60 protein-coding genes (2 of these 60 cut by a window edge) are annotated in these 57,671 nt (G+C 35.2%); 3 read left to right on the forward strand and 57 right to left on the reverse strand.

Features of this window, described 5'->3' with window-relative positions:
- Nucleotides 1-1,023: the 3' portion of a peptide ABC transporter substrate-binding protein gene (locus COJ46_RS07905; protein WP_097974925.1), read on the forward strand. Its footprint begins 597 nt before the window's first position; 1,023 of the gene's 1,620 nt are visible here — the last part of the coding sequence; its start codon lies beyond the left edge, outside the window; the stop codon is at nt 1,021-1,023.
- 306 nt (nt 1,024-1,329) lie between these two features.
- On the opposite strand, the gene spoIID is transcribed toward COJ46_RS07905, so the two are convergent.
- From spoIID to COJ46_RS07990, 17 genes are all read right to left on the reverse strand, one after another.
- Nucleotides 1,330-2,343, reverse strand: coding sequence for a stage II sporulation protein D (gene spoIID, locus COJ46_RS07910; RefSeq protein WP_097974923.1), 1,014 nt, complete (start codon nt 2,341-2,343; stop codon nt 1,330-1,332).
- A 279-nt stretch (nt 2,344-2,622) separates the two neighbouring features.
- Entirely contained in the window at nt 2,623-3,927 is a 1,305-nt protein-coding gene (gene murA, locus COJ46_RS07915) for a UDP-N-acetylglucosamine 1-carboxyvinyltransferase (protein ID WP_025568969.1), read from the reverse strand.
- A gap of 32 nt (nt 3,928-3,959) precedes the next feature.
- Nucleotides 3,960-4,679, reverse strand: coding sequence for a YwmB family TATA-box binding protein (locus tag COJ46_RS07920; RefSeq protein ID WP_097974922.1), 720 nt, complete (start codon nt 4,677-4,679; stop codon nt 3,960-3,962).
- Between the two features lie 80 nt (nt 4,680-4,759).
- A complete protein-coding gene (locus COJ46_RS07925; protein WP_097974920.1) occupies nt 4,760-4,996 on the reverse strand; it encodes a DUF1146 family protein in 237 nt (78 codons plus the stop codon).
- A gap of 176 nt (nt 4,997-5,172) precedes the next feature.
- Entirely contained in the window at nt 5,173-6,669 is a 1,497-nt protein-coding gene (gene nuoN / locus COJ46_RS07930) for an NADH-quinone oxidoreductase subunit NuoN (protein ID WP_097974918.1), read from the reverse strand.
- Nucleotides 6,670-6,672: 3 nt separating this feature from the next.
- On the reverse strand, nt 6,673-8,181 hold the full coding sequence (locus COJ46_RS07935; RefSeq protein ID WP_097974916.1) for a complex I subunit 4 family protein: 1,509 nt from the start codon (nt 8,179-8,181) through the stop codon (nt 6,673-6,675).
- On the reverse strand, nt 8,178-10,034 hold the full coding sequence (gene nuoL / locus COJ46_RS07940) for an NADH-quinone oxidoreductase subunit L (protein ID WP_097974914.1): 1,857 nt from the start codon (nt 10,032-10,034) through the stop codon (nt 8,178-8,180). The genes COJ46_RS07935 and nuoL overlap by 4 nt, the downstream gene beginning before the upstream one ends.
- Before the next feature lie 17 nt (nt 10,035-10,051).
- A complete protein-coding gene (gene nuoK, locus COJ46_RS07945) occupies nt 10,052-10,366 on the reverse strand; it encodes an NADH-quinone oxidoreductase subunit NuoK (RefSeq protein WP_025568976.1) in 315 nt (104 codons plus the stop codon).
- Complete coding sequence (locus tag COJ46_RS07950) at nt 10,363-10,881, reverse strand: NADH-quinone oxidoreductase subunit J (protein ID WP_025568977.1); 519 nt, start codon at nt 10,879-10,881, stop codon at nt 10,363-10,365. The genes nuoK and COJ46_RS07950 overlap by 4 nt, the downstream gene beginning before the upstream one ends.
- Entirely contained in the window at nt 10,878-11,297 is a 420-nt protein-coding gene (nuoI, locus tag COJ46_RS07955; protein ID WP_025568978.1) for an NADH-quinone oxidoreductase subunit NuoI, read from the reverse strand. The genes COJ46_RS07950 and nuoI overlap by 4 nt, the downstream gene beginning before the upstream one ends.
- 31 nt (nt 11,298-11,328) lie before the next feature.
- Nucleotides 11,329-12,330, reverse strand: a complete 1,002-nt coding sequence (gene nuoH / locus COJ46_RS07960; RefSeq protein ID WP_097974912.1) for an NADH-quinone oxidoreductase subunit NuoH — start codon at nt 12,328-12,330, stop codon at nt 11,329-11,331.
- The gene (locus COJ46_RS07965) at nt 12,330-13,430 is read right to left on the reverse strand and encodes an NADH-quinone oxidoreductase subunit D (RefSeq protein ID WP_025568980.1); all 1,101 of its coding nucleotides are present in this window, start codon (nt 13,428-13,430) and stop codon (nt 12,330-12,332) included. The genes nuoH and COJ46_RS07965 overlap by 1 nt, the downstream gene beginning before the upstream one ends.
- Nucleotides 13,431-13,438: 8 nt before the next feature.
- Nucleotides 13,439-14,632 (reverse strand): NADH-quinone oxidoreductase subunit C, encoded by a 1,194-nt coding sequence (locus tag COJ46_RS07970; protein WP_097974911.1) that lies wholly within the window; start codon nt 14,630-14,632, stop codon nt 13,439-13,441.
- Nucleotides 14,629-15,147: a NuoB/complex I 20 kDa subunit family protein gene (locus COJ46_RS07975; protein ID WP_056469321.1), complete on the reverse strand. Its 519-nt coding sequence runs from the start codon at nt 15,145-15,147 to the stop codon at nt 14,629-14,631. The genes COJ46_RS07970 and COJ46_RS07975 overlap by 4 nt, the downstream gene beginning before the upstream one ends.
- Nucleotides 15,138-15,506, reverse strand: coding sequence for an NADH-quinone oxidoreductase subunit A (locus tag COJ46_RS07980; RefSeq protein ID WP_056469320.1), 369 nt, complete (start codon nt 15,504-15,506; stop codon nt 15,138-15,140). Before COJ46_RS07980 ends, COJ46_RS07975 begins: the two co-directional genes overlap by 10 nt.
- 386 nt (nt 15,507-15,892) lie before the next feature.
- Nucleotides 15,893-17,665 carry a DHA2 family efflux MFS transporter permease subunit gene (locus tag COJ46_RS07985; protein WP_097974909.1) on the reverse strand — a complete coding sequence of 591 codons (1,773 nt, stop codon included), beginning with the start codon at nt 17,663-17,665 and terminating at the stop codon, nt 15,893-15,895.
- 12 nt (nt 17,666-17,677) lie between these two features.
- Complete coding sequence (locus COJ46_RS07990) at nt 17,678-18,322, reverse strand: HlyD family secretion protein (RefSeq protein WP_420488147.1); 645 nt, start codon at nt 18,320-18,322, stop codon at nt 17,678-17,680.
- Nucleotides 18,323-18,548: 226 nt separating this feature from the next.
- Between COJ46_RS07990 and COJ46_RS07995 the strand changes: the two genes are divergently transcribed.
- Nucleotides 18,549-19,169: a TetR/AcrR family transcriptional regulator gene (locus COJ46_RS07995; RefSeq protein WP_097974905.1), complete on the forward strand. Its 621-nt coding sequence runs from the start codon at nt 18,549-18,551 to the stop codon at nt 19,167-19,169.
- Between the two features lie 337 nt (nt 19,170-19,506).
- Here COJ46_RS07995 and COJ46_RS08000 read toward each other — a convergent pair whose 3' ends face one another.
- From COJ46_RS08000 to COJ46_RS08180, 37 genes are all read right to left on the reverse strand, one after another.
- Entirely contained in the window at nt 19,507-19,908 is a 402-nt protein-coding gene (locus tag COJ46_RS08000; RefSeq protein ID WP_097974904.1) for a F0F1 ATP synthase subunit epsilon, read from the reverse strand.
- Between the two features lie 83 nt (nt 19,909-19,991).
- Nucleotides 19,992-21,404: a F0F1 ATP synthase subunit beta gene (gene atpD / locus COJ46_RS08005; RefSeq protein WP_025568604.1), complete on the reverse strand. Its 1,413-nt coding sequence runs from the start codon at nt 21,402-21,404 to the stop codon at nt 19,992-19,994.
- Between the two features lie 63 nt (nt 21,405-21,467).
- A complete protein-coding gene (locus COJ46_RS08010; RefSeq protein ID WP_069033739.1) occupies nt 21,468-22,322 on the reverse strand; it encodes a F0F1 ATP synthase subunit gamma in 855 nt (284 codons plus the stop codon).
- Nucleotides 22,323-22,407: 85 nt separating this feature from the next.
- Complete coding sequence (gene atpA, locus COJ46_RS08015) at nt 22,408-23,916, reverse strand: F0F1 ATP synthase subunit alpha (protein WP_097974902.1); 1,509 nt, start codon at nt 23,914-23,916, stop codon at nt 22,408-22,410.
- A gap of 22 nt (nt 23,917-23,938) precedes the next feature.
- Nucleotides 23,939-24,478, reverse strand: a complete 540-nt coding sequence (locus tag COJ46_RS08020) for a F0F1 ATP synthase subunit delta (RefSeq protein WP_097974900.1) — start codon at nt 24,476-24,478, stop codon at nt 23,939-23,941.
- On the reverse strand, nt 24,475-24,978 hold the full coding sequence (gene atpF, locus COJ46_RS08025; protein WP_029715296.1) for a F0F1 ATP synthase subunit B: 504 nt from the start codon (nt 24,976-24,978) through the stop codon (nt 24,475-24,477). Before atpF ends, COJ46_RS08020 begins: the two co-directional genes overlap by 4 nt.
- A gap of 206 nt (nt 24,979-25,184) precedes the next feature.
- On the reverse strand, nt 25,185-25,400 hold the full coding sequence (atpE, locus tag COJ46_RS08030) for a F0F1 ATP synthase subunit C (protein WP_025568599.1): 216 nt from the start codon (nt 25,398-25,400) through the stop codon (nt 25,185-25,187).
- Between the two features lie 79 nt (nt 25,401-25,479).
- The gene (atpB, locus tag COJ46_RS08035) at nt 25,480-26,151 is read right to left on the reverse strand and encodes a F0F1 ATP synthase subunit A (protein WP_420488148.1); all 672 of its coding nucleotides are present in this window, start codon (nt 26,149-26,151) and stop codon (nt 25,480-25,482) included.
- 64 nt (nt 26,152-26,215) lie between these two features.
- A complete protein-coding gene (locus COJ46_RS08040; protein ID WP_025568597.1) occupies nt 26,216-26,596 on the reverse strand; it encodes an ATP synthase subunit I in 381 nt (126 codons plus the stop codon).
- 4 nt (nt 26,597-26,600) lie between these two features.
- Nucleotides 26,601-26,825, reverse strand: coding sequence for an AtpZ/AtpI family protein (locus tag COJ46_RS08045; protein ID WP_025568596.1), 225 nt, complete (start codon nt 26,823-26,825; stop codon nt 26,601-26,603).
- Nucleotides 26,826-27,086: 261 nt separating this feature from the next.
- Nucleotides 27,087-29,291 (reverse strand): S8 family serine peptidase, encoded by a 2,205-nt coding sequence (locus COJ46_RS08050; RefSeq protein ID WP_097974896.1) that lies wholly within the window; start codon nt 29,289-29,291, stop codon nt 27,087-27,089.
- Nucleotides 29,292-29,466: 175 nt separating this feature from the next.
- Nucleotides 29,467-30,099, reverse strand: a complete 633-nt coding sequence (locus COJ46_RS08055) for an AmiS/UreI family transporter (RefSeq protein WP_097974894.1) — start codon at nt 30,097-30,099, stop codon at nt 29,467-29,469.
- A gap of 113 nt (nt 30,100-30,212) precedes the next feature.
- The gene (locus COJ46_RS08060) at nt 30,213-31,397 is read right to left on the reverse strand and encodes a NupC/NupG family nucleoside CNT transporter (RefSeq protein ID WP_097974893.1); all 1,185 of its coding nucleotides are present in this window, start codon (nt 31,395-31,397) and stop codon (nt 30,213-30,215) included.
- 120 nt (nt 31,398-31,517) lie between these two features.
- Nucleotides 31,518-31,922 (reverse strand): cytidine deaminase, encoded by a 405-nt coding sequence (locus COJ46_RS08065; protein WP_097974891.1) that lies wholly within the window; start codon nt 31,920-31,922, stop codon nt 31,518-31,520.
- 140 nt (nt 31,923-32,062) lie between these two features.
- Complete coding sequence (deoC, locus tag COJ46_RS08070; protein WP_097974890.1) at nt 32,063-32,728, reverse strand: deoxyribose-phosphate aldolase; 666 nt, start codon at nt 32,726-32,728, stop codon at nt 32,063-32,065.
- Nucleotides 32,729-32,958: 230 nt separating this feature from the next.
- The gene (locus tag COJ46_RS08075) at nt 32,959-33,900 is read right to left on the reverse strand and encodes a DNA-binding transcriptional repressor DeoR (protein ID WP_097974888.1); all 942 of its coding nucleotides are present in this window, start codon (nt 33,898-33,900) and stop codon (nt 32,959-32,961) included.
- 236 nt (nt 33,901-34,136) lie between these two features.
- Entirely contained in the window at nt 34,137-34,766 is a 630-nt protein-coding gene (gene upp, locus COJ46_RS08080) for a uracil phosphoribosyltransferase (RefSeq protein ID WP_097974886.1), read from the reverse strand.
- Between the two features lie 271 nt (nt 34,767-35,037).
- A complete protein-coding gene (locus COJ46_RS08085; RefSeq protein ID WP_097974884.1) occupies nt 35,038-35,556 on the reverse strand; it encodes a DoxX family protein in 519 nt (172 codons plus the stop codon).
- A gap of 218 nt (nt 35,557-35,774) precedes the next feature.
- Nucleotides 35,775-37,016, reverse strand: a complete 1,242-nt coding sequence (glyA, locus tag COJ46_RS08090) for a serine hydroxymethyltransferase (RefSeq protein ID WP_141437770.1) — start codon at nt 37,014-37,016, stop codon at nt 35,775-35,777.
- Nucleotides 37,017-37,184: 168 nt separating this feature from the next.
- Nucleotides 37,185-37,751: a TIGR01440 family protein gene (locus tag COJ46_RS08095; RefSeq protein WP_097974881.1), complete on the reverse strand. Its 567-nt coding sequence runs from the start codon at nt 37,749-37,751 to the stop codon at nt 37,185-37,187.
- Between the two features lie 84 nt (nt 37,752-37,835).
- Entirely contained in the window at nt 37,836-38,285 is a 450-nt protein-coding gene (rpiB, locus tag COJ46_RS08100; RefSeq protein ID WP_097974879.1) for a ribose 5-phosphate isomerase B, read from the reverse strand.
- Between the two features lie 131 nt (nt 38,286-38,416).
- The gene (locus COJ46_RS08105) at nt 38,417-38,851 is read right to left on the reverse strand and encodes a low molecular weight protein arginine phosphatase (RefSeq protein ID WP_097974877.1); all 435 of its coding nucleotides are present in this window, start codon (nt 38,849-38,851) and stop codon (nt 38,417-38,419) included.
- Nucleotides 38,852-38,973: 122 nt separating this feature from the next.
- Nucleotides 38,974-39,531: a manganese efflux pump MntP gene (locus COJ46_RS08110; protein WP_097974875.1), complete on the reverse strand. Its 558-nt coding sequence runs from the start codon at nt 39,529-39,531 to the stop codon at nt 38,974-38,976.
- Nucleotides 39,532-39,772: 241 nt separating this feature from the next.
- Complete coding sequence (locus COJ46_RS08115; RefSeq protein ID WP_097974873.1) at nt 39,773-40,816, reverse strand: L-threonylcarbamoyladenylate synthase; 1,044 nt, start codon at nt 40,814-40,816, stop codon at nt 39,773-39,775.
- A gap of 106 nt (nt 40,817-40,922) precedes the next feature.
- On the reverse strand, nt 40,923-41,381 hold the full coding sequence (locus COJ46_RS08120) for a GNAT family N-acetyltransferase (RefSeq protein WP_097974871.1): 459 nt from the start codon (nt 41,379-41,381) through the stop codon (nt 40,923-40,925).
- A gap of 58 nt (nt 41,382-41,439) precedes the next feature.
- On the reverse strand, nt 41,440-42,246 hold the full coding sequence (gene spoIIR, locus COJ46_RS08125) for a stage II sporulation protein R (protein ID WP_097974870.1): 807 nt from the start codon (nt 42,244-42,246) through the stop codon (nt 41,440-41,442).
- Nucleotides 42,247-42,429: 183 nt separating this feature from the next.
- Complete coding sequence (locus COJ46_RS08130; protein WP_097974868.1) at nt 42,430-43,287, reverse strand: ATP-grasp domain-containing protein; 858 nt, start codon at nt 43,285-43,287, stop codon at nt 42,430-42,432.
- A complete protein-coding gene (locus COJ46_RS08135; protein WP_097974866.1) occupies nt 43,284-44,189 on the reverse strand; it encodes an ATP-grasp domain-containing protein in 906 nt (301 codons plus the stop codon). The genes COJ46_RS08130 and COJ46_RS08135 overlap by 4 nt, the downstream gene beginning before the upstream one ends.
- Nucleotides 44,190-44,327: 138 nt before the next feature.
- Nucleotides 44,328-45,188: a peptide chain release factor N(5)-glutamine methyltransferase gene (gene prmC, locus COJ46_RS08140; protein ID WP_097974864.1), complete on the reverse strand. Its 861-nt coding sequence runs from the start codon at nt 45,186-45,188 to the stop codon at nt 44,328-44,330.
- Nucleotides 45,188-46,255, reverse strand: coding sequence for a peptide chain release factor 1 (gene prfA / locus COJ46_RS08145; RefSeq protein WP_025671037.1), 1,068 nt, complete (start codon nt 46,253-46,255; stop codon nt 45,188-45,190). Before prfA ends, prmC begins: the two co-directional genes overlap by 1 nt.
- A gap of 229 nt (nt 46,256-46,484) precedes the next feature.
- Nucleotides 46,485-47,099, reverse strand: coding sequence for a thymidine kinase (locus tag COJ46_RS08150; RefSeq protein WP_097974862.1), 615 nt, complete (start codon nt 47,097-47,099; stop codon nt 46,485-46,487).
- A gap of 210 nt (nt 47,100-47,309) precedes the next feature.
- Nucleotides 47,310-47,555, reverse strand: a complete 246-nt coding sequence (locus COJ46_RS08155; RefSeq protein WP_025671035.1) for a type B 50S ribosomal protein L31 — start codon at nt 47,553-47,555, stop codon at nt 47,310-47,312.
- A gap of 159 nt (nt 47,556-47,714) precedes the next feature.
- Complete coding sequence (gene rho / locus COJ46_RS08160; protein ID WP_025671034.1) at nt 47,715-48,989, reverse strand: transcription termination factor Rho; 1,275 nt, start codon at nt 48,987-48,989, stop codon at nt 47,715-47,717.
- Nucleotides 48,990-49,342: 353 nt separating this feature from the next.
- Nucleotides 49,343-50,308, reverse strand: coding sequence for a class II fructose-bisphosphatase (glpX, locus tag COJ46_RS08165; protein ID WP_056469239.1), 966 nt, complete (start codon nt 50,306-50,308; stop codon nt 49,343-49,345).
- 72 nt (nt 50,309-50,380) lie between these two features.
- On the reverse strand, nt 50,381-51,679 hold the full coding sequence (locus COJ46_RS08170) for a UDP-N-acetylglucosamine 1-carboxyvinyltransferase (RefSeq protein ID WP_097974860.1): 1,299 nt from the start codon (nt 51,677-51,679) through the stop codon (nt 50,381-50,383).
- A 438-nt stretch (nt 51,680-52,117) separates the two neighbouring features.
- Entirely contained in the window at nt 52,118-52,972 is an 855-nt protein-coding gene (locus COJ46_RS08175) for a class II fructose-bisphosphate aldolase (protein WP_069033722.1), read from the reverse strand.
- A 294-nt stretch (nt 52,973-53,266) separates the two neighbouring features.
- The gene (locus COJ46_RS08180; RefSeq protein ID WP_025671030.1) at nt 53,267-53,644 is read right to left on the reverse strand and encodes a response regulator; all 378 of its coding nucleotides are present in this window, start codon (nt 53,642-53,644) and stop codon (nt 53,267-53,269) included.
- Between the two features lie 201 nt (nt 53,645-53,845).
- Here COJ46_RS08180 and COJ46_RS08185 point away from each other — a divergent pair, with 201 nt between their 5' ends.
- Entirely contained in the window at nt 53,846-54,370 is a 525-nt protein-coding gene (locus COJ46_RS08185; RefSeq protein WP_176522481.1) for a DUF2529 family protein, read from the forward strand.
- 70 nt (nt 54,371-54,440) lie between these two features.
- On the opposite strand, the gene COJ46_RS08190 is transcribed toward COJ46_RS08185, so the two are convergent.
- The 3 genes from COJ46_RS08190 to icmF all read right to left on the reverse strand — a co-directional run.
- Nucleotides 54,441-56,042 (reverse strand): CTP synthase, encoded by a 1,602-nt coding sequence (locus tag COJ46_RS08190; RefSeq protein ID WP_025671028.1) that lies wholly within the window; start codon nt 56,040-56,042, stop codon nt 54,441-54,443.
- A gap of 314 nt (nt 56,043-56,356) precedes the next feature.
- Complete coding sequence (gene rpoE, locus COJ46_RS08195; RefSeq protein WP_097974857.1) at nt 56,357-56,905, reverse strand: DNA-directed RNA polymerase subunit delta; 549 nt, start codon at nt 56,903-56,905, stop codon at nt 56,357-56,359.
- A gap of 267 nt (nt 56,906-57,172) precedes the next feature.
- Nucleotides 57,173-57,671, reverse strand: the final stretch of a protein-coding gene (gene icmF, locus COJ46_RS08200) for a fused isobutyryl-CoA mutase/GTPase IcmF (RefSeq protein ID WP_097974855.1). 2,741 nt of this gene lie beyond the right edge of the window; only the last 499 of its 3,240 coding nucleotides appear in the window; its start codon lies off the right edge, out of view; the stop codon is at nt 57,173-57,175.

A 57,671-nucleotide genomic window follows, 5' to 3' on the forward strand; every position in this document is an offset into this window, starting at 1 on the left:
TATGGTTTAGAAGCAAATACAACTTTATATAATGGTCCTTACGTTGTTAGTAAATGGGATCATGAGGCTGGATTCACTATGACAAAAAATCCGCAATACTATGATAAAAAGAATGTCCATGTAAATAAAATTGACGTTAAAATCATGAAAGAAACAACAACTGCAGTTAATCTTTATGAAACAGGTGAACTTGACCAAGCGATTATTGATTCTAATGTTATCGATCGTTATAAAGGGAATAAAGAATTAAACAAACTAGCTATGCCAATTGTCTCTTACATCAGCTTTAATCAAAAAAATCCATTTTTAGCAAATGTAAAAGTACGTAAGGCAATCGCAAATGGCTATAATAAAGAGGACATTAGTTCAACGATATTAAACGATGGTTCTATTCCTACTGATCGAATTATTCCTAAAGGTTTAGTAAAAAACTCGAAAGGGGTCGACTTTGTTGGCTCAACGTCTCATCCTTCTACAGTAAATTTAGAGGAGGCTAAATCTTTATTTAAAGAAGCTTTATCTGAAAGTGGTAAGTCAAAAGCTACAATTTCATTACTAGTAAGTGATAACAATACATCGCGTAAAATCGGTGAATATTTAAAATCACAATTAGAAACAAATTTAAAAGGTCTAACAGTTAATATTGTCGTACAGCCTGCACAACAAAAATTCGAATTGCGTCAGCAAGGAAACTATGATCTCTCTCTAGATACATGGGGCGCAGATTATCCAGATCCAACAACTTATTTAGAGCTATTTACATCTAAATCAGCTTTAAATGTATTAAATTATAAAAATGCTAAATATGACGAATTTGTTCAAAAAGCAAATACAATCAGCTTACAAAACGAAACAGAACGTACTCAGCTCCTTCATAATGCTGAAGACCTTTTACTAGATGATGCTGCGATTGCTCCAGTTTACCAAGCTGGCTATGTATACTTGCAAAAATCAAATGTAAAAAACATAAAGGTACGTCCATTTGTTGGATATTTTTATTATAAATATGCTCAAAAGCAGTAAGGGCTAAGTAAATAAGTGGAATTGTATTCTTATGTATACTAAGGAACTGAAATTGAACCGAATAACACTGGTAATTCTGCAATTAAACTTCTTAATATCCCAAAATAAATACTTTTTTTAATCAAAAAACACTCTAAATGAACGAATCTTAGTTCGATTTAGAGTGTTTTTAAATTTAATTTCTTCTTTTTATATAAAACCGATAAACAAAAAACAGACCTTAATGAGGTCTGTCCAGAGTTTAAACAAAGTATAAAAAACTTGAGTTTCAGACTGACTGCAAGCGCTTGTCAACAGTCTGAACTCTCAAAGCTTCTCTAATAGGTCATAATCCTTCTTACTAAGCTTCTTTATGTTGATTCCCTTATAATAATACTTAACAATCTCATCGTATGTTTTCCCTTGCTTAGCAAGCTCATTTGCTCCGTATTGACTCATACCTACTCCATGGCCAAAGCCTTTTGTTGTAATGATGATTTCATTACCTGAACGCTCCCATGAAAAATCCGTTGAACGTAAGTTTAGTTTTTCTCTAATTTCTTTACCAGAGAGAGTTTTTTTACCAAACGCTACTTGTTCTACACGTTTACCTTGTGTTCTCAAAGTGACTTTCCCTATGTCTGACTTATTAATTTTTACATTAAGTTTTTTTTCGAAATCACTTATTGTAAATGATTTTTTTGATATATAGTTTGGAGCAACGGAATCCCAAGGACTCGGTACACTTTTCAAATATGGTACACTATTTTTCCAATATTCTTCGGAGTTTTCTGTGAATCCATTGCTTGTAGAGAAGAATGAAGCAGTTATAGGTTGTCCATTGTAAGTTAATATTTGTCCTTCCGTGGCTTTTACAGCTTTTTCAATTTTAGCTATATTTTTATCGTATTCAGCGCCATATCTTTTCTTCAGATCATCGCGATCCTGAAAGACTTGAAAATTAACTGAATCATCAACAATTCCACCTTCATCCAGTGGTTTACCTTCTTTCAATCGTTTGATGATAAATGTTCTTGCACTTAAACTTTGTGCTTTTAGTGCTTCTGTTTCAAATTTTGCTGGCATTTCTGATGCTACTACTCCTAATACGTATTCCTCGATTGGTAGTTTTTCTACTTTTTGTGTTTTTGTTCTAAAGACTTCAATACTTAGATTGTCATTTTTGTTCGCTGCTGCGACTTGGTTTGCTTTTTTCTGTAGCTGATCAACCAATCTACCATCTGTATGGCTATGAAATGGTAGAACAAGCAATGTAGGGATAATAATAACGACTGAGCAAGTAGTTAATCCTGCAGTGATTAATGTTTTAAATGACTTCATATTTTCCTCCTATCCATTTCAAAACAACTTTAAATGACAATTTTCAACTAATTGCCCTTTCTAAAGATAATTTATGTATATGGACAAGCATTTAGAACAAATAATAGATTCATCTCAAATTAGATTCTTTTAACAAATTGTATTATTTTTTTATTATTTTTAGAATATTTTATAAGGTTTCTGTCTATAACTGATAGTAGAAAGTTGCATGAAAATGCAAAAATGCCCGACTCTATGTGGGGTAACACAAAGTGCCAGGCATTTGAATTAGTTTTTAGTTTACGCTTGTAAATCTTTAAGTGTTTCTTCCTCTACAGCTGTGCTTGGTTCGTTTACACGTTCAATGTCCGCTCCAAGTGCAGCAAGCTTTTCATGGAAATTTACATAACCACGATCTAAATGTTTTAATTCAGTAACACGAGTATATCCATCAACAACTAGACCAGCAAGGATAAGTGATGCAGCAGCACGTAAATCCGTAGCAGCTACTTCTGCTCCTTGAAGATCATTTGGTCCATGAATAATAGTTGATCGACCTTCAATTTTAATATTTGCATTCATGCGACGGAATTCTTCCACGTGCATAAAACGATTTTCGAATACTGTTTCAGTAATCATGCCTGTTCCATTAGCTTTTAATAGAAGTGCCATCATTTGTGATTGCATATCTGTTGGGAAGCCTGGGTGAGGCATTGTTTTGATGTCTACAGGTTTTAAATTGTCTGTACCAATTACACGAAGACCTTCTTCCTCTTCGATAATTGTTACGCCCATTTCACGCATTTTTGCTACTACTGAGCTTAAATGCTCTGGAACTGCATTTTCAATTAATACGTTTCCATTCGTAATTGCTGCTGCTACCATAAATGTTCCAGCTTCAATACGGTCTGGAATTATGTGATGAGTTGTACCAAATAATGTTGGTACACCTTCAATTCGAATAGTGCCTGTTCCAGCACCACGAACTTTACCGCCCATTGCATTAATGAAGTTTGCTAAGTCAACAATTTCAGGTTCTTTTGCAGCATTTTCAAGAATTGTTGTTCCTTCAGCAAGTGCTGCTGCAGACATAATATTTTCTGTTGCACCTACACTTGGGAAATCTAAATAGATTTTTGCCCCTTTTAAACGACCGTTTGATTTTGCTTCTACAAAACCATTACCAACCGTAATTTGAGCTCCCATTGCTTCAAACCCTTTTAAGTGCTGTTCAATTGGTCTAGATCCAATCGCACATCCACCTGGTAACGCTACACGTGCATGACCATTTCTTGCTAAAAGAGGTCCCATTACAAGAATAGATGCTCGCATTTTACGAACATATTCAAATGGTGCTTCAACATGTAAATCCTTTGAAGCATCAACTGTTACTGTATTATTTTTAAACCCAACCTCTGTATTTAAATTACGAAGAACTTCGTTAATCGTGTAAACGTCAGATAGAGTTGGTACGTCATGAATTATATTTTTTCCTTCACTAGCTAGTAGCGCTGCAGCAAGAACTGGTAAGACAGCATTTTTTGCACCCTCTACACGAACTGTGCCTTGAAGCTGTTTCCCGCCACGGACAATGATTTTATCCAAACTTTTCCCCTCCGTGTCCTAAAATAGATCTATCAATATTCTACTGTTATAATCGGTGTGCCAATAATAATTGTCGTTGATTTATCAACATTGTTTTCACGTATTGCAATTTGTAAATTAATTTTTTTGCCATTTGCAACCAGAGCGTCATTCCACTGTTCAGTATATGCTGAAACAGAGACGAATGCCCCTTCTTTTATTTCTTCAATTTTTGTTGCTTTAAAAGTCCCCAAAAAATCATTTTTTATACCCTGCAAAACACCTTCAAGTTTACCACCCATTGTCCCCTTAATACAAGTAAAAAAAGTAGGTTCTTTACTAAAAATATTTTCCAATGAGTTCTTTATAAGCTTATTCGTTTCTTTTTCAGCCTGTTGGTCCCATTTAGTCCCACTAAGTTCATAAATTACATAGCTGCTATTATTGCCAGTAGATGTAACAACGATTCTTTCTGTGACCAAATTATGGTTAAACGTACCAATTATTTTATTACCATTGTCAGCTTTCGTCCACTTAAAATTTTTAAAATCCTCTTTATATTTACTGATTATTTTGGACACCGAAGTATTCATTTTAGCTTCTCTTGCGTATAAATTCCAACTTGTAACCGAAATGTCTTTTTTATTTAATACGTCTGCAAAACGATTCAATTGGCCTACACCTGTGTCAGCCATACCGATTTTACCCCAATTAAAAAATAGTGCAGAAGCAAAAGTAATCGTAACTAATAATATGTACATAGTCTTTTTCATAAATAATCCCCTCTCTTACTTCCATTTTTCACAGGTAGAGAGGGGTTTATACGGTACATCGTAACATACTTTTTGACAAATTATTTCAATAAATATGTAATGTTTTTTGTATATTGAAGATAGTCTAGGAAAAAACTACTTACAGTAGAAGAAATTGTAATCGTCAATAGCACCATAAAAAGTCGAATTTGGGCGACATGGCCTTTTTTCATAATACTCTCCCACTTAATTGCTGTTAAAGCCCACCAAGTTAAAATAATGAAAAATAAATGGACAATTATTGCTAATAACGCTTCTGTCCCAACTAAAGCTTCCATTTTCCACGTCCTCTTTCCGCATTTTTATAGAAAAAATTTTCAGATTGCCTAGTTGCATTTTTAGCCCATGTGTTCTTAGTACACGAAATTTCAAACAGTCTGAAAACCTAATTTTATACTTTTTCTACAAATTAAAAAGTGTAGGAATCAACCTACACTTTTAATTTAAATATATTTTACGCCATAAAGAAGTCTTTCACAATGTCTAGCTTATGAAATACATCTAATGCTAAAGATGGTTTAATACCCAATACAATTGTTAAAATAGCACAAACCAATACAACGAATAGATGTGTCTTAGGAAGTACAACTTTACGCTCTTCACCACTTCTAAAGAAAATAGTTTGAAGGATCCCGAAATAGTAAAAATAGGATACTACTGTAGTTAAAAGTAGAATACCACCTAGAACATAATATCCTTTAATTTGGACGAAAGCCCCCAAGAATATATTTAACTTTCCTATAAACCCTGCAGTTAATGGAATACCCGCTAGCGATAAAACAAATATTGTCATTGTAATCGCTAAAAATGGATTTGTTTTAATTAGCCCTGCAAATGATGATAATGAGTCAGTTCCCCTTTGGTGTTGTACATTGTAGACAATTGTTAAAATACCGATTGTCATGAATGTATAAGCTAATAAGTAGAACCAGATTCCCTCAAACATGAATGGTGAAATACTTACAAATGCAACTAGAACATAACCACCGTGTGCAATACCTGAGTATGCAAGAATACGCTTTAGACTGTTTTGTTTTAAAGCAATTGTATTACCAATAATCATCGATAACGCGGCCAATGTGGCTACAACTGGTTGCATTACTTCAAATACAGATTTTTGTTCCTTCATCAATAATGCACCCGTAAAAATTGCTAAGAAGATGCGAAGTACGATAATAAAGCCACCTGTTTTTGAAACTGTTGCTAAAAATGCTGTTACAGGTGTTGGAGCACCTTCATATACATCTGGCGCCCACATATGGAACGGAACAGACGCAAGTTTAAATGATAATCCAACAAATACTAGCACAAATGCTAGGATCATTAGAAATTCATTACTGCTTGGAATTCCTTGTTGAAGTGCCAAATTCATTTCAGTAATGTTTGTTGTACCTGTTAAGCCATAAGTATAGCTTAGTCCGAATAATGTTATTGCAGTTGAAATACCACCGTTAATTACATACTTAAGTGCAGCTTCAGAAGAGCCTTCTCTTCTCTTTTGAATGCCAACTAGAATATAAGATGAAATCGAGAGTAACTCTAATCCAACAAATAATGTGATTAAATCACTACTTGAAGCCATATACATTGCTCCAATTAACGCTGTAATAAACAATGTGTAGTATTCTGAGCGCTCTGCAATTGATTTATCTCCAAGAGCAAGTAATAAAACTAAGATTGCCCCGATTAATAAAATAGTTTTAAAGAGAAGCCCAAATGAATCAAGTTTAAACGATCCCGCTAATAGACTTATTGGTTTATGTGAATAAAGTGTGAATAACCATACTAGTGATCCAACAACACTTAGTAAACCAACCCAACCGACTATTTTACGACTCGCATTCTTAGGTAGTAAGAGTTCAAGAGTTAATAGAAGAAGCGCAGCAGCTACTAGAATAATCTCAGGACCCATTGTTCCCCATTGAAATTCAGATAATGCTTTCCAAGTCATCTTCTATACACCTCTAATCCCTTGAATGATAAAATCCACTGATGAAACAATCATATCATTTACGAAAGCTGGGTATACACCAAGCAGTACAATCGCAAATACTAAAATAACTGAAGCGATTGCTTCGCGTTTTGACAAATCAGTGAATGATGAAATAAATTCACTAGTTTTACCGAAGCTTAATTGTAAAATTGCTCTTAAAATATAAGCTGCAGTTAAGATGATTCCTAATGTACCTACAGTTGCAATTGTTTTATGAGATTGGAAAAGGCCTACAAATGATAACCATTCTCCTACGAACCCTGATAGACCTGGTAAACCTAACGATGCCATACCACCAAAAAGCAATAAGCCGGCAAGTCTTGGAGCTGATTTTGAAAGACCAGAAATACGGTCAAAACTAGTAGTATCACCTCGGTTTTCTAGCATGCCAACTATTAAAAATAGAAGTGCTGCAATTAAACCGTGAGATACTGATTGTAAAATTGCTCCTTGGATCCCAGCGCTATTCATTGCTGCTAATCCAATAATAACAATCCCCATGTGTGAGAAACTTGAATATGCCAATACAGAGCGTAATTCCTTTTGAATTAAAGCAATATAAGCTCCGTAAAGTAAATTAATTACACCAATAATCGCAAGAGCTACCGACATTTTTTCAAATTGCTCTGGGAAAATACCTAAAGCAAAACGAATTAAACCGTAAGTTCCAATTTTTAATAGGATACCAGCGTGAATGATTACTACAGCAGGATTTGCTTGAGTATGAACATTCACCATCCATCGATGGAACGGGAATAATGGTAGTTTGATTGCAAATGCAATTAATAAACAAATTAATAGAACCATTTTTAAATGCTCTGAAATTGGACTAACTGTTTGTTGTCCTGCTGGAATGATGTTTGCTAAAACTTCATAATTTGTTGTGCCTGTGCGAGCAAATAGGACAGCAATAACAAATAATAAAAATGCAGACCCTAATCCGTTATAAATTAAGAATTGGTATCCAGCACGTTCACTATCAAATCGACCCCATTTACCAATTAAGAAGAACATTGGCACTAGCGTTAATTCAAAGAATAAGAAGAATAACACTAAGTTCTGAGCTGCGAATACACCAAACATACCTACTTGTAAAATAAATAGTAGTTGATAGAAGCCTTTTGAACCTTTATTAATAGAGTAACCCGCTATTACAGCGATTAATGAGATAATACCAGTAAGTAAAATCATCACTAATGATAGACCGTCTACTCCAAGCTCAAACTTAACTTGAAACAATCTAGTTGATCCAGCGAAAAATTTTCCAAATGAAAACCAATCATATGAAATATTCCAATCTTTTAAACTAGAATGGTTTTGACCTGCTATATAAGCTAGTATAGTAACTGCAAATGATAAAACCGAAGTCAATAATGCCCAAAGCTTATAAGAATTCTTTGGAGCAAAAGAAACTAGTAATAATCCCAATAAAGGTGAGAAAACAACCCATAATAAGAAATGAGACATCATAAGTTGTACCCCCCTGTCACAACGATTGCTAATAAGATTAGTGCAAGACCAAGTAATGTGATAAATCCATAAGTTTGGACTTGACCACTTTGAAGCCTTGAACCAATTCCACCGACACTACTTACAATTCCTTTTACTAGTAATGCAAGTCCTTCAATTACAAAACGCTCAATAGCAAACATTACATGTCCGATTGCAAACATACCTTTTACGATTGAACCGTTATACAATTCGTCAATATAATATTTATTAAGAAGAATTTCATAAAATAATCCATTTTCTTCTTGTTTCGATTGCTTCACATTTCTTCCATACATATTGTAAGCAAGCGTAATACCAGCTAAAGAAACAAGCGTTGCTACGATCATAATCCAAACCGGCTCATGACTATGCTCAGTAATTGTAAATGGAGCTCCATCTAATAAAAACTCATTTAAGTGACGACCAAAGAATGGTGTATTAATATAACCTGCAAATATTGCAAGGATCCCTAGCAGTGACATTGGAAGGACCATTGACATTGGTGACTCGTGCGCACCCTTTGTCTTCTCTTCTCCAGTGAAAACTAAGAAAAATAATCGGAACATATAGAAAGAAGTAAAAAATGCCGCAGTTAAAGCTACTACGAATAAAACGTAATTGCCATTTTCCCAAGTTGCAGCTAAAATTTCATCCTTACTAAAGAAACCAGATAGTAATGGTACACCTGTAATAGCTAATGTACCGATTAAGAATAGTGTAGATGTCCATTTCATTTTCTGACGTAATCCACCCATTTTAAAGATGTCTTGAGTGTGTACGGCATGAATAACACTACCTGCAGCTAAGAATAACAATGCTTTAAAAAACGCATGAGTTGTTAAATGGAAAATACTTGCCGTATAACCACCTACACCTAATGCAAGCATCATATAGCCCAATTGACTGACTGTTGAGTATGCTAATACTCGCTTAATATCTCTTTGCACAAGACCAATACTCGCTGCAAAAATCGCTGTAAATCCTCCGACAATCGCAACTACCGTTAAAGCAGTTCCACTAGCAATAAAGATTGGATAAGTCGTTGCTACTAAGTAAACACCGGCTGCTACCATTGTTGCTGCGTGAATTAATGCAGAAACAGGTGTTGGACCTTCCATCGCATCAGGAAGCCATGTATGAAGTGGGAACTGACCTGATTTACCCATTGCTCCTACGAAAATCAAGATCGCAATAAGTGTTAACATACCAGTACTCACTTGTCCACCTTGGATTACACTGAAAATTTGATCGAAATCAAAGCTCTTTGTTTTCCAAAATAAAAGTACCATACCGATAAATAAACCAACGTCCCCTATTCTAGTCATAATGAACGCTTTTTTAGCCGCTGCTTTTGCTTCCTCTTTATAAAAGTAGAAACCAACAAGTAAGAACGAACCTAAGCCTACTAACTCCCAGAATACATAAAGTTGTAGAATGCTAGGTGAAATAACAAGTGCTAACATCGCAAATGTAAATAAGCCCAGATATGCGAAAAACACTGTAATTCGATCATCCTCTTCCATATATGCTGTTGAATAAATATGTACTAATGTACTAACAAACGTAACGATTACTAGCATTAACGAATTTAGTGCATTTACAACATATCCAACGTGAATATCGATATTTCCAATTGTTAACCAAGTGTATAGTTTCTGCACTGTATCCCCTTGTAGACGGTCAAATAAGACGAACAAGGAGATGATGAATGAGATTCCTGTTAAAGTTGCTCCTAAAATCCCACTACCTTTCTTTCCTTTTGTACCAGCTAATATTAGGATTAGAAAGGAAATTAGCGGAAGTACCGGAACAAGCCAAGCATACTGCATCATCAAATTCCACCTCCTATTTATCTTTTCAATGAATCAGCTTCATCGATATTGACTGTCTGACGATGACGATACCAAGCAATTAAAATTGCCACGCCCACTGCAGCCTCAGCAGCTGCAACTGAAATCGTAAATAATGAAAAAATTTGTCCTGTTAAAGACGGTGCTACACCCAGCTTACTAAATGCCACTAAATTAATATTTGCGGCATTTAACATTAACTCAATACAAATTAACACGATTACTGTGTTTCGTTTTGTTAATGCACCATATAATCCGATACAAAATAAAATTAGCGCTAAGAGAAGATAAGCATTAATTGGAACTGAACTCATTCCTTCGTACCCTCCTCTTTTGAATCATCTGATTTTGCTAAAATAATCGCACCTACTAAAGCAATTAGTAATAATACAGACATTACTTCAAATGGCACGATATGATTTGTAAATAATTGTAATCCAATATTTTTCGTATTATTTGTTGCTAAATCAACATCTGATGCGTCGATTGAAAGTCCGTTTACTCCTAAAAACATAACGACTCCAAATGCAACAATACCGATTAATGCAGCTATATTTCTCCAATTTCTTTTTGGTTTTTCACTTTCAATATCATGTTTCGTTAACATGATTCCAAAAATCATTAAGATTGTTACTGCACCTGAATAAATAAGAATTTGAACAACAGCTACGAATTCAGCTGATAGAAGGACATAAATCCCTGCAATACTGATGAATGTTAATACAAGCGAAAGCATCATATGCATAACTTTCGTTGAGTTTAACATCATTACGCCACCTAAAATGGCTGATAAAGAAAGAAGAAAGAAAGCAACTACAAAACCACTCATGCTTTATTCTCCTTTCGAATGTTTTGATCGTTTTCATCAAGCCATTGAAGGTCTTTAAACAATTCATCACGTGAATATTCGGCAAGTTCAAAGTTATTTGTCATAATAATCGCTTCTGTTGGACAAACTTCCGTACATAAATCACATAGAATACAAATTTCGAAATTTATATCGTATGTGTCGATAATTTTTCCTTTTTTCGTAGGATCAGGATGTTTTTTTCCAGTTAATGTAATACAGTCTGTTGGACAGATTGCTGAACATTGATTACAAACAATACATTTTTCTGGATAAAATTTCTGAATTCCACGAAAACGATCTGGTAACGGAATCGGCTGATTTGGATAATCATACGTCACTTTTTCGCGCGTTAAATTTTGAAGAGTATATTTTAAACCTTTTACTAACCCAATCATGACTCACACCCCTTTAGATTGGTCTATTTGTTTAGAAGAACAAGCTTTTTACTAATGCAGTTATTAAAATATTAGCTAATGAAACTGGTAATAATACCTTCCAACCGAACTCCATTAATTGGTCAGCACGTAAACGTGGGAACGTTACACGGAACCAAATTAATAAATATAAAATTACACTAAATTTTAAAGAGAACCAAACAGCCCCAGGAATGAAGTCTAGACCCGCAATTGGTTTCCATCCTCCTAAAAATAGAATCGTAATTAACGAACACATTGCAAAAAAGTAAACATACTCTGAAAGCATAAAAAATGCCCAACGGAATCCTGAAAACTCTGTATGATAACCTGCTACAAGTTCTGACTCAGCCTCTGGTAAGTCAAAAGGTGTACGGTTTAATTCAGCTACAGCTGCAATTAAGAAAACGATAAAAGCAATCGGCTGAGTTACAATGAACCACACATTCTCCTGTGCATTAACAATATCATTTAAATTTAAGCTTCCAGTTAATAAAATAACACCTAATACGCTCATTACTAACGGAATTTCATATGAAATCATCTGTGCTGCTGCACGCATACCACCAATAAGTGAATATTTGTTATTTGAGGCCCACCCCGCTGTAACAACACCAACTGTTGTTAATCCTGAAACAGCAATATAGTAAAGTAATCCAACACCTATATCAGCAAACTGTAAGTTCTCTGTGAAAGGTAGAGTTGCTAATACCATAAACGCTGGTGCAAATGCGATGATTGGTGCAAGTATAAATAATGGTTTATCTGCCGCTTTCGGAATTGTATCTTCTTTTAAAAGTAGCTTTAATACGTCAGCAACAGTTTGAAGTAAACCATAACGTCCACCAACTTGGTTAGGTCCAATACGCCCTTGCATGAAACCCATTACTTTACGTTCTGATAGGATTCCAAATGTTACAAAACCTAAAACTACAAATAGAAAAATAACGCCTAAGCCTAAATAGATGAGAAAATTTATCCAAGACGGTGTACTTTGTAGAAGATTTTCTATCATTATCCGTCTACCTCCCCAAGTACAATATCGATACCACCTAAAATAGTAATTAAGTTTGCGATGTTTTCACCTTTTAATAGCTTTGGAAGAATTTGCAGGTTATAAAAAGATGGTCGTCTAAACTTCAAACGATACGGCTCTTTTTTTCCATCACTTGCAATATAGCAACCGATTTCTCCACGAGGTGACTCGATTCTAACGTATCCTTCACCTTTAGGAGCCTTGATGATTTTAGGAACTTTTGCTAAAATATCACCTTCAGCAGGGAATTGTTCAACAGCTTGTTCTAAAATCTTCAATGACTCTTCAATTTCTAGCATTCTGCACATATATCGATCCCATGCATCGCCAACTGTTCCCACTGGGACATCGAAATCAAAACGATCGTAAATAGAATATGGAGCATCTTTTCGTAGATCATATTTAACACCAGTACAACGAAGATTTGCACCACTTAATGAAAAATTAATTGCATCTTCTTGTGAATATGCACCAATACCTTTTACACGATTAATAAAGATTTCATTACCAGAAACTAAATCGTGATATCCTTTTAATTGCTCTCTCATATAAGGAATAAATTCTTTTACTTTTTCAATCCAACCTTCAGGAGCATCCCACTTAACCCCACCAACGCGCATGTAGTTAAAAGTCAATCTCGCTCCACACAGTTCGTTTAATAGATTGATAATCATTTCACGCTCACGGAAAGCATAAAGGAATGGACTCACTGCCCCAATATCTAGAAGGTTTGTACCCCACCAAACTAAGTGACTAGCAACACGCCCTAATTCCATTGAAATAACGCGTAAATACTCTGCGCGATCTGGAACTTTAATATCCATCATTGTTTCAACAGCATGGCAGATAACATAGTTATTTGTCATTGCTGATAGATAATCCATACGGTCCGTATATGGAATAATCTGTGTATATTGAAGATTTTCAGCGATTTTCTCTGTACCACGGTGTAGATAACCGATGACAGGTGTCGCCTCTTTAATGATCTCTCCATCAATCTTTAACACAAGACGAAATACACCGTGTGTACTTGGATGCTGAGGTCCGACATTTAATAGCATTTCTTCCGTACGAATCATGGCTTATCCTACACCCCCTCATCAAATTGAACGTAATCTTTTCTTAGTGGATAGCCAACCCAATTATCTGGCAGTAAGATACGCTCCAATTTTGGATGACCTTCAAACTGAATACCAAGTAAGTCGTAAGTCTCACGCTCTGGCCAGTTTGCACCTTCCCATATTGGAGTAATACTATCAACAATAGGTTGTTCACGGTCTGCTTTTACTTTTAAAGCGATTCCATGTTTACGTTTATATGAATATATGTAAGAGTAGACTTCCATGTACTCAACAAAATCAGTTCCATGTAATCCAGATAAATAAGTAAATTGTAGCTGTTCATTATTCTTTAAGAACTGTGCTACTTTAAAATAAGCATCCCTTTTAATTGTAAAAGTTGGATCATCTTTAGAAAGCGTATTAATAATTGCTTCCTCAATAACATCCGTTCCAAACTCTTTTTCAATTAATGCCTTTACTTCATCTAACAATGGTTGATTATGAGAAGGTTTCACTTCTTCAACTGGAGCCTCTTTACCACCGTCTGTTTTGCCTTTCGCTTTTGCCGCTGCTGCTGCTTTTGCCTTCGCAACTGCAATTGCCTTCGCTTTTGCTTTTGCCGCTTCATCGTCTGAACCAGCACTTGCTGTGTCTTCTCCACCCGTTGCTTTTTGTTTTGCCAATGCGGCTGCCTTTGCTTTTGCTGCCGCTACTGCTTTTGCCTTTGCTGCTGCAATTGCTTTCGCTTTTTCATCATCTGCACCATCTGCTGGAGCTTCTCCACCTTCTGCTGCTTTTTGCTTTGCTAATGCCGCTGCCTTTGCTTTTGCTGCCGCTACTGCTTTTGCCTTCGCTGCTGCTAAAGCCTTTGCCTTATCATCATCAGAAGTCGCCTCTGACTCTTCTGCTTGAGTCTGTTCACTTGCTTCTGCTGCTTTTTGTTTCGCGATTGCAGCCGCCTTTGCCTTCGCCGCTGCTACTGCTTTTGCTTTCGCTAGTGCAAGTGCTTTCGCTTTTTCATCTTCTGAAGCTGGTTCCTCTTGTTTAACTTCATTTTCAACAGTAGGCTCCTCGACTACAGGAACTTCTTCTTTTTGAACTTCAGTATTTTTTGCAGCTTCCTTTTCTGCCTTCAACTGTTCCATTTTACGTCGAGCTGCTTCTTTAGCCCTCTCAGCTGCTTCTTTCTTTAACTGTTCTTTTGACTTATCTTCACTCACTTATTCGTCACCTGCTTTCCAGTTTTAGCTTCGTAACGAATCTTCTCTTTCAATTTGTTAATACCATAAATTAATGCTGCTGGATTCGGAGGGCATCCAGGGATATACACATCCACAGGAACAATCTGGTCCACTCCTTTAACAACTGCATACGAGTTAACATATGGTCCACCAGCAGTCGCACATGAGCCCATCGCAATTACCCATTTTGGTTCAGGCATTTGATCGTAAAGGCGTTTAACGATTGGCGCCATCTTTTTCGTAACTGTTCCAGAAACAATCATACAGTCAGATTGACGAGGAGAAGTACGGAAAAATGATCCAAATCGGTCTAAGTCATAATGAGATGATCCTACACCCATCATTTCGATTGCACAACAAGCTAACCCGAATGTTAATGGCCATAACGAGTTACTTCTTGCCCATGCCTTCACTTCTTCCAAAGTCGTGAAAAAAATATTCTTTTGGAGTTCTTCCATTTCAGCAACAGAAATTCCATCTAACTTCATAACCATTTCAACACCTTCTTCTTCCAAGCATAAATAAGTCCAAGTAGTAACATAAGAATAAAAATAATCATCTCTACAAATGCAAAAAGCCCTAATTGATCATATGCAACCGCCCACGGATATAAGAAAACAGTTTCAACATCAAAGATAACGAATAATAGAGCAAAAATGTAATATCCAGCGTGGAAACGAACCTTCGCATCATGAAATGGTTCAATACCACTTTCATAGGTCGTTGCTTTTGCTTCAGTTGGTACATTCGGTCTTAAAATTTTACCTATTACCGAGAGTGCGACAACTGGAAGCGCAATTCCTATAACGAGAAACACAACTACGATCACATAATTATTTAAATAAGCATTCACGAAACTTGTCCCTCCTCTAACTACAGAGCTCTACATTATATACTTATTATAAATATAATGTATTTTTCATTAATTTTTACTATTCAGTTTTGTAATCGTATCCATTATAACAAAAGTGACAAAAACGTGTCGATATTTATTGCCATTAATCTGAAAATTGAATGATATAGCTGGAAAATAAATTCCAATATCTATAAATTATCTTAAATGTATGTCGTTCTAATAAATTTCTAATATTCCAATTGTCATTACCAGTTACTAAAATTGTATATCAGTATAAGAGTTATCCACAAATCCACAGAAAGTTATTCACAATTCCCACAAATTAAAAAATAGTGATAACTGTCGAAAAAAAAACCAGTTCAAAATCATGAACTGGCCTTTTTTTAAGATGCAATCGTTTCTGAAGACTGCTTATTTTGATTTTTAGATTTAGGTTGTGCAAACTTTCTACTTTTTGTACTTCCCATAAAGAATGAAAGTACTAATGCAATACCAGACAATGCAGTTGCAAAAATAAATGCATCATTGATTCCATTAATAGATGCTAATTTAGACGCCTGGCTATAAAGTGTTGTAACTGCTAAAGCTCCACCTTGAGAAGGGGTTACTCCAGCTGCACTAGCTAACTGTGCGCCTGTTTGATGTACCCAATCCATAATGAACGAATTCGTTGACGTTACTTCATTTGAGAAGTCTGCCATGTGATTAGTCGTTTGAGTCGTCATAATTGTAACAAGGACTGCTGTACCTACCGAACCTGCAACTTGTCGTAGTGTATTTTGAGTTGCAGTACCATGCGAAATCATCTTAAGAGGTAACTTATTTAAACCAGCAGTCATAATTGGCATCATAATAAATGACATACCGAATGAACGTAAAGTATAGAAAAACATAATTTTTAAATACGGTGTATCAATAGACAATTTAGTGAACTCATAAGTTGTAAACGTCATAATAAGTAAACCAAAAATGGCTAAAGGACGGATACCATATTTATCGAATAGCTTACCTGTAAGCGGTCCAAGAGCACCCATTATTAATGAGCCAGGAAGTAATAATAATCCTGCTTTAATTGGTGTAAACCCACGAATGTTTTGTAAATAAAGAGGTAGTAAAATCATCCCTCCGTATAAAGCAGTCGTAACGATTAAGTTAATTAATAAAGTGTAAGTAAACGAAAAAGATTTAAATACTTTTAAATTTATTAATGGTTGTTTAGCAGTTAATTCTCTCCACACAAATAAACCTAAACTGATACAAGCAATTACTAAAGAAAGAACTACTTCAGTGCTACCCCAACCTTTATTACCAGCTTCACTGAATCCATATAATAAACTTCCGAATCCAAGTGACGAGCTTATTACTCCCCATATATCCAAAGTTGGGAATGAACGTTTACGTGAAATATGAAACCAAGCATTAGACAAAATGATTGAAATGACACCTAACACAGCCATTCCATAAAATAAGAAATGCCATGAATAATCTTGTACTACATACCCAGTTATTGTTGGACCAATAGCTGGTGCCAGAATCATTGCAATTCCCATTAATCCCATTGCTGCCCCACGCTTTTCAGGCGGAAAGATCGTCATAAAGATATTCATACCAAGCGGCATTAAAATACCAGCCCCGACAGCTTGAACTACGCGACCTACCATCATAACTGGGAAGTTTCCTGATAAAGCACAAATAATTGAACCGATTGTAAAGGCAATCATCGAAAAGATAAATAATTTTCGATAAGTAAATGTATCAACTAAATAAGCACTGACTGGAATTAAAATACCGTTTACTAACATAAAGCCAGTAGATAACCATTGTGCAGTCGAAGTCGTTACATTAAAGTCTGCCATTAACTTCGGTAAAGCAACATTTATTAATGTCTGATTTAAAATAGACACGAACATCCCTAGTAATAGTACTGTCAAAACTTTTCCCATGCTAAAGCTCTGTTTTTCACTTGACTCTGATGGAATTGATTTCTTTTGAATTTCTTCAGTTTTTTCTATTTTATTTGGTTCTTCCGATTGGACCATTTCTTCTCTTTTATCTATTTTTAAGTCATTTTCTTTATTTCTTAATACGATTCGATTAATAACAAAGAAAACAATTAAGCAAAACCCTCCATATGCAATGATCATTCCTGTTGACATTGAAATTCCTCCTTACTTATGGATACGAACAGAAGCATTCATTCCTGGAACAATTTCAAATGACTTATTATGATCTAAAGCAATTCTTACAGGTACAACCTGCTCAACTTTCGTATAGTTTGCATTAGAGTTTCCAGAAGGTAATAAACTAAATGTATTTGCAGTTGTTAATCCAACAAATTCCACAGTACCTGTTAAAGTTGTATCTGGATATGCATCAACATACACATCAACCACTTGACCTTTTTTCACATCTTCTACTTCAGTTTCTTTAATATTTGCAGTAACCCAAAGATTATCTAAGTTATATGCATAACCAAGAGTTGAACCTGTTCCAACCAATTGATCTTTAATTGCATTTGCTTGAACAATCGTAGCATTTGTTGGCACTGAAACTGATACTTCATGTACTGTATCTCCAGCTGTTTGAGGCGCAGTTAAAACTTTCCCGATTGATTCATTTGGTGAAAATGTTTTACCGAATGTACCAGACCATGACTCAAGCTTACCAGCAGCAGGAGATGAAATAACAATTTGTTGCCCATCTATTTTTGCATTATCCGTTTTTATATAATTTGTTGATTGATCATAATAGTAATAACCAGCAAATCCACCAGCAACTAATATGATTAAAGTAATAATATTAACAAACACCATTTTCTTCATGTTCCCCATAAATAAAATTCCTCCTAAATTTTTAATCGTTTCTCTATATAGGTAACAAAAGTAAAGCAACACGTTGTCGTTTTACTTCTCATAGTTTTTAATTATAATTGATTTATAAACGTACTCAACCGTTAATAATTTAAAATTTGTTGTTTAAGCAACACTACTACTACAAACTGTTTAATTTCTTAAAGTAATTTAATAAAGGAGTTTAAAAATGAGCATAAAAAATAATCTTGACCCCCGTGTCATTCGAACTAGACAACTTTTACAAGATGCATTAATTACGCTATTAGCAGATAAAGAATTCGAAGCAATCAGTGTACAAGACATAACTAAAAAAGCAAATGTCAACAGAGCAACCTTTTACAGTCACTACGAAGACAAATACCAAATGGTCCGCCAAATCGTTAGAGAAAAACTAGTTGATTTGGACAGCGCCATGAAGAATGTAGATTTTAGTATGTATGACGGAAACCCAAACTCACTCGATGAAATGGCTTTAAAATCATACTTCCATCTATTTGAACATATCGAAAAAAACAGTTACTTCTACAAAGTCCTCCTAAAACGACAAGGACCAAATATTTTTAGAAGAAGACTTTACGAAGTATTATCAACAACATTCGAAAAAGGCATTGCATTCATACAACCAAAAAAGAATAAATACCTTGTCCCAGGTGACCTACTAGTAAGTTATATATCAGGCGCAACTCTCAGCGTAATTTCATTTTGGGTTGAAAATGACATGCCATACACAAAAAAACACATGGCAGAATACCTTTTAAAAATCTCAAGAAATGGTGTTTTAACAACAGCGGGATTGGAATCAAACTAAAAAGAGGATTGCTGTGACAGCTCGTCGTTGTTCCTATTGATGGTAGGTTTAGTTTGCGTAGGAGTCTTGAAGCCGAGAATATTGAAGATATATGTAGGAATTTGCGGAGTACAATTTTATTTGCGTTAATCATAATTTATTTGCGTACTTGTACGGGGGTTTGTGGATACTCATACTTTAACTTGCACCTACTTTCTATTCATCACTCATTTAAACTTATCTACACGCTCAACCTATTTACTTTTGCAGCACCCCGACTATAATTGCACCCTTATCACTCTACTAACACCCCAAATAACCCAACAAAAAAAGAGCCCCAAAAGGGCTCTTTTTTTAATTACTTATATTGTGCTACGTTTAAACGGTTCATTGCTTTGTGTAAAGCAAGTTCTGCACGTTTGATATCTGTGTCAGGTCGTCTATCTTGTAGACGTTTTTCTGCACGTTTTTTTGCTTCTACTGCACGCTCAACGTCGATTTCAGTTGATGCTTCAGCAGATTGAGCCAATATTGTAACGGCTTCAGGTCGAATTTCAATGAATCCGCCACTAACTGCAACGTAATCAGTTCCAGCTGGTGATTTAATTTTAACAGGTGCTGTTGCTAACGGTGCCACAGTTGAAATGTGTCCAGGTAAAATACCTAGCTCACCGCTAGTTGCTTTCGTGCTAACGAATTCTGTTTCGCCTTCATAAGCCGGTCCATTAGGAGTGACGATACTGACTTTCATTGTCTTCATAGTGAACTCCTCCTGTCTAGCTTCGTGAGCTAATCAAGTTCATTCATATAGAATGATGAACAAGCCTTTCGATTAGACAATTATTATACTAATGTTTTTGCTTTTTCTACTACTTCTTCAATGCGTCCAACTAGACGGAATGCATCTTCTGGAAGAGTATCATATTTACCTTCTAAGATCTCTTTGAATCCACTAACAGTTTCTTTAACTGGTACGTAAGAACCTTTTTGTCCTGTGAATTGCTCCGCAACGTGGAAGTTTTGAGATAAGAAGAATTGAATACGACGAGCACGAGCTACGACTAATTTATCTTCTTCTGATAACTCATCCATACCTAAGATTGCGATGATATCTTGAAGTTCTCTATAACGTTGTAAAGTTGATTGTACTTGACGAGCTACTTCATAGTGCTCTTCACCAACGATTTCAGGGTTTAATGCACGAGATGTAGATGCTAATGGATCTACCGCTGGGTAAATACCCATCTCAGATAAACGACGCTCTAAGTTTGTTGTTGCATCTAAGTGAGCGAACGCTGTAGCTGGTGCTGGATCCGTATAGTCATCGGCAGGAACGTAAATCGCTTGAATCGAAGTTACAGAACCTTTGTTTGTTGAAGTGATACGCTCTTGTAATTGACCCATTTCAGTAGCAAGAGTTGGTTGGTAACCTACCGCAGAAGGCATACGACCTAATAGGGCAGAAACCTCAGAACCTGCTTGAGTGAAACGGAAGATGTTATCGATGAAGAATAACACGTCTTGTCCTTGCTCATCACGGAAATATTCAGCCATTGTTAAACCAGTTAAGGCAACACGTTGACGTGCACCAGGTGGCTCGTTCATTTGTCCGAATACCATCGCTGTTTTCTTGATAACGCCAGAGTCGCTCATTTCGTGGTATAAGTCGTTACCTTCACGAGTACGCTCACCTACACCAGCGAATACTGAGATACCGCCGTGCTCTTGTGCGATGTTGTTAATTAATTCTTGAATTAATACAGTTTTACCTACACCCGCACCGCCGAATAGACCGATTTTACCACCTTTGATGTAAGGAGCTAATAAGTCTACTACTTTGATACCAGTTTCAAGGATTTCTACTTTTGTAGTTAATTCTTCAAATTTAGGTGCTTGACGGTGAATTGGGTCACGACGTACGTCTTCGCCAAGTTCTTCGTCTAAGTCAATGTTGTCACCTAACACATTGAATACACGTCCTAATGTAGCGTCACCAACTGGAACCGAAATTGGTTTCCCTGTGTTAACTGCTTCCATTCCACGTACTAATCCATCAGTTGAAGCCATTGCAACTGTACGAACAGTATCGTCACCTAAGTGAAGAGCAACTTCTAATGTTAAATCAATGTTTACTTCGTTTGCATCGCCCGCTTCTTTACGAACACGTAACGCATTATATATTTGTGGTAATTGGCCGTTTTCGAACTTTACGTCTACTACTGGACCTAATACCTGAGTAATAATACCATTGCTCATCGCTTTTCCTCCTAGCATTGTTTCATTAAAAGCCGATCAATTTATATAGCCGTTGTAAGCAGATTAGCCAAGTGCTGCTGCCCCACCGACGATTTCAGTAATTTCTTGTGTAATTGCTGCTTGACGCGCACGGTTATAGTGAAGAGTAAGCTTACTAATAACTTCTTTCGCATTATCAGTTGCACTTTTCATCGCTGTCATACGTGAAGCGTGTTCACTAGCTTTACTGTCTAATAATGCACCAAAGATTAAGCTTTCTGCATATTGAGGCAGTAAAACTTCTAAGATTTCATCATCAGATGGTTCAAATTCGTAATTAGTTGTTGCCTTACCTGTGTCAATATCTGTTAAAGGTAATAGCTTTTTCTCAGTAACTTCTTGAGAAATCTTACTTACGAAATGATTATATGATAAGTAAAGCTCATCAAAAATGCCATCTGTGTACATTTGAACTGTACGATTAGCAAATTTTTGAATATCATCGAATGAAGGTTGATCTGGAAGTCCAAGAACCTCTTCAACGATTGGGTAACCTAAACGCTTAAAGTAGTCACGTCCAACTCGACCTAGTACAATAATTGCAAATTCATCATTCGATTTATGACGCTCTTTAATTGTATTAGTTACCGCACGTAATACGTTACTATTAAATGCACCCGCTAAACCACGGTCAGAAGTGATGACAATGTAACCAGTCTTTTTAACTGGACGAGTTACTAGCATCGGATGTCTACTGTTTACACCTTTTGCCACGCTACCAACTACCTCTTGCATTTTTTCCATGTAAGGAACGAATTGCTTAGAGTTTTGCTCAGCACGGTTTAATTTCGCAGCAGAAACCATCTCCATCGCTTTTGTGATTTGGCTTGTCTTTTTTGTTGAATTAATTTTTGTTTTTATATCGCGTAATGATGCCACAGGTTTTCACCACCTTTTGGTAAACAGTTAAATGAAGGACGAGCTAATGCCCGATCCTTCAAATCCAGATATTTAAATCGCCTTCTTATTTAGAAGCAATAAAGTTCTTTTTAAAGCTTGTGATTGCAGCGTCAAGGTCAGCTTCGTTTGGTAATTTACCAGTATCACGAATAGCATCTAAAAGACCTTTAGCGTTTACGTCCATCCAAGCTAACATTTCTTCTTCAAAACGAGTAATGTCTTCAACTGCTACGCTGTCTAAGTGGCCACGTGTTAATGCATATAAAGATGTTACTTGTTTTTCTACTTTTAATGGTTTGTGTAAACCTTGTTTAAGGATTTCAACTGTACGAGCACCACGGTTAAGTTTAGCTTGAGTTGCTTTATCTAAGTCTGAACCGAACGCAGCAAATGCTTCAAGCTCACGGAATGACGCTAAGTCAAGACGTAGCGTACCTGCTACTGATTTCATCGCCTTAGTTTGCGCTGAACCACCAACACGTGATACAGAAAGACCTGCATTGATCGCTGGACGTACGCCAGAGAAGAATAAGTCAGACTGTAAGAAGATTTGTCCGTCAGTAATCGAGATTACGTTTGTTGGAATATAAGCTGAGATATCACCAGCTTGTGTTTCAATGAATGGTAATGCAGTTAATGAACCGCCACCTAATTCATCATTTAACTTAGCTGCACGCTCTAATAAGCGAGAGTGTAAGTAGAATACATCCCCTGGATATGCTTCACGACCTGGAGGACGTTTTAATAGTAATGAAAGCTCACGGTAAGCTACCGCTTGTTTTGATAAATCATCGTATACTACTAATACGTGTTTACCATTGTACATAAACTCTTCACCCATTGTTACACCAGCGAAAGGAGCTAAGTATAACATTGGAGCTGGAGATGAAGCAGGTGCAGTTACAACGATTGTGTAATCTAATGCGCCATGCTTACGTAAAGTTTCAACAAGTCCACGAACTGTTGATTCTTTTTGACCGATTGCAACATAGATACAGATCATGTTTTGGTCAGCTTGGTTAAGAATTGTATCGATAGCAACAGCTGTTTTACCAGTTTGACGGTCACCGATGATTAACTCACGTTGTCCACGTCCGATTGGTACAAGAGCATCGATTGCTTTGATACCTGTTTGTAATGGCTCATGTACTGATTTACGTGCCATTACGCCTGGTGCAGCGTTTTCGATTGGACGAGATTTAGTCGTTTCAATTGGGCCTAAACCATCAACTGGTTGACCTAATGAGTTTACTACACGTCCAACTAATGCTTCACCAACTGGAACTTGCATGATGCGTCCAGTACGACGAACTTCGTCGCCTTCTTTAATGCCTGTGTAAGGTCCTAAGATGATAATACCTACGTTGTTTTCTTCTAAGTTTTGTGCTAGTCCCATAACGCCATTAGAGAACTCAACTAGTTCTCCAGACATACATTGGTCAAGACCATGAGCACGAGCGATACCGTCACCAACTTGGATAACTGTACCAACATCACTAACTTCTATTTCAGTTTGGTAATTTTCGATTTGCTTTTTAATCAGCGCACTGATTTCTTCAGCTTTGATGCTCATGCATTTCACCCCTATCTACAAACTATTTTGCGATTAATTCACGTTCAATTCGAACAAGTTTATTTTTTAAACTTCCGTCAAAAATACGGTTTCCAACACGAACTTTGTAACCACCAATTAAAGATGGGTCAATTTCGTTTTTCAAACGTATTGAGTTTTTACCTAATTTAGCAGCGAATAACGCTCCAATTTTATCTAGTTCTTCAGAAGACATTGCCTTCACAGAGTAAACAGTTGCATCTGCAATATTACGAGTTTCATTCGCAATTTTCACATATTCAGTTACTAAGTTTGAAATAGTGCTCATTCGTCCACGATCAACTAATAAGCATACTAGATTTAATACCGTTTCAGAGATTGAAGCAAACGTGTCATTTAAGACAGACTTTTTGCTTTCTTTTGTGATACCAGGATGTTGTAAAAACTTATTTAATTCTAAGTTTTCTACATACTCCTTTTTCACTACTTGTAAGTCATGTTCAACAGTTTCTACCAAGTTTTGTTCAGTTGCTAATTCAAAAAGAGCGTTTGCGTAGCGTTTTGCAACTAATTCGTTACTCATTTAGCTTCGCCTACTTCTTTAAGATATTGATCAAAAATAGCAGATTGGTCTTCAGACTTCACTTCTTTTTCAAGTACTTTAGAAGCAATTAATACAGATAATGAAGCCACTTGTTGTTGAACTGATTGTACTGCAAGCTCTTTTTCACGCGTAATTTCACGTTTAGCGCTTTCTTTCAAGTTTTCAGCTTCTGCTTTTGCTGCTGCAACGATTTCTTCACGTTGTACATCAGCTTGCTTTCTAGCTTTCTCAAGAAGCTCACGAGCTTCAGTTCGAGCAGCAACTAACTCTTGCTTTTGCTCTTCAACTAGTTTCATTGCATCAGCGTTGTTTTTCTCAGCTGAGTCTAATTGATTAGCGATGTGATCTTCACGTTGTTTCATAATTCCCATTACTGGTCCTAATGCATACTTACGTAATAAAGCAAGTAGGATTAAGAAGATTACTAATTGAAACGCTACATCGCCCCAAGGTATACCATGTCCGTTTGCTTCACCGATTACGAATAATGAACCGTTTAACACAAGCCTTCACTCCCTTCGAGGGTATCATTTAATAATTTTTCTTTTTTTATAACATAGCCTAGGACTCTTACCGACCTTAGCTTTACTTTCAAAATTCAATCTTTACAACAAAAGTGTCATAAAGGAATGGCGAAGTAAATGTGAACACAAACTTCGCCATTTTTTAACTGCTTGTATAAATCTTAAGCTTTACCAAATGCCATGAATGCGATAACTACCGCGATGATTGGAAGTGCCTCAACTAATGCAACCCCGATGAACATTAAAGTTTGAAGAGTTGAACGTAATTCTGGTTGACGAGCAACACCTTCTACTGTACGTGATACAATTAAACCGTTACCAATACCTGCACCTAGTGCACCTAAACCTATTGCAATTGCCGCTGCTATTAAAGCCATTTTAAATTTCCTCCTTCTTAATCATAAGAAATATATTTTTTTTATAATTTTTATCTAACTACCAATTTTAATGAGCAGATTAATGCTCGTCCGCCACTTTATGTGACAAGTAAACCATTGTTAACATTACGAAGATAAACGCTTGGATTGAACCAACGAATACAGAGAATCCCTGCCATATGATCATTGGTATTGCCGCTGCAATTGTCCAAAGAACGCCTTCTCCTGCGCTTGCTGCATAAGCATGTGTACCCATTGTTGCAAGTAAACCTAGTAAGATTTCCCCCGCGTAAATGTTACCGTAAAGTCGAAGACCTAGCGTTAATGTGTTTGCTAATTCCTCAATAATTTTTAATGGGAATAAGAATGGCATTGGTTGGAAGAATGTTTTACCATACGCTCCAAAACCGCGCATCTTAATACCATAATAATGTGATAAACCAACTATAAAGATTGCTAATGATAAAGTAATGACTGGGTCTGATGTAGGTGATTTCCAAACTGAGTTTCCATCGAATGAGATATCGAATGGTAGACCTAACATATTTGAAACAAATATGTACATAAGTAATGTCACACCTAGTGTAAGGAAGCGACCACCAGTTTCCCAATCCATTGTACTGTTGATAATGCCTTTAACGAAATCTATAACCCACTCTAAAAAGTTTTGCTTTCCTGATGGGCGTATTTGTAGACTTCTTGCGCATGTAACTGCGATGATAAAAACGATTACTGCAGCAATGGTTGTCATTAGAACATTTGTTAACGTAAAATCTAAACCAATAAATTTAAAACCATAAGTGCCGTGTTCCAATTTATTCACCTCTCTTCCTTGCAAAAGACGTTTGTTGTAATGCAAAATGTATCATAATGACAAGATGTCCTGTCATTAGTCCCGCAGTTAGTGCCGGTATGCTCACAAAATTTTCATACCGAAGCGCGATGACCATAGCTAGAGCCACCGCTGAAAGACAAATTACAGTACCTAAAGATCGAACTTTTTGTTGCTTTAAAACTCGGTCAAAAAAGGTATTTATCTTTCTGTGTAGAATCCATATACAATAAAAGCTAGTTACTGTTCCGAGAATATAGCCTGTGAATATTGTTTTGTAGTCGGTAAATGCCCAACCTAAAACAGCTAAAGCAATGATATACAACATATCTCGTGTGAATCGTCTAAAATTATCTTTTTGCATGTAACTAGTCCCCTGGTGTGAATTGCTTAACTAATTTAAGCGTGCCATAGATTCCAGTAAATAATCCTAACAGTAAAAAGATGATCATAAATACTGGTACTGGCCAATTAAAAAATGAATCAATCCATCTTCCTAAAAAGATGCCTATGAGAATAGAACCGACAAGCTGAGCTAGAATGGAAGACATGAGTGCCATTGCTTTAAGAGGATGTTGATTGTTGTTTTTCATACAAAATCCCTCCATGTCAATTTTCATTCTCAAAAAATTGCCAAAAGCCTTATCATGGTTAATTCTACAACAAATATTTGCTAAAATCTCTAAACATTGAAAACGTTCACAAATTGTTCACAAAACGTTCAAAAAATTTTAATAACATAGTATTTACATACAATAAAAACCCTTTTAAACATTCATGTTAAGCATACAATATGTTACAAAAATGTGTCAATTACCTAAATTAAAAAACTATTAAAAATTACTTACCAATTTTTAGTCTTCAACATAAATTTTAGCGACGTTAACGTAAGATTCCGTTGCACTTTCATATTGTTTACGTTTATAAAAGATCACAAACTTATAAATCCCGCTTTTTGGAAAGTCCTTTAAAACTAATTCCTTTTTGATAATCCCCCTTTTACTATTCTCCTGTTCATCAATAACACCTAACAAACGGAATGTTTCTGATTCAAAAACAGCAATTTTGTATTCCTCAACCTTACTTGGTAAATAGAGTTCATATTTATAGCGATTTTTTCCTTTTACTCTTCCAAAATGAAATCCCATTACTGACGGAAAGTTCGGTTCTCCTTGTAGTAATAAAAACGGCATTCTTAGATTTTCATCATCATTTGTACTAAACGTAATTGCCCCATCATAAAATCCATCTCTTAATACTTTCGTATCAACTGTTGCAGTAAGATTAATCTTTTTGCTAGTGTGCGCTGGAATAGTAAAAGGCTTAGGTAATACCCATTGTATTCCAGTGGCTGGCTGATTATTTATAGCTGTAACTTGTTTTGATATATTTGATTTATTAGATATTCTAACAACAAAATCTTTCTTAACTTGTAAATCTGTTTTTCTTGTTACTCCTAAAGATAAAGACGTCGGGAATAATGTTGTCTCAGTCTCTAGTGCTTTTTCAATATCTAATCTTCCAGCCCCTTGTTCGTACGCATGATACATCTTTTTATTATTCTTATATAATGGTGTTGCTGTATTGACTAGCACACTTTTTAAATCCTCCATACTCCAATCTGGGTGCAATTGTTTTACTAGAGCAGCTGCTCCTGCAACGTGTGGACTTGCCATACTCGTTCCTTGAAGTGCTAAATACCCACCGGGAATTGTACTTTTTATTTGTACACCTGGAGCTAATAAATCCGGCTTCATTTGCCAAGTACCTGTTACTGGCCCTCTAGAGCTGAAATCCGCTAGAATATCTACCTTCTTTTCATGTCCAGTTTTAGCTTCCACTCTACTTTTTTCAATGATTTTCTTAATCATTAAGCCTTCTTTTCTTGAAATAGTCGCAGCTGGAACAGTAAATTTACCTTTAATTTGTCCGATGAAATTTCCATCAATATTATTAAAGACAATAACAGCTTTTGCACCAGCATCTTGAGCATTTTTTACTTTATCAGTGAATGTGATTTTTCCTCTTTCAAGCAAGACAATTTTGTCTTTCACTCTTTTTAAATCACGCTTTTCCCCATATTTCTTAAATACAAATCGCCCATTTAAACCTTTACCCCATTTAGCAGATCCAATCATAGGACTAATAATTGTCTCTTTATTTTGCACATGTATAGATGGGAAAAGAACAGGAGGATAGCTCGCACCAACTGTTAAAGCCTTTGATGCAGTTGCAGGAGAACCAACAGTCCATAGTCCTGGTCCAGAGTTTCCTGCAGCTGTAATTGCAAGTACCCCCTTCTCTACTGCCTTATCTAAAGCAATACTTGTCGGCCAGTCTGGTCCGTTGACATCATTACCAAGTGATAAATTAATAATATCTACTTTATCCTTCACTGCTCGCTCAATTGCAGCCATAACCGTTTCAGATGTACCAACGCCACCAGGGCCAAGGGCACGGTATGCATAGATTGTTGCCTTAGGTGCAACGCCTTTTCTTTTTCCATTAGCCGCTATTACACCAGCTACATGAGTACCATGAAATGTACTTTTTTCTTCAAGTTTAGTTTCCATTGGGTCTTTATCTAAATCAATCGTATCGTACCCGCCACCATAATTTGATTTCAAATCAGGATGTCTGTAATCTACACCAGTATCGATTACTCCTACCTTAACGCCTTCACCCGTAATCTTTCTTCCCCTTTGATCCTTATATAATTGAGCTTCGTCTGCTCCAATAAAAGGGATGCTATCTTCTAAATGAGCTCTATAAGTTGTAACAAAATGCATGTCCTTTACTAACGGCATTTTAGCTAACTGTGATAACTCTTCAAGAGAACCCGATACTGAAAAACCATAGTACGTCTCAGTGTATTGTTGCCTTACAGTTACGTTTGGGAAACGTTCAGCAATATTTTTTATGGCCTGTGTAATCATTCCATCTTTAATCGAAATTAAAGCAACTTGTTTTTGTTGTTCATGTGCATTTACATAAACTTCTTTAAATGGAATTAGTAAAAAAACTAGACAAATAATTATTTTAAGAAAGTAATTTTTCATTCAATGCAGGTTCTCCTTTATATAAGATATTTTCTTTTTAGCTTTCTCACTAATCGTTCATTCATGTATAAAAAGGTAATTTTCTCTAGAACCTACAAAGTTTTCAAAATAAAAAAAGACTAACTCTAGGTAAAGCATTAAGCTTCCTTAAAAAGTTAGTCTTTTAGTATTATCATTAATTTTTTAATTCGGGTTGGTTAAACAACTGGAATTTTTTATTTGTAACATACGCTTTCACTTCATGGATCACAAAATACAATATGGATGCTCCTAAAACTACGATCCATGCATTTGAAATTACTGTCTCCTGCCAAATCCCTAAAAGCATAAAAAATGCAGGAAGAGTAATTGTAGTCCAAGATTGAATCATTGCAACGATTCCTGTATATCGTTCTATTTTCTTACCTAATACTAGGCCAGCAAAGAATAGATACCATAAATATGCCCACATAACCCATAATAATCCGCCTACTACATCATGAATTATAGCGAAGTTCACGAAAGCCCAAAGGACAGACATGATGGAAACCCAAAGAGAGAACCAGCCTAAGCCTGTTCCATCAAAACCTTTAAGATTTGTAAATCCATTATATAAATAAGTAATACCAAAAAAGAAAATACTTGCCGTATTAAATAATTCCCACTTACCAGCACCTAAATGCATTAATAAGTAGATAGGAAAGACGATTTGTAAAGTACCAACAAATAAGTTTAATAATGCTGCACTTTTAGCATTCGCCTTATTTAATAAAACAAGACTATTTAAAAACAGAGTTGCACCAGATAAAAGTAAACCTACAGCTCCCATAGTGACTTGTTAAAAAGAAAATTGTTAAAAATTCACTTTTTAACTCAACCCTCCTTCTTTAAGATTAGAAAAAAAATACAAGCGCCTGATCTAAGTCAAACGCTTGGATTAAATTATTTTAAAACGATCCCTACGATAATCGCCGTTAATACACTTACTAATGTTGCACCAAATAATAATTTTAAACCGAAACGAGCGACAACATTACCTTGTTTTTCATGTAAACCTTTAACCGCACCTGCAATAATACCAATTGATGAGAAGTTAGCAAATGACACAAGGAATACTGACACAATTCCTAATGTACGAGTTGAGAACTCTTTACCATGTTTTGCTAAATCCATCATTGCAACGAACTCATTTGAAACAAGTTTTGTTGCCATAATACTACCTGCGTCAACCGCTTCTTTAAATGGTACACCCATAATGAATGCGAATGGTGCAAATACATAACCTAAAATTCCTTGGAATGAGATTCCAAAAATCATATCAAAGATATTATTAATTGCACCAATTAATGCAACAAATCCAATTAACATTGCTGCAACGATGATTGCTACTTTGAAACCATCTAAAATATACTCACCAAGCATCTCGAAGAAAGTTTGTTTTTCTTCTTCTTGTACCGTTAAAATATCCTCTTCAGCTGAAACAGTGTACGGATTGATGATTGATGAAATAATAAAGCCACCAAATAAGTTTAAGACAATTGCTGTTACTACATATTTTGGTTCAACCATTGTCATATATGCCCCTACGATCGACATAGATACTGTTGACATTGCTGATGCACAAAGTGTATATAAACGATTTTTAGGTAAATGACCTAATTGTTTTTTTACTGAAATGAAAACTTCAGATTGTCCTAAAATTGCAGATGCTACTGCATTGTAAGACTCTAATTTACCCATACCATTGATTTTACTTAAGATTAACCCAATGTATTTAATAAAAAACGGTAAAATCTTTGTGAATTGTAAAATACCAATTAATGCAGAAATAAATACGATTGGTAATAATACTCCTGTGAAGAATGGGAAAGCACCTTCATTTGCCATTCCACCAAAAACGAAATTAACACCTTCACCAGCATATTCTAATAACTTTCCAAATCCGTTAGAAATTCCTTTTATTAAAATTAAGCCTACTTCTGTATTTAATAATAAGAACGCTAAAATGATTTGAACAACGACCATGATTACGACTGGACGATATTTAATGTTTTTACGATCACTACTAGCGATGAAAGCTAGACCGAAAACAACTAGTAATCCAACAAGAGCTATAATATATTTCATGTTTCTCCCCCGAAAATCCAATAAATTTATTTTTATTTAATATAAGCGCTTTCAAAACGAACACAACTTTTTATTTGTTGGATGTCAGACATCATATAGAAGTTAGATGTCAGACAAGGATTAACCTTGTAAATCTTTTGAACTAAATGACCCTGGAAGTAATTCCTTAACAGTTGTTTCAGCAATGTCACCTTTTAAGTTAGTTAAGTATACTTTTGTATTTTCATCACTAAATTCTGCGATAACTTGTCTACATGCACCACATGGTGAAATCGGGCCTTCAGTATCCCCTACTATTGCAATTGATTCGATCTTTGCTGAACCGTTACCCGCAGCGACTGCACTAAATATAGCAGTTCTTTCTGCACAATTTGTTAGTCCATAAGAAGCATTTTCAACATTACAACCTGTGTAGACTGTTTGGTTATTCAATAAAATTGCTGCACCTACTTTAAACTTTGAGTAAGGAGCGTATGCGTTTTCACGAGCCTTTAAAGCTTCGTTGATTAATGATTTTGTATTCATATTTATCACCCTTTAACGAATAAGTTAGGTAATTCTTTATTAAAGTGTGTGAGTTTTGTCTTCGCTTTACCATATTACCAACGTAAGAGCTAAAGAGCAATAACTCACTCACTTTTTTTTATTTTAAAATTATTTTGAAATTAATAAGCTGTGTTAGCTTCTTCACCTTGAACTATTTTAACACCTGAACTTGTTCCGATACGGTTTGCACCAGCAGCTACTACATTTTCTACGTCTTTTAAGTTACGAACACCACCAGAAGCTTTAACGCCAACGTTTTCCCCAACAGTTTTACGCATTAATGCAACGTCTTCTACAGTTGCTCCACCAGTTGAGAATCCTGTTGATGTTTTTACAAAGTCAGCACCTGCTTTAACTGATAATTCACATGCTCTAACTTTTTCTTCATCAGTTAAAAGACAAGTCTCAATAATTACTTTTACTAAAGCTTTACCTTTAGCAGCTTCAACAACTGCACGTACATCTCTTTCAACTAATTCATCATTTTTTTCTTTTAATGCAGAAATATTGATAACCATATCAACTTCTTCAGCACCATTTTCAATTGCGTTTGTAGTTTCGAATGCTTTTACTTCAGGAGTGTTTGCTCCTAGAGGGAAACCAATAACCGTACAAACCTTTACAGAAGAATCCTTTAATAATTCACTCGCATAAGAAACCCAAGTAGGATTGATACAAACTGATGCAAAGCTAAACTCTTTTGCTTCTTCAGCTAGTTTTGCAATTTCTTCTCTTTTTGCGTCAGCTCGTAATAATGTGTGATCTACTAATTTTGCGTAATTCATATATAGTCGCTCCCTTAATGGTTTTATTATAAAAAAATGTTTATTTACTAAGTTACTTTGAATATGTCTATACTATAACATCGCTATGAAATTTTGTAAAATACAAATTGAACTTATGTTCAAGGATAATTTTTCCTATTAAATTTTAAAAAAGCCTATCTCTTAAGTCAGATTAACTGACACTAAAGACGCCTCCTTTTTAATTTTAAAAATATCTGATTTTCTCTTGCTTATTCCTGCTCTAGCAATCTTTTTGCAGTAAATTGATCAGTTATTAATACGTTTGCATATTTACCCATTAAAGCACCGTGAATAGCGTTTATTTTTCTTTCTCCACCTGCCACTAAAATAGACTTTTCTTTACTTCTTAGCTCATCTAACTCAATTCCAATCGTTCGTCGATTAAGAAGTTCAGAATAAATATTTCCTTCTTTATCAAAAAAACGTGAGCAAATGTCTCCTACAGCAAATGTTTGTAAATCCTGTTCTTCTTTCTCGTTTAAGTAGCCAACTCTAAATAACAGAGCATCTTTTTTAACAGTTCCTACAGTAAAAATTGCGACATTTGATTGTTTTCCCAAATCGATTAATCGACCAATATGGCGATCTTCCTCGACCATTTGTTTTACTTGTGGATTATCAAATATAACTGGTAGTGGTAAATATCTTGGAACGGTGTTAAATGCTTCGGCAAACAAATTGACCGTTTCAGATGCATAAGTATTCGTTTTAGAATAACTTACTCCACCGTTTAGCTGAATTACTTCTACACCCTTTACTTGTTTATTACTTAACTTCGTTGCAATATGATACATCGTTGTTCCCCAAGTTACTCCTACAACGTCACCATCATGGACTAAATCTACTAACACATCCGCAGCTTTTTTAGTGATCGTTTGCAAAACTTCATTGTAGTCATCAATTGGTGAATAGCAAACCTCAACAGATTGTAAATTATATTTCTTCTTTAACTCTCGGGCTAAATCTTGATTGCCTTCAAGGGGGTCAATAATTTCAATGCGTACATATCCCAATTCCTTAGCCTGTTGGAGTAATCTTGAAACAGTTGGACGAGAGATTCCTAATTGTGTCGCGATCTCTTGTTGACTAAAGTCAGAATCATAGTATAGTCTTGCGGCATCTATTATTAACCTTTGTTTTTCGAGTGACATTCCCTAATCCCCTTTAACTTACCAATCCTTATTTCACGTTCAAATTTTTAATTATTATACCCCTTTTAATATAAAGAAAACTCGTAGACTGACGAGCCTTTTAGACAGAGGCGTAGTTGCACTTAAACTTAATTTCTAAAATTGGTGACTTCGTCGAATAAGCTACCTAGCTGCCAATTTATACTTTTTTAAAGTGAAAAAAGCTCTCCTACGCTAGGAAAGCTTTTAAAATGTAATTACTTTGTACCGAATAAACGATCTCCAGCGTCGCCAAGACCAGGAACAATATAACCATGATCGTTTAATTTTTCATCAAGGGCAGCTATGTAAATATCTACATCTGGGTGTGCTTTTTGTAAAACTTCAACACCTTCTGGAGCTGCAATTAAGCACATAAACTTAATATTTTTAGCACCTCGTGTTTTTAAAGAGTTGATCGCCTCAACTGCTGATCCACCTGTCGCAAGCATTGGATCAATCACAATGAAGTCACGCTCTTCTACATCCGTAGGAAGTTTAACGTAATATTCAACCGGTTTTAATGTCTCAGGATCGCGGTATAATCCAACATGTCCAACTTTAGCTGCAGGAACTAATTGAAGGAATCCATCAACCATCCCTAAACCTGCACGTAAAATTGGTACAATCCCTAATTTTTTACCAGCAATAACTTTTGACTTTGCAGTTGCTACTGGTGTTTCGATTTCCACTTCTTGTAGTGGTAGATCGCGTGTGATTTCGAATGCCATTAAACCTGCAACCTCATCAACTAGTGCACGAAATTCTTTTGTTCCAGTGTCTTTTTTACGAATTAAAGAAACTTTATGCTGAATTAACGGATGATCAAAAACGTATACTTTACTCACTTTTATCGCTCCTTGCAAATACTTATTAATTTATTATTCTTAAAAAGAATACCGAAAGCGGTTAAATAATTCAAGCCACATCATGCAATCGCTTAGAATTAATTTAGATCTTTTTAAAATCAAACTTCAATATTTCCTTTTTTTACTAATCTAACTACTATTTTGACCCAATTTGAATTAAAAACTCCTCCTCTTCATTATTAAAAGTCAGAGAAGTTTTTATCTTATACGCAAAGAGAGAACCTATTGGTTCCCTCTTTGGTGTGTATAGTTAAGATGCTTTACTTAAATTATGATCTGGTACTTTTGGAGCGAAAGATGTTTTTCTATTAAAAAACTTGCTAATATAATGATCTAATCCGATACGTCCTGCATTTGAACCAGCAATTATAATAAAGATTCCTAATAATACCATTTGAGGATTTGTGCTAGTTGTACCACTAAACATAAATGCGAAGTTCATCATTAAACCAAAGAACATTGCTGTTTTTGTAAAACAACCAAAAATAAGTCCAAGTCCGATTGCGAATTCTCCAATAGGAACTAAAAAGTTAAATAAGTCGATGTTTGGTATTGCAAAGTTTGTAAGGAAGTCTGCCCACCAGCCTTGAACTGCTGGATGTTCTCCTGAAGCACTTTTAACTGCAAATCCTAAAAATCCTGAAGCATCGAATCCACCAGCTGATAACTTACCCCAACCTGCATGGATCCACTCATATCCTAAATAAAGACGAATAATAGTTAAGAAACCAGATGCAATTTTATTAGTTCTTAAAAAATTAATAAACATAATTTTTTGCCTCCGTTTGGTTAATATTTTTAATTGCTGTTTACATGAATTATTGTACTTCATTCCTAATGTTTAATGTGAAGTTTTTCACAAGTTTAAATGAACTTTTTGTGAACTTCCTCACAAACTTTCAAAAAAAATAAAGCTATCTTTAGTATTACTGCACCTTCAATGTTGAAGATACAGTTCTAAAGATAGCTTATTTTAACCTTTATTTATTAAAACGTAGGATATAATTCGTATTTACTAGATAAAGCATTAACTCGATTACGAGATGCTTCTAGTACTTCTTGATTTTCGTGGTTTTTTAATGTTTCAGCAATGATTGATGCAATTTCATCCATATCTTCTAGAGTAAATCCTCTTGAAGTTACTGCAGCAGTACCGATACGGATACCACTTGTTACAAATGGACTTGCTGGATCAAATGGAATTGTATTTTTGTTACATGTAATACCAACCTCGTCTAATACGTGCTCAGCAACTTTACCAGTTAATTCTAATGAGCGAACGTCAATTAAAATTAAGTGATTATCTGTGCCACCAGATACTAGGTTTAAGCCGTGAGATTTTAAGCCTTCTGCTAAACGAGCAGCGTTATCGATGATCGCTTGTGCGTAATTTTTAAAATCTTCTTGTAATGCTTCACCAAATGCTACAGCTTTTGCTGCAATTACGTGCATTAATGGTCCACCTTGAATTCCAGGGAAGATTGATTTATCAATCGCTTTTGCGAATTCTTCTTTACATAAAATCATACCACCACGTGGTCCACGTAATGTTTTATGAGTAGTTGTTGTAACAAAATCAGCATATGGAACTGGATTTTGATGAAGACCTGTTGCTACTAAACCAGCGATATGTGCCATATCAACCATTAAGTAAGCTCCAACTTCATCTGCAATTTCTCTGAATTTTTTAAAGTCAATTGCTCTTGGATAAGCACTTGCACCAGCTACAATTAATTTAGGCTTATGTGCTTTAGCTTTTTCTAATACATCTTCATAGTTAATTACTTGAGTTTCTGGATCTACTCCATACTCAACGAAGTTATATTGTACCCCACTGAAGTTTACTGGACTTCCGTGAGTTAAATGACCACCATGTGATAAATTCATACCTAATACTGTATCACCATGTTTTAAAATAGTGAAATAAACTGCCATATTCGCTTGAGCACCTGAATGAGGTTGAACATTTACGTGTTCTGCTCCGAAAATTTCTTTTGCACGGTCTCTTGCAATGTTTTCTGTGATATCAACATATTCACAACCGCCATAGTATCGTTTGCTTGGATATCCTTCAGCATATTTATTCGTTAATACTGAACCTTGGGCTTCCATTACTGCTTCGCTTACAAAGTTTTCAGAAGCAATTAACTCGATTTTAGTACGTTGTCTACCTAACTCTAACTGTATTGCCTCATACAATGATGGATCTTGCTTTTTTAAATTTTCCACAGTTATATCCCCCTTTTTGTAAAACACGAACATTACTAGTATAAAATTACTATATTATTCGATAAAACGACCGAATTCCTTTCTATTTTACCATGTTTTACATTAAAAATGAAAGATATATCTTTCAAATAACTAACATTTAATAATTCTATTATAATAAAAACCGCTTTATTTCAAGTCTTCATCTATTGAGTAAACTGCACGTACTCCACCAATCAACTTTGGACGAGTCTTTGCCGCCGTTATATGAGCTTGTCCAACTTGTTTAATACTCGTTCTTAAAGGAACTGCCACGTGCTTTAAATGCATACCGATTAGAGTATCGCCAATATCAATCCCTGCATCCGCCTTAATGTGTTCAACAATTACAGCATGATCTAAATGTCTAAATGCAAATGAAGCAAGAGCTCCTCCTGCAGTACGAACTGGTATCACAGTTACTTCGTCGAGTTGTAAACTTTTTGCCGTCTTGCTTTGAACAACTAGTGCTCTGTTCAAATGTTCACAGCATTGAAATGCTAATTGTACCCCTGTTTCATCTTGAAAAGCCTTAATCTCATTAAATAAAACTTCCGCTACTTCTATTGTTCCTGAAGTTCCAATTCTTTGTCCACTAACCTCACTAGTGCTACATCCAATGACTAAAACATGGTCACTTGTAAAATTCACATGATCATTTAGCTCGTTTAATAATGATTTTATTTGCTCGGCAACTAACCTTAACTCTTCATTCATTTGTTTTGCTCCTTTCGACCCATTATTAAAAAAGCCGATAATCTTCACATTATGTTTTGGATTAACGGCTTTTCGTTTTAGGTTTTATAATTGATGATTTTTTTCGTAGTCTTTAATTTTGTTTACTCTATTTTCATGTCGACCGCCTTCAAACTCAGTCGTTAACCATATTTTTGCAATGTCTCTTGCCAAACCAGGTCCGATTACTCGTTCCCCCATAGCTAGAATATTCGTATCATTATGTTCACGAGTTGCTTTTGCACTGAAAGTATCATGTACTAATGCACATCGAATGCCTTCAACTTTATTTGCGGCAATTGACATACCAATTCCTGTCCCACAAATTAATATTCCACGGTCTACTTCTCTATTTGCAACTTTTTGTGCAACTGGGAATGCATAATCTGGGTAGTCTACAGATGTACCACATTCACAACCATAATCTTCGTATTCAATACCCATTTCATCCATTAGATTCATGATTTCTTGACGAATATTTAATCCACCATGATCAGATGCTATTGCTACTTTCATTAGATAACCCCCGTATTGATCTCTTTGATTTAATTTTCTTTTGTATCGAATTAACTTCAATTTCTATCTTACACTATTATGTTCAGATTTAGGGCATCTAATTAGCATCTAATCACTGATTAAATTAATATTCAATTGTTTTTTTGTACAATCTGTTTTACCAACTCTTCTAATTCACTCAAAGTATTTTCATAAGTTGTTAATGACCCTCCATATGGGTCAGAAATATCTTTAGCTTGACCGTTTATATATTCATAAAATGTAAAGATTCTATCCTTATATTGAGGAAACCTAGAAACTAACATTTGTTTATGGCTCAATGTCATTGATAAGACTTTCGAAGACCATTCCAAAAGGTCTTCATTTACTTGCTGCGAGGAATGATTTGTTTCGATCCCTTTATTTTTTAGTGCCAATATTGCATTTTGAGAAGCAGGGTCGCCTGACATAGCAAATACTCCAGCAGACTTGACCTGAAAGAGCTCATTACCATGATGTCTTAATAGTGCTTCTGCCATTGGGCTTCTACATGTATTTCCGGTACAAACAAATAATATATTTTTCATCTTAATACCCCACCCTCATTTATCTGAACGTTTTATTTTATCTATTTTACTAAAAAATAAAAGGATGGGGCAATTGTCTCCAATTTTCTCCATCCTTAGCTCTTATTCACCATATGTATCTTTTAAGAAAAAAATAATAGTTTTATTCCGAAAATCAATAAGAACGAACCACCTAATAGTTCACCAAATTTACCGAGTTCCTGTTCTACCCTTCTTCCTAATAGTAATCCAGCCCAAGTTAAAATTGTACTGATAATACCAAATAGTAAAATGGTTAGCCATGTTTTAGCACCAAATGTTCCTAAGCTAATTCCAACCGAAAAGCTGTCCACACTTACACTAAATGCAAAAAGAAGTAAACCTACTCCTGTCGGTGAATATTTATTTTCTTCTTTACCAAATAAAGTTGCATAAATCATGTGAAAGCCTATTCCCATTAATAAAAAACCGCCGAGTAATACAGCAAATCGTCCCAGATTTTCGGATAACTCATATCCAATGATCATTCCTAATAAGGGCATTATTACATGAAAAAGTCCGATTACAATGCCGATATTAATGATTTGTTTAAATTTTAGTTGTATAACTCCCATTCCTAACCCAACTGAGAATGCATCTAAACCTAGCGCAGATCCCATAATAGTTAATGTAATTAGTTCATTAATTAATGAGCTACTCATGCTTTCCCCCCTAGGACTTGCTATTAAAAGATATGCACGTCCTAGAAATGATATGAGGGAAATTAATAAAATTTCTCGAGACTGCCCGCCAAACGCTCGCTTTCTTCGTTGCTTCGCCTGTCTGCGGTGCTCATTACCCTTTAGGGTAACTCCGCGCCTCGAAAGACAAGCGCTTGCAATCAGTCTGAAAATCAAGTTTTTTGGGCTTTGTTTAACCTGAAAACAATAGAAGCCCGTTCTATTATTTTTCCTGTATAACCGAATGTCCACAAGCTTTCCACAGACGATTCATAATGGCAATTCCAATTCCTTCATAAGGGAAAGTTTCGCAATAAATGATATCAACATGTTCTTCATTAAATTGACGAATACAATCATATAATGCTGCCGCTACGGTTGATAAGTCACTACGCTTTCCACATGTAAGAACAACATCTGCATCATATTTGGTTGCATTTTCTTCGGTTGTTAATATCCCTACTCTTTTTCCTTCTGTTTTGGAATTGTGTATAAGTTTGTGCATAAATTCAATACTTCCATTTACAAGATGCATTTGAGCATCTGGTGCATAATGTTTATATTTCATCCCGGGTGATTTTGGTGCTTCATTTTCCTTCATAGTTGCTGGATCTACTTCCACCGTAGGGATTATTTCTTTGATCATTTCTGGCGTAATACTACCAGGTCTTAATATTGTAAAAATAGCTTGCGAACAGTCAATAACTGTCGACTCCACTCCGACTCCTGTACTACCACCATCTACAATTCCTACAATTCGTCCATTTAAATCTTCAAATACATGCTTAGCAGAAGTTGGACTAGGCTTGCCTGAAGTATTTGCGCTTGGTGCTGCTATTGGCAAATTACAAGCCTCAATTAACGCTAGAGCAACTGGATGATCAGGCATTCTTATTCCAACAGTGGATAACCCTGCCGTTACATATTTTGAAACATGTTTTTTACTTTTTAAAATTAACGTTAATGGTCCTGGCCAAAAAGCATCCATTAGTTTTTTTGCATCTAATGGAATTTCTTCAACTAGATTATCTAACTGTTCTTTGTTGGCAATATGTACAATAAGGGGATTATCACTTGGTCTACCTTTTGCTTGGAAGATTCGTTGAACCGCCTCATCTGAAAGAGCATTTGCCCCTAACCCATATACAGTTTCTGTTGGAAAAGCGACAACTTGTCCTAACTGTAAATTTTTTGCTGCATCCACAATCTGTGGGTAAACTTCTTCTTTATTCACAGGATTATCCACATACCATATTTTCGTTTCCATCCGTAGCACCTCTCTCTAGAGTGAATAATAGTGTATATTTTACAAATTTAGACATTATCCAAAGAATGAAAAGCAAGTTTTATCCACAAATTGTGGACAAAACTTGCTAATTTGTGGATAACTTTGTGTATAGTTCTTTTTGGTAAACTAATACTTCTTCATTCGTAATAGTAGTTTGGTAATGCTTCATTTCTTTAATACTGTTCGAAACATTTTCCTGTTCGACTTGCCCAAAACCTAGTAAAAGGAATAAGTCTTGAACTACATGCTGTCTTGTTAATAAATATACTTTACTAATCATTTCTTCTTTTAGTTTATCAAGAACACTTTGTAAAAAGAGTACCATATGCTGTGAGTAAATGGTAGGTGCAACTACTAGTGATCTTAATAACGCTTCTTCTCCATCTTGTTCATACCCTATTACAGCTTGTGCTTTCCCAAACTCATCTTCCATTATGAAAAATGATTCTTGTTGCTCCTCAAGTCCGTTTGTAGATAATCCTGCTTGTCCCAAGAATGAAAAAATTGTTTCAAAGTCTTCCTGAATCGCTGAACGTATTTTCATAAAAAAAACCTCCCTAGTATGCTTGTAATACTTTATGCGCATAGGGAGATTGCTAGAACTAAAATAATTGCTTTAACATTTGTACAAAGAAGCTCTCTACCTTAATCTCATCTTTTGGTTCATCACCAGGTAGAGTAGAAGCCACAACCGCATCTTCACTGCTCTTGTCCCCAGAATCATCCTGTAAAGAGGATTCATTGTTTTGTTTTGTTGCAATATTAGAATCATCATTGCTTAAACGTAATGCTTCTTGTTTTTTAAACTCTCTTTTTGGTTCATTTTCGATTTTTGTTTCATGCTCTACCTTTTGTTGCGATTGTAGTGACTCTTTACTTAAAGTTGCATCACCGTTTGAAAAATCTAGGAAACATAATGGTGGGAACAATACGCACCACCAGTTTGCTCCTTGGCCTGCACCAAGTTTAATTAAAACCGCTTCGTAATCACCAGCAGGATATAAGAAACTACCATATAATTTTGTAGGGAATTTAACTTTTTTTGAGTAAGTAATAGTAAATGATTGATTTGAGCCTTCTTCTTTAATAACACGTGCAACCGTTTTTTGTAAGTCAGGAATATGACTTTTAATAACCTTTTGTCCCTCTTCGAAAGTTGTTAAATCTTTTACCCAAGTATTAATTTGAGCATTAACTTCATCTCTAACCTTACGTTTAAGAGCTTGATCTTCACTAGAATCGCTATTTGCTAGAATTCGTAGTCTTACAGCTTTCTTAGGAATTACGACCATTTCATTACCTTTTGCATTTGTATCTCTAAGTGGCAGTAACACTGATGAACTAATCAATAATATGATAAATAAAGAAATAATTTTATATGTTATTTTCGTTTTATTTTTAGTTTTCATTCTCTCCACCATCCCTCTAGGAACAGTGTAGACAATTTGATTATTTCTTAAACACTAGTATTCTATTTTTTTTAATAGATTCTTCGTTATTAGATTAGATAGTAAACGATGATTTCCAGTTTAGGGTACTCGTTTTCTAATAAGCTTTCTTTATTTCCAAGATATCTTACAAATCTTTTTTCACTAGCAGTTTATCTGCTTTTTAATATAATTCATATACAACGAAACAATATCTATATCTGATACTGTATATAATGTTCTACTTCCTACTACATCCTCAATTTCATTTAGGATCAATTGGTTGTTTGCATCAAACATGAAGTCAATTCCCACGAAGTCGAAATCAAAGTGATCGACTATTTTCTGAATAAGTTCTTTTTCCTTTTGGGAAAGTTCGTAAAGCATTGCGCCTCCACCAAGAGAAAAATTCGCTCGAAAGTCTTTTTCTGAATATCTTAAAACAGCTGCAATAATTTCTTTACCGATAATGAAAACTCGTAAGTCCTTACCTAATTGCTCTGCAACATTTTGAATTAATAGTTCATCAAAATTTGAGTTCTGCACAATCTCCTGTAACTCTTCTTGATTATTTATAAAATATACTTCGCTTCCCCCTCTTCCTGTGCAATTCTTAAGCACACAAGGGAATTGGACTGTATCTAAGGATTTTGTCATTGTACTTTTTTTATAATACAAAGTGTCTAGCATTGGAATACCTAGACTAGAAAGCTTCTGGTGTGTTAGAAACTTGTGGTTGGCCATTGTTGCAATCGTCTGGTTATTAAATGTTCTGATCCCCATTTCTTCAAAGTGAGAAGATAATATTTGTGATATGGACCTCATGATTACAAAGGCCGGTTTGCTTAATTCTTTACCTTGATCGTAAAGTATATTAACACCGTTTCGAATACCTATGACAATATCTTCTGTATATAGTAACTTTAACTCAAATCCATTTTCCAATGCGCCGCTTACTAGCCAGTCGATATACGTTCTGTTTCTTTTTGCATCTGCTTCGGAATAGATTAGCCAACCAATCATATGTTTTTCTCCAAGTCCCAGATAATATAATCAATAATATATTTCGTTGTATCCACGTCTGTACATAGATAAATATTTTTGAAATGTGCGTTTGAGTTAACCTCGCATATATATGTTTTTCCGTCTTCTCCAAACAATAAGTCAATCCCTGCAAAATCTGCTCCTACTATTTCAGAGCATTTAAGTGCTAAATTGATTTGGTCTTCTGACGGCTCATACTTATACATTTTTCCACCGTTTGTAACATTTGCACGAAAATCTGATTCTGATTTTCTTAACACTGCTGTTACTACTTGTTTACCTACTACTTGGATGCGAATATCAGTCCCTCTACTTGATTCTATAAACTCTTGATAAATATGTGGTTTGTGCTTTAGTTCGTCTACCTTCTTAAAAAAATCTTCTCTATTCTCAACTAAATAAACTTGTCTACCGAATGAACCAAATGACTCTTTTATAATTAAAGGAAAACCTAATTCCTGTATGACTTCATCGTAAAAATCATAGTTTGTTAAATCACAATTAGGGAACAATAGCGGAGCCGTAATTGTTTTTGGCATAGGTATATCGAAGTTCGATAATGCCTGAAAAGTTAAAGCCTTATCATCACAAACTTCAATTGTTCTCGCAGAATTATATAATTTTAGCCCCATATTTTCTAAATGCCTTGCTAAATGAACATCCTTGTCCCAAAAAATTACAAAATCAGGTTTCTCATTCGCGAATTTCCCTTTTAAAATCGCTTGACCCTTTTCGATTACTGGAATTAGTTCATAATGTTTAACTAAAGAAACATCTATTCCTTTTGCGATCGCTGTATCTTGTAACCATTCGAAAAGTTCAGTAAATTTTGTAGCTGTAATATGACCATTAAATACAATCCATCCTTTAAACTTTTTCATTCTAACTATCTTCTTTCGTAATGTTTTTGTTTTTTCTTGATTGAAATTTTTCCTCATCTTTTACAACTTTAACACAAAAAAAAGAATCGTAATACATGGACTTTTTCTAGTCAATATCATTACGATTCACTATTTAAATTAGCCATTTACCATATAAACCATACGGTCTTTGCCATTAATATCGAAAACTACTTCAACATTTGAATTCGGATAAGCTTTCCTTAAAATGTCTGCAACCTGTTCACCTTGATTGACACCTACTTCAAATGCAACCAGTGATTTTTCTTTTAATACTTTAGGTAAGTCATTTGAAAAACGACGGTAAAAATCAAGACCATCTTCGCCACCTACTAAAGCACGGTATGGTTCATGATCCTTAACTACTTCATCTAAACCCAACCAATCCTCATGCGGAATATACGGCGGATTTGATACAACAATATCAACCGTCTTATTTTCATCGATAAAGTAATTCAGTAAATCATTGTGTATAAAGTGGACATTCGCCTGTAACTCTTGTGCATTTTGTTTAGCAACTTGGATAGATTCTTCTGCAATATCAACTGTATGAACTGTTAATTGTTTATTTTCAAGCGCAAGTGAGATTGCAATCGCCCCACTGCCAGTACCTACATCTACTAGTTCAAGTTGGTCTGTATTTTTCCAATGCTTTTGAATACGATGCAGTACACCTTCAACTAACTCCTCTGTTTCTGGTCTTGGAATTAGTACTTCTTCATTAACGAAGAACTTTCGTCCATAAAAGTATTCATATCCTATTAAATATTGAATTGGTTGGCCATCTATGTGCTTATGGACCAATTCTTTAAACTCCATCCAATGATGCTCTTCTAAATCTTCTCTCATATTTAGCAATAATTCTGTTCGATTGTAGTCCAAAATATGTTTTAATACAATTTCACCCACATTTTCATCACGACCGTGTTCTTGTAAAAAAGAAGAAGCCCATTTTAGGGCTTCATATATCTTTGTTGTCATTATTGACTTTGTTCCATGCGTTTTGCTTGATCATCCATAATTAACGCATTAATAATTTCGTCGATTTTACCTTCAACGATTTGATCAAGCTTTTGAATTGTTAATCCAATTCGGTGGTCAGTTACACGGTTTTGTGGGTAGTTATACGTACGGATACGTTCAGAACGATCACCTGTACCTACAGCTTGCTTACGATTTTGATCGTATTCTGCTTGTACTTCTCTTTGGAATTTATCGTAAACCCTAGCGCGAAGAACCTTCATCGCTTTTTCTTTATTCTTAATTTGTGATTTTTCATCCTGACATGATACAACAGTATTTGTAGGAATATGAGTTAAACGCACTGCAGACATCGTTGTATTTACTGATTGACCACCAGGACCACTTGAAGCAAATGTATCTACACGAATATCTTTTTCATGAATTTCAATTTCAACTTCTTCAGCTTCCGGTAAAACTGCTACAGTTGCAGTTGAAGTATGAATTCGACCACCTGATTCTGTTTCAGGAACACGTTGAACACGGTGTGCACCATTTTCAAATTTTAGTTTTGAATATGCACCTTTACCATTGATCATAAAGATAACCTCTTTAAATCCACCTAGTTCTGTATAGTTACCTTCAATGATTTCTGTTTTCCAACCGTTAACCTCAGCAAAACGGCTGTACATACGATATAATGTAGCAGCAAATAATGCAGCTTCGTCACCACCCGCAGCACCACGAATCTCAACGATAACGTTTTTATCATCGTTAGGATCTTTTGGAATTAAAAGGATTTTTAAACGTTCTTCTAGATCCTTTGATTCGTTTTCCAAATCATTTAATTCTTCTTTAACCATTTCGCGCATATCAGCATCAAGCTTCTCTTCAAGCATAGCTTTTGCATCTTTAATTTGCTCTTTAACTGATTTGTATTGACGGTATACATCAACTGTTTCTTGTATGTCTGACTGTTCTTTTGAGTATTCACGTAACTTTTTTGAATCGTTTATAATTTCCGGGTCACTAAGTAAATCGTTTAATCTATCATAGCGATCCTCTACAGCTTGTAATCGATCAAACATAATTTTCACCTCGACATTTTCGTCTTAAATATATATCGAAAGAAGCGATTCTAAATCGCTTCTTTAATTCTAAATTCTAAGGTAAAAGCGCCTAAAACACTTTATCCACAATTATAATTGTCCATTTCCGAAACTAGCTTTTCGATCATATTCCATTCAGAGCTGAGCAAGCTTTCTCCACATTTCTTAGTATATGGTCTTAATAGCTAATTTTCAACCTACTATAAAATTAATCGTTCTGACTTTGGAGTGCTGGTTGAACTGTTTTCGTTGGTACTTCGTGACAGTGACGACATCTTGGTTCGTATGATTCAGATGCACCTACTAAAATAATAGGGTCTTCAAATAAAGCTGGTTTACCATTTATTAATCTTTGAGTTCTACTTGCAGGTGAGCCGCATGAAGCGCAAACTGCGTTTAATTTTGTTACATGTTCTGCAATTGATAATATTTCAGGTACTCTACCAAATGGTAAGCCTCTAAAATCCTGGTCTAAACCTGCACAAATCACACGTTTTCCAGAGTTAGCAAGTTGTTGAACTACCATAACTATTTCATCGTCAAAGAATTGAATCTCGTCGATTGCAACTACTTCAACTTCTTCTGTTACGTATTTAAGAATATGTGATGAGTGTGTTACTGCATAAGCAGGTACTTTCATACCTGTGTGAGACACCACTTCTACTTCACTGTATCGATTATCAATGGATGGCTTGAATGTAACACAGCTTTGCTTAGCAAACTGCGTACGACGAACACGGCGAATTAGTTCCTCTGATTTTCCAGAAAACATACTTCCGCAAATCATTTCAATCCAACCATTTTTTTTCATCATAAAGAACATTATGTGTCTCACCTTTCTATATCAGTACGAAGACTATTTTATTATTTATTTTAAACAGCTGTTAATTCAGCAGTATTTATAATTCATGTAAGTATCTTTTAATATTTATATAAAAATTCACTAAATTGAATTAGAGTTATATGTTATTTGACTATAAATGCGTAAAAAAAGCAGGCAAAGTAGCAATAACTCGCCTGCTTTTCATCAATATTACTTAAGGCCGTATTTTTTGTTGAAACGTTCAACACGTCCTGCAGCGTTAGCAAATTTCTGACGTCCAGTGTAGAATGGGTGAGAATCAGAAGAAACCTCAACTTTGATTAGAGGGTAAGTTTCGCCATCTTCCCATTCGATTGTTTCGTTAGAATATTTTGTTGATCCGCTTAAGAATTTGAAACCAGTGTTAATATCCATAAACACTACTTTCTTGTAATTAGGATGAATATTCGCTTTCATGTCTTTCATCTCCTTCCGCCCTGAAATCCTTGAAATCAGAGTTATAAGAAACCATGTGTATACCACATAATTTACATTTCACATACAAATGAAATTATAGCAACTAACCCGGGAGAATGCAACCCACTATTTCTCTTTCAGATTTCTTATATCTTCCAACTATTTATTAGAGACTGGCGTTTTTCTACTTTCTTCAGTCATCGTATTGAAGAAATCTTCATTTGTTTTCGTTTGACGTAGCATTCTGAAATAACGTTCAACAAAGTCTGGAATATCTGACATTGTTTTTCGCATTAACCATAGCTTGTCCAGATGATCTTTTGGTATTAATAGATCTTCTTTACGTGTTCCAGAACGACGAATGTCAATTGCTGGGAAGATACGGCGTTCAGCTAATGAACGATCTAAGTGAAGCTCCATATTACCTGTACCTTTAAATTCCTCATAAATAACATCATCCATACGTGAGCCAGTGTCGATTAGAGCTGTTGCTAAAATCGTTAAACTTCCACCTTCTTCGATATTACGTGCAGCACCGAAGAAACGTTTTGGTCTATGGAATGCAGCAGGATCAATACCACCTGATAACGTACGACCACTTGGTGGAATAACTAAATTATACGCACGAGCAAGCCTAGTAATACTATCCATTAAAATAATTACATCTTTCTTGTGCTCTACTAGTCTCATAGCGCGTTCTAATACTAATTCAGCAACCTTTATATGACTATCAGGAGTTTCGTCGAAAGTCGAACTTACAACATCTCCTTTTACAGAACGTTCAATGTCCGTTACCTCTTCTGGTCGCTCATCAATTAGCAATACAATTAGTTCAGCTTCTGGGTGATTTGTTGTGATGCTATTTGCAATTTCTTTTAATAACTCAGTCTTACCGGCTTTTGGAGGGGCAACAATTAAACCACGTTGACCAAATCCTACTGGGGCGATCATATCAATAATTCTTGTAGAAAACTTAGCAGGAGATGTTTCAAGCTTCATTTGTCTATTTGGATATAATGCAGTTAATCCCGGGAAGTGAACACGTTCTTTAGCATTCTCAGGATCGTCTCCATTAACTGCTTCTACTTGAAGTAGACCAAAGTATCTTTCATTTTCCTTCGGTGGGCGTACTTTTCCTGATACCTTATCACCATTCCGCATATCAAAACGACGAATTTGAGATGCAGAAATATAAATATCTTCTGAACTAGGTGAATAATTAATTGGACGTAAGAATCCATATCCTTCTGAAGGGATAATTTCTAGTACACCTTCCATGAACATTAATCCATCTTTTTCCGCTTGCGCTTTAAGGATTGCAAAAATAAGTTCTTTTTTCGTTAATTTGCTGTAATACGAAATTTTCATTACCTTCGCGTGTTCATACAAATCTTTTAATTTCATGTTTTCTAATGCAGAGATTGTTAAACTCATATAACACCACTCTTTACTTTTATTCGTTCAAATTAGGGTTTTCTTAATTCGGAAGGTTATTTAGAAGGTTTTTTGAAGGAAACTTACATAAAGTATTACTCTTTAGTGTAACCTTTTCCCCTAAAAATATTCTAAGTAATTAGAATTAATAGGTTTACTATCTATTGAGATTATAATTCGAAAGAGTTTTTTATGCCAACTATTTTTCGACTAAACTATTTAATGACTCTTCCCTTTGGTAAATAAAGGAAAGAGTCATTATTCTACTAAATTAATATCTAGATTTTGATTCGTTAACAAAGAATTTAATTCATTATTACCCCTCATCAAAACCAAGCTTTTAAGCCGTTTGATTATTTAATAACTAGGTTTGGTTTTTTGTTTAGGCTGTGACGTCCATCTACAAAACGAACAGTTCCTGATTTAGCACGCATAACTAATGATTGCGTAGAACCTACATTCCCTTTGTATTGTACACCTTTTAGTAATTCTCCATCAGTTACACCAGTTGCAGCAAAAATTGCGTCGTCACCCTTAACTAAATCGTCCATATATAATATACGGTTTGGATCTTCTATACCCATGCGTTTGCAACGTTCGATTTCTTCTTCATTTTGAGGTAATAACTTCCCTTGAAGTTCTCCACCTAAGCATTTTAAAGCAACTGCAGCGATAACTCCTTCTGGCGCTCCACCGCTTCCAAATAAAATATCAACACCTGTGTGATCAAAAGCTGTGTTAATTGCACCCGCAACATCACCATCGTTAATTAGTTTAATTCGAGCACCTGCTGAGCGAATTTCTTCAATTAACTTCGCATGACGTTCTCTATTTAATACTGTTGCAACGACTTCATTAATATTTTTTCCTTTTGCTTTTGCTACAGCTGTTAAGTTCTCAAGAACAGATGCATTGATATCAACTTTACCAACCGCTTCAGGTCCTACTGCAAGTTTCTCCATGTACATATCAGGAGCATGCAATAAATTACCATGGTCAGCAATTGCAATAACTGCTAAAGCATTCCATCCACCAGATGCCACGATATTTGTACCTTCAAGTGGATCAACTGCTACGTCTACTCTTGGACCATATCCATTACCAAGCTTCTCACCGATATAAAGCATTGGAGCCTCGTCCATTTCCCCTTCTCCAATTACAACTGTTCCCTTCATAGGAATCGTATCAAATACGTCACGCATTGCTGTTGTAGCAGCATCATCTGCTTCATCCTTTTTACCTAAACCCATCCATTTTGCAGATGCTAGTGCCGCTGCCTCAGTAACACGTACTAACTCCATTGATAAACTTCTTTCCATTCAAAACTCCCCCTTTGATGTAAATGAAAACTATCTTAATTATGTTAAACTGGAGTATATAGACACCCAATCTTACGCATTTTTCAATTGTTCAACTTCTTGACTAGTTAGTTGAACACGCCATACATTAGCTCCTAATCCTAAAAGCTTTTCTACTAAATCCTCATATCCCCTATCAACATGCTCTAATCCAGTTAGTTCTGTTTTACCTTCTGCAATTAGGCCTGCTATAACTAAAGCTGCTCCAGCACGTAAATCACTTGCTTTTACACGGCCGCCTTGTAACTGTGAAGGTCCGGAAATAATAGCTGTACTACCTTCGACTTTAATCGTTGCACTCATTCTTCTAAGCTCATCAATATGCTTAAATCTTGCACCATAAATTGTATCAGTAATAACGGCTGTCCCATTTGCCTTCGTTAACAGCACTGAAAACGGCTGCTGTAAGTCAGTCGGAAACCCTGGATAAACTAAAGTTTTGATATCTACTGATTTTAGTTCTCTATTTGATCCTGAAACGATAATTTGATCGTCATTTGTATCAATATCTATATTCATTTCTCTCATTTTAGCTATAAGTGATTCCAAATGGTGTGGAATAACATTATCTACAATAACCTTGTCCCCTTCTTGCACAGTTGCAGCAGCTAATATTGCATAAGTTCCTGCTTCAATGCGATCAGGGATAATTGTATGTGTGCAGCCAGATAGTGATTCTACTCCATCTATTCGAATTACATCAGTACCTGCACCTTTAATTTTAGCACCCATACTTGTTAATAAAGTAGCTACATCGACAATCTCAGGCTCTTTTGCAGCGTTTTCAATAACGGTTCTACCATTTGCTAAAACCGCTGCTAACATGATGTTAATCGTTGCACCAACACTCACTACATCTAAGTATATACGTGCACCCTTTAGTTCTTCTGCCCTTAAATAGATTGCACCTTGCTCATTTGTTACTTTTGCACCTAAAGCTTCAAAACCTTTTATGTGTTGATCAATAGGTCTTGGTCCAAGGTAACAGCCACCTGGTAAGCCTATAACCGCTTGCTTAAATCTGCCTAACATTGCACCCATTAAATAATAAGACGCTCGCAATTTTTTTACCTTCCCACTTGGAAGTGGCATTGCAACCATATTTGTTGGATCAATCATTATTTTTTCATCAGATATTTCTACTTGACCACCTATTTCCTCTAAAAGGTCACATAGTGTTTGAACATCTGAAATAGAAGGAACTCCTTCAATTGTTACAGGTGAGCTTGCTAAGATAGTTGCTGGGATTAAAGCCACTGCACTATTTTTGGCACCGCTAACACGAATTGTCCCTTTTAAAGGTATACCGCCTTCTAATACAAGCTTTTCCATAGTATACTCCCTTCTAAATGAGCAGAAGAAAATAGTAGAGAAGTAAAGTTTTAAACTTCTCAACCGTCGAATAGTTTCTACCTATTTTCTCCAAAATTCTACTTCTCTAATCTTAGTTTATACGAGAGCCACAGTCTAATATAAAGACTTTTGCTTCGAATTGGTTAATTACAATATCTTGAATTTCAATAAAAGTTCAGTAAAACCTTTAAATAAATCTTAATTAGTTAATAAAGTAGAAATAGATATTTGGTAAATTCTTAACTAGACCTATACTAATTCTAATCATTATTAGCTTATATCTTCAAGTCTAAATGAAAAAACATATAAATTTATTGCTAAAAAACGGCTTTGTTAAACAAGAAAACCGTCTAAACATAATTTAGACGGCTTAATTTATTATAATATATCATATTTTAAGCTAAAAAACTTAAAATATTACGCTTTGTTGCTAGTACCGAACTCACGGATCTTGCCAGCTACTGTTGCGATAATTGCTTCGCGACCTGGTCCAAGAACTTTACGTGGATCGTATTGTTTTTGATCATTTGCAACAAATTCACGTACAGCTTTATTGAAAGCAATTTGGTTCTCAGTGTTTACGTTAATTTTTGCAGTACCACGAGCGATTGCTTTTTGAATTTGTTCAGTTGGGATTCCAGTTCCACCGTGTAAAACTAATGGTACATTAGTCTCGTTACCGATTTGTTCCATTTCGTCGAAACCTAATTTCGGTTCACCTTTGTATGGTCCATGAACAGAACCTAAAGCTGGAGCTAAGCAATCAATGCCAGTACGCTCAACTAGTTCTTTACACTCTGCTGGGTCTGCATAAATAATGTCTCCAACAACGTGATCTTCTTGTCCACCAACAGTTCCTAATTCAGCTTCTACAGATACACCATGAGAGTGAGCGTAGTCTACAACTTTTTTAGTTGTTTCAACGTTTTGTTCAAATGGATCGTGAGAAGCATCAATCATAACTGAAGTAAATCCAGCGTCGATTGCAGCTTTACATGCTTCGAAGCTTGAACCGTGATCAAGATGAATTGCTACAGGTACAGTAATTTTTAAATCGATTAATAAACCTTCTACCATCTTTACAACAGTATTAAATCCACCCATGTATTTAGCTGCACCTTCAGAAACACCAAGAATTACAGGTGATTGTTCTTTTTCAGCTGCAGTAAGAATAGCAAAAGTCCACTCTAAGTTATTAATATTGTATTGACCAACAGCGTATTTACCTTCTTTTGCTTTATTAAGCATTTCAGTCATAGATACTAAAGGCATTTTAAGCCCTCCTTATATACTCTTTTATGAAAATTAATCTGCACCCATAATTTTACTAACAAGAATATAATGCTACAAATTGTTCTTTATTATGTAAATTATTAGGTATTTATATCACAACATAAGAATACAAAAAATGAAATGAAAACACAACAAATATCATTTAATGTTCGTTTTTTCGTAACATTTTGGACATTCATAACATATTTAAAGCGATTTTATCCACAATTTCCGAAAACGCTTACATTTTTAAGATAAAAATAAAAGCAGATGGTCCGCTACCCATCTGCTATTTTACTGCTGAGATTGTGGTTGTGAAGTATGTTCTCTAACAACCTTTTTAATTTCATCAATATCAAATGGTTTTGGAAAATATTGTAGTGCTCCTAATTTTTTAGCTTCTTCGATAATATCGAGTTCACCATAAGCCGTCATCAAAATAACTTTAATATCTTTATTAATTTCTTTGATTCGCTTAAGAATCTCCACTCCGTCCATACCTGGTATTTTCATATCAAGAATAACTAAGTCGGGACAATCCTTCACTACAATATCAATTGCTTGAAAACCATTAGCTGCCTGAAATACCTCATAGCCTTCTTTTTTGAAAATTTCGTGTAAAAGCAAACGAATTCCGTACTGATCGTCTACTATAAGTAATTTACTTCCCAAAAATAGTACCACCTTTCTAAACCAGATAACCTTGCTTAAAAAAATACAAATTCCCCTAAATTTTTACATTCTACTTAAAAACCTTTTTTCCTGCATACGTTTGAAAAAATTTACAAAAAATTACTTTTTTAAATTTTTTGTATCTATCTAAATTACAGTATAATGGTTAGACCATACTTTTATAAGAGGGGATATTACTTAATGTTAAAAATTTTTTCGACACAATTGAATGGAGTATTTCAAAAAATAGTTAAGAAAGAGGAAGTAATTGAAGATGCTTCACGCTTTCTAGCTCAGGCAGTTATAGGCGAAGGATGCGTATATGTTCATGGCACTAAAGAATTCGCTGGTATCATTTCAGAAATAACTGATGGAGCAGAACGAAACGACTCCATTAAACCTTTGTTAATTAACGGCGAAATCCAGTCATTATCTCCAGTAGATCGAGTACTTTTATTTACAAGACAGACGGATGACCAAGAAGCTATTTTTCTTGCTAAGAAACTATCAGAATCAAACATCGGATTAGTGATCGTCTCTACCACGATTAATGGAGAAGACCATTTATCAGAACTAGCTGATGTATTTATTAACTATGAATTAACAAGAAAGCTTGTTCCAACTGACGAGGGAGACCGAATCTGTTTACCTACCCTACTTACTGGATTATTTATTTATCATTGCTTACTACTTACAATGAGTGAAATCCTATCAGATTTCGACTGAAAAATAATTCTAAAATAACAAAAACACCCAACACGATTTTAATAAAATCTGTTGGGTGTTTTTTATTTCCTTAACCTCGGTTTTGTAGTGATGCTCCTACAAAATCTCTGAATAATGGTTGTGGTCTATTTGGACGAGAAATAAACTCTGGGTGGAATTGAGAAGCTACAAACCATGGATGATTTGGCAATTCAATAATTTCTACTAAACGACCATCAGGGCTAGTACCTGAGAATATAAATCCTTCTTGTTCCATTTGTTGACGGTATTCATTATTGAACTCATAACGATGACGGTGACGTTCGTAAACAACTTCATCTCCGTATGCTTCATATGCTTTTGAACCTTCAACTAATTTACATGGATATAAACCTAAACGTAATGTTCCACCTAAATCTTCTACATCTTTTTGTTCTGGTAATAAATCAATAATTGGATAGTTAGTAGTAGGATCGATTTCAGCCGAGTGAGCACCTTTCAAACCTAAAACATTTCTAGCAAATTCAATTGACGCAATTTGCATACCTAAACAAATTCCTAAGAATGGTACGTTATTTTCACGAGCAAATTGTGCAGTTAAGATTTTTCCTTCTACACCACGGTCACCGAATCCACCTGGTACAAGAATTCCATCTACATCGCTTAAAAGTTCATTTACATTAGCTGATGTAACTTCTTCTGCATTAATCCATTTAATTTCAATTTCGCTATCAAAAGCATAACCTGCGTGCTTTAATGCTTCTGCTACTGAAATATAAGCATCTTGTAATTCTACATATTTACCAACAAGAGCGATTTTTGTTGATTTAGTTAAGTTTTTAACTTTGTCCACTAATGAAATCCACTCTGTCATATCTGCTTCATTTGTTTGTAGTTTTAAATGATTACATGCGATACTGTCTAATCCTTGAGCTTGTAATGCTAATGGGATTTCGTAAAGAGTATCTGCATCTACACATTCAATTACATCTTTAGCATCTACATCACAGAATTGAGCAATTTTATCTTTCATTTCTTGTGGTACAGATGTTTCTGAACGTAATACGATGACATTTGGTTGAATACCAATACTACGAAGTTCTTTTACACTGTGTTGTGTTGGTTTTGTTTTTAACTCACCAGCAGCTTTAATATAAGGTAGAAGTGTACAGTGAACATACATTACGTTGTCACGACCTACGTCGCCTTTAATTTGACGAATAGCTTCGATAAAAGGTAATGACTCGATATCACCAACTGTTCCACCGATCTCAGTGATAACAACATCAGCATTCGTTTCGCGACCCGCACGGAAAACTTTATCCTTAATCTCATTTGTAATATGTGGGATAACTTGTACAGTTCCTCCTAAGTAATCTCCACGACGTTCTTTTTGTAATACCGTAGAATAAACTTTACCACAAGTTACATTATTGAATTTAGTAACGTTAATATCAACGAATCTTTCATAATGACCTAAGTCTAAGTCTGTTTCTGCACCGTCATCTGTAACGAAAACTTCACCATGTTGGTAAGGACTCATTGTTCCTGGATCTAAGTTAATGTACGGATCGAATTTTTGAATTGTTACATTTAATCCTCGGTTTTTTAGAAGTCGTCCTAAAGATGCTGCAACAATCCCTTTACCAAGAGAAGAAACTACGCCACCTGTTACAAAAATATACTTTGTCATAATTGAGCCCCTTTCATTTTTAGCATTCGTATTTTATTTTTCCTTACAAGAAATTACAAAGCTAAACCTTTATAAAAAATTATTTAATAACATTTTGTATGCATGCTTTATTGTCATCCAAAATTGGGTTGTTTCATGCAAATTTTTAACATTTGAATCTAAAGCAAACATTTCATTTATTGTTTTATTACATTAATTATTTGTAAAAAAACAAAGACGCCCCCTATTAAAAATAGGGAGCGTCAAAATATATTTCGTTCTTTTTAAAGAGCCCAATAAGAATTCTACTCATTCAGTACTTAAAAGTCAAGAACTTATCGTTCTTCTTCCTCTTCAAATTCATCTAATTCTTCATCTTCTTCATCTTCTAGCTCTAGATCTTCATCATCTATTTCAATGTCTTCATCGTCTTCATCGATTTCTTCGTCATCAAACTCATCAGTTTCATCATCATCAACTAGATCTTCATCTAACTCGTCTAATTCAAGTTCTTCTTCTTCAAACTCATCTTCTTCAGATGCGTCATAATCTTCGAATTCATCTTCTTCTTCCAATTGTTTACGTTTCTTCTTAGGTTTTGCAACAGGTAATACTTCTTCTTCTGCTTGATCGTATGGGTACCAAGCACGTAATCCCCAACGATTTTCACCTAAACATACGAAACGACCATCAATATTTAATTCTGTATAAAACTGAGGAAGTTTTTCTAATAGTGCCTCTCTAGTTACACCTAAAACTGTTGCCATTTGGTCAACTAAATCGTAAAAAGAAATAGGTTCCTTTGTTTCAGAAAAAAGTTCATATGCTAATTCAATAAGCGATAATTCTTTTAATTGCTCTTCCGAGTATTGCTTTAAACTCAAGGTAAGCACTCCTTTAAAAATAATATTTTCACCATAATTTAATAACATTATGTATAAATTTTACTAGTTAGCTATAAAATACATATCTTTCATTATAAACAAAACTAAGTTAAATATGCTAGCACCTTGTCTATATTTTTCAATATTAGATTAATTTTTTGCGAAAATAGTAAAATGAGCGCCTAAAAGACGCCCATTCTACCTAACTCCAGTCACATGCCATTTTTGCTGTCTTAAAGCAGGACAAACGGCTTTTCAAAATTCTTTTTACATATTTCTACGGTATTGTCCGCCTACTTCATATAATGCTTGAGTAATTTGCCCTAAACTAGCAACGCGAACAGTATTCATTAGCTCTTCGAATAAATTGCCATTTTGACGAGCAACTTGTTTTAATTGTTCTAAAGCAACCTGTGCTTCTGATTTATGTTTCACTTGGAATTGTTCGACATGATCAATTTGCGATTGTTTTTCTTCGTAGCTTGATCTAGCGATTTCCATTGTATTAATTGATTCCATTTGTTCGTTCGGATTGATGTAAGAGTTTACTCCTATAATTGGAAGTTCACCATTATGTTTAAGTGTTTCATAATAAAGTGACTCTTCTTGAATTTTGCCACGTTGATATTGAAGCTCCATCGCACCTAATACGCCACCACGGTCACTGATTCTCTCAAACTCTTTTAAGACTGCTTCTTCTACTAAGTCTGTTAGCTGCTCAATGATAAATGATCCTTGGATTGGATTTTCATTTTTCGATAGACCA

The organism is Bacillus sp. AFS077874 (genome assembly GCF_002566505.1).
Taxonomy (GTDB): domain Bacteria; phylum Bacillota; class Bacilli; order Bacillales; family Bacillaceae_G; genus Gottfriedia.

Excerpts from the sequence above, each read along its gene's own strand:
- spoIID (WP_097974923.1), bottom strand. The coding sequence starts at position 2,343 with ATGAAGTCATTTAAAACATTAATCACTGCAGGATTAACTACTTGCTCA.
- COJ46_RS07920 (WP_097974922.1), bottom strand. The coding sequence starts at position 4,679 with ATGAAAAAGACTATGTACATATTATTAGTTACGATTACTTTTGCTTCT.
- COJ46_RS07925 (WP_097974920.1), bottom strand. The coding sequence starts at position 4,996 with ATGGAAGCTTTAGTTGGGACAGAAGCGTTATTAGCAATAATTGTCCAT.
- nuoN (WP_097974918.1), bottom strand. The coding sequence starts at position 6,669 with ATGACTTGGAAAGCATTATCTGAATTTCAATGGGGAACAATGGGTCCT.
- COJ46_RS07935 (WP_097974916.1), bottom strand. The coding sequence starts at position 8,181 with ATGATGTCTCATTTCTTATTATGGGTTGTTTTCTCACCTTTATTGGGA.
- nuoL (WP_097974914.1), bottom strand. The coding sequence starts at position 10,034 with ATGATGCAGTATGCTTGGCTTGTTCCGGTACTTCCGCTAATTTCCTTT.
- nuoK (WP_025568976.1), bottom strand. The coding sequence starts at position 10,366 with ATGAGTTCAGTTCCAATTAATGCTTATCTTCTCTTAGCGCTAATTTTA.
- COJ46_RS07950 (WP_025568977.1), bottom strand. The coding sequence starts at position 10,881 with ATGAGTGGTTTTGTAGTTGCTTTCTTTCTTCTTTCTTTATCAGCCATT.
- nuoI (WP_025568978.1), bottom strand. The coding sequence starts at position 11,297 with ATGATTGGGTTAGTAAAAGGTTTAAAATATACTCTTCAAAATTTAACG.
- nuoH (WP_097974912.1), bottom strand. The coding sequence starts at position 12,330 with ATGATAGAAAATCTTCTACAAAGTACACCGTCTTGGATAAATTTTCTC.
- COJ46_RS07965 (WP_025568980.1), bottom strand. The coding sequence starts at position 13,430 with ATGATTCGTACGGAAGAAATGCTATTAAATGTCGGACCTCAGCATCCA.
- COJ46_RS07975 (WP_056469321.1), bottom strand. The coding sequence starts at position 15,147 with ATGGTTATGAAGTTAGATGGAATTTCTGTTGCTGAAATGGAAGAACTC.
- COJ46_RS07985 (WP_097974909.1), bottom strand. The coding sequence starts at position 17,665 with ATGTCAACAGGAATGATCATTGCATATGGAGGGTTTTGCTTAATTGTT.
- COJ46_RS07990 (WP_420488147.1), bottom strand. The coding sequence starts at position 18,322 with ATGGTGTTTGTTAATATTATTACTTTAATCATATTAGTTGCTGGTGGA.
- COJ46_RS07995 (WP_097974905.1), top strand. The coding sequence starts at position 18,549 with ATGAGCATAAAAAATAATCTTGACCCCCGTGTCATTCGAACTAGACAA.
- COJ46_RS08000 (WP_097974904.1), bottom strand. The coding sequence starts at position 19,908 with ATGAAGACAATGAAAGTCAGTATCGTCACTCCTAATGGACCGGCTTAT.
- atpD (WP_025568604.1), bottom strand. The coding sequence starts at position 21,404 with ATGAGCAATGGTATTATTACTCAGGTATTAGGTCCAGTAGTAGACGTA.
- atpA (WP_097974902.1), bottom strand. The coding sequence starts at position 23,916 with ATGAGCATCAAAGCTGAAGAAATCAGTGCGCTGATTAAAAAGCAAATC.
- COJ46_RS08020 (WP_097974900.1), bottom strand. The coding sequence starts at position 24,478 with ATGAGTAACGAATTAGTTGCAAAACGCTACGCAAACGCTCTTTTTGAA.
- atpE (WP_025568599.1), bottom strand. The coding sequence starts at position 25,400 with ATGGCTTTAATAGCAGCGGCAATTGCAATAGGTTTAGGTGCACTAGGT.
- atpB (WP_420488148.1), bottom strand. The coding sequence starts at position 26,151 with ATGACAACCATTGCTGCAGTAATCGTTTTTATCATCGCAGTTACATGC.
- COJ46_RS08040 (WP_025568597.1), bottom strand. The coding sequence starts at position 26,596 with ATGCAAAAAGATAATTTTAGACGATTCACACGAGATATGTTGTATATC.
- COJ46_RS08045 (WP_025568596.1), bottom strand. The coding sequence starts at position 26,825 with ATGAAAAACAACAATCAACATCCTCTTAAAGCAATGGCACTCATGTCT.
- COJ46_RS08050 (WP_097974896.1), bottom strand. The coding sequence starts at position 29,291 with ATGAAAAATTACTTTCTTAAAATAATTATTTGTCTAGTTTTTTTACTA.
- COJ46_RS08055 (WP_097974894.1), bottom strand. The coding sequence starts at position 30,099 with ATGGGAGCTGTAGGTTTACTTTTATCTGGTGCAACTCTGTTTTTAAAT.
- COJ46_RS08060 (WP_097974893.1), bottom strand. The coding sequence starts at position 31,397 with ATGAAATATATTATAGCTCTTGTTGGATTACTAGTTGTTTTCGGTCTA.
- COJ46_RS08065 (WP_097974891.1), bottom strand. The coding sequence starts at position 31,922 with ATGAATACAAAATCATTAATCAACGAAGCTTTAAAGGCTCGTGAAAAC.
- deoC (WP_097974890.1), bottom strand. The coding sequence starts at position 32,728 with ATGAATTACGCAAAATTAGTAGATCACACATTATTACGAGCTGACGCA.
- COJ46_RS08075 (WP_097974888.1), bottom strand. The coding sequence starts at position 33,900 with ATGTCACTCGAAAAACAAAGGTTAATAATAGATGCCGCAAGACTATAC.
- COJ46_RS08085 (WP_097974884.1), bottom strand. The coding sequence starts at position 35,556 with ATGTTTATTAATTTTTTAAGAACTAATAAAATTGCATCTGGTTTCTTA.
- COJ46_RS08095 (WP_097974881.1), bottom strand. The coding sequence starts at position 37,751 with ATGAATGAAGAGTTAAGGTTAGTTGCCGAGCAAATAAAATCATTATTA.
- rpiB (WP_097974879.1), bottom strand. The coding sequence starts at position 38,285 with ATGAAAGTAGCAATAGCATCTGATCATGGTGGATTAAATATTCGTCAA.
- COJ46_RS08105 (WP_097974877.1), bottom strand. The coding sequence starts at position 38,851 with ATGAAAAATATATTATTTGTTTGTACCGGAAATACATGTAGAAGCCCA.
- COJ46_RS08110 (WP_097974875.1), bottom strand. The coding sequence starts at position 39,531 with ATGAGTAGCTCATTAATTAATGAACTAATTACATTAACTATTATGGGA.
- COJ46_RS08115 (WP_097974873.1), bottom strand. The coding sequence starts at position 40,816 with ATGGAAACGAAAATATGGTATGTGGATAATCCTGTGAATAAAGAAGAA.
- COJ46_RS08120 (WP_097974871.1), bottom strand. The coding sequence starts at position 41,381 with ATGAAAATACGTTCAGCGATTCAGGAAGACTTTGAAACAATTTTTTCA.
- spoIIR (WP_097974870.1), bottom strand. The coding sequence starts at position 42,246 with ATGAAAACTAAAAATAAAACGAAAATAACATATAAAATTATTTCTTTA.
- COJ46_RS08130 (WP_097974868.1), bottom strand. The coding sequence starts at position 43,287 with ATGATTGGTTGGCTAATCTATTCCGAAGCAGATGCAAAAAGAAACAGA.
- COJ46_RS08135 (WP_097974866.1), bottom strand. The coding sequence starts at position 44,189 with ATGAAAAAGTTTAAAGGATGGATTGTATTTAATGGTCATATTACAGCT.
- prmC (WP_097974864.1), bottom strand. The coding sequence starts at position 45,188 with ATGACAACAAAGATATATGAAGCCCTAAAATGGGCTTCTTCTTTTTTA.
- prfA (WP_025671037.1), bottom strand. The coding sequence starts at position 46,255 with ATGTTTGATCGATTACAAGCTGTAGAGGATCGCTATGATAGATTAAAC.
- COJ46_RS08150 (WP_097974862.1), bottom strand. The coding sequence starts at position 47,099 with ATGTTCTTTATGATGAAAAAAAATGGTTGGATTGAAATGATTTGCGGA.
- COJ46_RS08155 (WP_025671035.1), bottom strand. The coding sequence starts at position 47,555 with ATGAAAGCGAATATTCATCCTAATTACAAGAAAGTAGTGTTTATGGAT.
- rho (WP_025671034.1), bottom strand. The coding sequence starts at position 48,989 with ATGAGTTTAACAATCTCTGCATTAGAAAACATGAAATTAAAAGATTTG.
- glpX (WP_056469239.1), bottom strand. The coding sequence starts at position 50,308 with ATGGAAAGAAGTTTATCAATGGAGTTAGTACGTGTTACTGAGGCAGCG.
- COJ46_RS08170 (WP_097974860.1), bottom strand. The coding sequence starts at position 51,679 with ATGGAAAAGCTTGTATTAGAAGGCGGTATACCTTTAAAAGGGACAATT.
- COJ46_RS08175 (WP_069033722.1), bottom strand. The coding sequence starts at position 52,972 with ATGCCTTTAGTATCTATGACTGAAATGCTTAATAAAGCAAAAGAAGGT.
- COJ46_RS08185 (WP_176522481.1), top strand. The coding sequence starts at position 53,846 with ATGTTAAAAATTTTTTCGACACAATTGAATGGAGTATTTCAAAAAATA.
- COJ46_RS08190 (WP_025671028.1), bottom strand. The coding sequence starts at position 56,042 with ATGACAAAGTATATTTTTGTAACAGGTGGCGTAGTTTCTTCTCTTGGT.